Below are 56,266 nucleotides of genomic sequence, written 5' to 3' on the forward strand. Positions count from 1 at the left end.
CGCCCAGAAGGAGATCTGCTCCCACACGGCATGAAGAAACTGCCAGTTGGCCGGCTGGATGCGCGCGGGTCCGTAGAAATTGAACACGGTTCCCGCACAGACCACCGCCACCACGGCGGAAACATCGGCGAACTGGTCGCTGAGCACATAGGTGCCGTAGGGCAGGGCCAGGCTCAACGTCACCTGGGCCAGGGGGATGTCGCGCATGATCGGCAGGAGGCTTACGGCGATCCGCCCCAGAAGCGCCCCGACGATAAAGCCGCCGGCCAGAGACCGAAAAAAGGCGATTGCGGCCTCGTTCACCGACAGCGCCTGTTGTCCGGTGAGAATATGCACGAGGATCACGAAGATGACGATGGCCGCGGCGTCGTTCAACAGGCTTTCGCCCTCGACGATGCGTCCGAGCCGTGCCGGTGCTCCGATGTCGCGGAAAATGGCGACCACGGCGACCGGGTCCGTGGTGGCCACGATCGAGCCGAGCAGCAGACAGGCGACGAGGGAGATGTTCGTGAGAGAAAACAGCAGGGCGAGTGGATAGAGTGCGAAGCCGATCAACACCGTCGCCACGAAAACCGCCACAATCGCCATAACCAGAATGGGGCCGGCATCCTCCATGATACGGCGGACGTCCAGGGTCAGGGCGGTCTGGAACAGCAGGATCGGCAGAAAGATGTAAAGGATCATCTCCGAATCCAGCGGCGGGTTGATGAAGACATCCGCGATGGCGTTGAAGACGTTGGTCTCGGCCGTGTAGCGCAGATAGATCGCCAGAATGCCGATCAGCGTGCCCACGGTGGCCAGCAGAACGCTGGGCGCCAGCCCGAGCCGCCGGGCGAGCGGCTGCAGCAGGGATATTGTCAGCAGGAGCAGCGCAAAAGCGCCTGTAATCAATGGCGTTTCCATTAAGACATGGTGCACCGCGATTGCGGCAATTTCAAATGCAATGACATGATTTTCAAATACTCGGTAAAGCGTTGATTGGATCGGTGCGGAGGCTTGTCACCTGGAAGCCTTGCGCTCTGACAGCCAGATGCCCCCGAGCACGAGCCCCATCGCGATACCGTGGTGCCACTCGAAGGGCTCGCCCAGGATCGAGACGGCCAGGATGGCGGCGAAAATCGGCACAAGATTGATGAACACACCCGCCCGGGCCGGTCCGATCAGTTCCACGCCGCGCATGAAGGTAATCTGCGCCAGGCACGAGGGAAACAGCGCGATGTAAAGAACCACGAGCCAGCCCTGATGACTTGGCCATTGCACGCTTTCGTTGGCGATCTCGTAAAAGAGCCCCGGCACGGAGGTCAGCGCGGAGATGCCGGACAGCACCGCGAAGAAGGCCAGCGGGGGTACACGTGGCCGGTTCCTGAGCGCCAGGGTGTAGCCCGAATAAAGCACGCATGCGAGAAGCATGACCCCGTCACCCGGATTGACGGCGAGGGCCAGAAGCACCTCAAGCTTGCCCTGGGCCGCGATCAGGATCACGCCGACCAGCGTCAGCAGTATGCCGAGCACCTGGACGAACCGAACCCGGGTCCCGAAGGAGATCATGGAGCCGATCAGCACCAGGATCGGCATCGAGCCCTGGAGAATGCCCAGATTGACCGCGGTCGTCTGGGTGGCGGCAATGTAGAACAGCGAGTTGAAACCCACGAAACCGAAGATCGCCATCAACAGCATGCGCGGAAAATACGGCCGCATCGCCGGCCATTCGGACCGGATGCTCGACGCCTGCAGGGGCAGCAGAATGGCGGCCACGATGACCCAGCGCAGAAAAACGACCACCATCGGCGAGACTTCGCCGACCGCAAGGCGCCCGGCCACCGTGTTGCCGCCCCAGAACAGTGTCGTCAGGACAAGCATCAGCACGGCGTTGCCATAGGTCAGGTCGCCAGAGCGTTTAATGAAAGCGAGCATGAATTCCTTGGGATATATCGGTGCAGGAGACCCCATCGGTAACGGATCATGCAGTCCGCGCAAAGGGCATTCTGCGTGTTTGCCGGTGCGCCGTCAGAAATAATGTAACTGATTTTTTCCTCCACGGAGAAAGTCATGCTTGGTCTCCGACGATTGACGCGTGCCCGTTTTGACACCAAAACACACGGCGAATAGCCTCCGGGTCAGCAAATGAATGGAGAATGGTATGACAAGCCGGATCGACGCATATGGATTGCAGGTGGACAGTGCCCTTTACGACTTCGTCAACGAGAAGGCGTTGCCGGATACCGGCGTCGATCGGGAGCGCTTCTGGAAAGGGTTTTCCAGCCTGATCCATGATCTTGCCCCGAAGAACCGGGCTCTTCTGGAGCAGCGGGACCGCCTCCAGGAGAAAATCGATGCCTGGCACAAGGCCAATCCCGGCACCCCGGACATGGCCGGCTACAAGGCGTTCCTTCAGGAGATCGGATACCTTGTGCCCGAAGGCGAAGACTTCGATGTCGGCACCTCGAACATCGATCCGGAAATCGGCACGGTTGCCGGTCCGCAGCTCGTCGTGCCCGTGATGAATGCCCGCTACGCGCTGAACGCGGCCAATGCCCGTTGGGGCTCGCTCTACGATGCGCTCTACGGCACGGATGCCATGGGCTCGCGGCCGCAGGGCAAGGGGTTCGATCCTGAGCGCGGTGCGCAGGTGATTGCCTATGCCCGCAAGGTCCTGGACGACGCGGCGCCGCTTGCCGCAGGCAGCTGGGCGGACGTCACCGGCTTCGCCATTGAGAACGAGGCGCTTGTGCTCGGGAGCGACAATGGTCCGCTGGCACTCTCCGATCCCGGCCAGTTCGCCGGCTATACCGGAGAACCCGCGGCCCCCTACAAGGTGCTTCTGGTCCGGAACGGCCTGCATCTGGAAATCAATGTCGACAGCCAGCATCCGATCGGCAGGACCGACAAGGCCCATGTTTCCGACATCATTCTGGAATCGGCCATGTCGACGATCATGGACTGCGAGGATTCCGTCGCCGCCGTCGATGCCGAAGACAAGCTCGTCGTCTATTCCAACTGGCTCGGCCTGATGAAGGGCGATCTGGAAGAAACTTTCGAAAAGGGCGGCGAGACCGTCGTCCGGCGCATGAATGGCGACCGGCACTACACGGCACCGGACGGCGGCGCACTGGCGCTGCACGGCCGCTCGCTGCTGCTGGTGCGCAATGTCGGCCACCTCATGACCATCGGCGCCGTTCTGGACAGGGACGGAAACGAAGTTCCCGAAGGACTGCTTGACGGCATGCTCACGGGGCTGATCGCGCTGCATGACGTCGGTCCGAACGGGCGGGGGCTCAACAGCCGCGCCGGGTCGGTCTATATCGTCAAGCCGAAGATGCACGGCCCGGAGGAGGTTGCGTTTGCCTGCGAGATTTTCGACCGTGTCGAGGACACGCTCGGCCTGGCGCGCAACACGCTCAAGATGGGCATCATGGACGAGGAACGCCGCACCACGGTGAACCTCAAGGAATGCATCCGCAAGGCAAGAGACCGGGTGTTCTTCATCAACACCGGCTTCCTGGACCGGACCGGTGACGAGATGCACACCTCGATGGAAGCTGGCCCGATGATCCGCAAGGGCGACATGAAGGCCGCGGCCTGGATCGGCGCCTATGAAAACAACAATGTCGATGTCGGACTGGCCTGCGGCCTGCCGGGGCATGCCCAGATCGGCAAGGGCATGTGGGCGATGCCGGACCTGATGAATGCCATGCTGGACCAGAAGATCGGCCATCCGATGTCCGGCGCCAACACCGCCTGGGTGCCGTCTCCGACGGCCGCGACGCTGCACGCGCTGCACTACCACAAGGTGAATGTGGCCGACCGGCAGGAGGAACTGAAGACCCGCGACGCGGCGAAACTGGAAGACATCCTGTCCATACCGGTTGCGGACCGCCCGAACTGGGCGCCGGAGGACATTCAGGCGGAACTCGACAACAACGCCCAGGGAATTCTTGGATACGTCGTGCGCTGGGTGGAGCAGGGGATCGGTTGCTCCAAGGTGCCGGATATCAACGACGTCGGCCTGATGGAAGACCGGGCAACTCTGCGCATTTCCTCCCAGCACATCGCCAACTGGCTGCATCACGGTGTGGTTTCGGAGGATCAGGTTCTGGAAACCATGAAGCGCATGGCGGCCGTTGTGGACGGCCAGAACGCGGGTGATCCGGAATATCGTCCGATGGCCGCGGATTTCGACGGATCCGTTGCCTTCCAGGCCGCCTGCGAGCTCGTGTTCGAAGGTACGAAACAGCCCAACGGCTACACTGAGCCGGTGCTGCACCGCCGCCGCATCGAGTTCAAGGCCAGGGCCGTCGCCTGACGCCATACCGTGCCGGACAGGCCGGTTCTCGCGCGAATGCGCGGGAACCGGCCTGTCCGGAGGCGGCAATGCTGAGCCGCAAGCAAATCCGGCGGTCCCGGAGACCGGGCAGCGACAAGCCTTAACCGGTAAAATTCGAGGCAAATTCTTGCGGTTGCATGGCAGCGAGGCTCTCGGAAATATGTATTTCTTTTCAGAAAGGTACGGTCTTTAACCGGTTGTTAGCCATATGTTCGCACGCCTGCGTGCTTTTACGATTTTCTTCGCAAAACGCGGTAGTTTGCATCTTCTGGAGTAGATGATGCTAACAGTGCTGTCATGCATAGTATTCGAACATGATCCCTTGTTCGTGGTGCTTGCGGTCATGATCCTGGCGATTGGGTCGGTGCTGACCGTGCGCCTCTACGCGAGGGTTCGGCGCACGCATGGCGATCTCAAGCACTTGTGGCTGCTTTTGTCAGGCCTGATCGCGGGTGGAAGCATCTGGAGCACGCATTTTGTCGCGATGATCGCCTACAGCAGCCCGCTTGTTCTGGGCTACGATCTGGGCCTGAGCGCTTTCTCGCTTCTCGTGGCCGTCGCCGGCACGACCGCCGGACTGATGATCAGCAGTCTCACGCAGCGGTCGTTTCTGATCGAGGTCGGCGGGGTCGTCTTCGGCGCGTCGATCGCGGCCATGCATTTCATCGGGATCGAGGCCATGCGGGTCTCCGGCATCCTGACACTCTCCGCGCCCTACGTCGCCGCCGCCGTCGTCCTGTCTTGTATTTTCGGCGCGATCGCGACCAACCGGCTTGCCCGTCCGGTCACCAGATACTGCAAATACGGGGCGGTGATCAGTCTGATCCTGGCCGTGGCAAGTCTTCATTTCGTCGCCATGACCGGTGTCGACATCCTGCCGCTGCGGCTTGACGGCAGCGTCAAGGACCTCGTCTCCAACCAGCTTGTCGGCATCGCCATCGTTTTCACCATGAGCGTTCTCATGCTGTCGGCGACGATCACCTATTCGATCGACAACGCGAACACCGAAGTTGCCGACACACGCCTGAACCACATCGCCAATCACGATCCCCTGACGGGACTTCCCAACCGCGCGGCACTCGACTTCCATCTTGAGGGAGCCCTGGCCCGCGTTTTCAACGACAACGCGCGCATGATCGTGCTGAGCTGCAATCTGACCCGGTTCAAGCAAGTCAACGAGGTCCTCGGACACGCGGGCGGGGACGCACTGTTGCGCCATGTGGCGAACGGCCTGTCGCAGTACCTGGAAACAGGGGAATATGTCGCCAGGATCAGCGGCGACGAATTCGCCATCGTCGGCAAGCCGGTCTATTTTCGCGGCGACATGCTGGACCTGTGCAAGAGAGTTCAGAAAATCGTGGGTCTGCCGATGACCTGGCAGGGCGAGGAGATCCGCGCAAGCTGCTGTGTCGGCTACGCGACCTATCCCGACCATGCCACCAGCGGCGCGCACCTGATGGAGGCCGCGGAGCAGGCCATGCACCGGGCCAAGGCTGCCGGAGGCAATGCCGCGCTCTGCTATGATACCCAGAAGGACCAGCAGATCCGGGATCGCAGCGCCCTGGCCATGGATCTGGGCAACGCGCTCCGGAACGGTGAATTCGAGCTCTTCTACCAGTTGCAGAACCACGTCGTGACCCGGGATGTGACGGGCGTCGAGGTTCTGCTGCGCTGGAACCACCCTTCACGCGGTCGGGTCGCGCCCGACGAATTCGTTCCGATCGCGGAGAAAACCGGCCAGATCCGGGACATCGGCGCGTGGACCCTCCGCACCGCCTGCCGGGAGGCCGCTGGCTGGACCCTTCCAGTGAAGGTGGCGGTCAACGTCGCGCCGGTGCAACTGTCAGATCCGCAGTTTCCGGACATCGTCGCTCATGCCTTGAGGGAAACCGGCCTGAAGCCGGAGCGTCTGGAGCTGGAAATCACGGAAACCGGCATCATTGCCGACACCACGCATGCCCTGCAGGTCATTCACCAGTTGAAGCGGCTCGGTGTACGGGTCGCGATGGATGATTTCGGGACCGGCTATTCCTCGCTGGCGACCTTGCAGGCCTTTCCCTTCGACAAGATCAAGATCGACCGGGAATTCATCAAGGACCTCGGCGCCAACAAGCAGTCCGAGGCCATCGTCCGGGCCACGATCATTCTCGGCGAGAGCCTCGGGATACCCGTGCTCGCCGAAGGGGTCGAAACGGAGGACCATCTCGCGTTTCTCGCCAGGCTCGGCTGCAGCGAGGTGCAGGGATACCTGTTCGGAAAGCCGATGCCGACCGCCGACCTGCGGGTCGCCCTGATGATACCCGCTCCGGTGCGCTCCGGCGGTCCTGACCAGGAAGCCGCACGGATCAGCCAGGTCGCCTGATCCCCATCTTTGCCTCCAGAAGCCGGCTTGTGCCTGCCGGCTCATAGAAGCCTATTCAAAGCGGCAGCGCCGGGCTTTCCTGAAGGCCGAGATGCAACTCGGTGCCCGTGTACGGGTTGGCCCTTGCGACGGCCTCGTTCAGCTCATGACCCAGCCCCGGTTCGCCTGATGGAATGACATAGCCGTCTTCCCAGCGGATTGGCATGTTCAGAAGGTCGGCGTAGAACCCGTCGAAGGTCCGGATCGATTCCAGCACCAGAAAATTCGGGCTGCAGGTGGCCAACTGGATGTTGGCGAGCGCCACCAGCGGGCCGCAGTAGAGATGCGGTGCGATCTGCGCGGAATGACATTCGGCCATCCCTGCGATCTTCCTGGCTTCCAGCAGGCCGCCGACGCGGCCGAGGTTCATCTGCAGGATCGACGCCGCGCCCGTTTCCAGCACGCGCGAGAACTCGTATTTCGTGCAGAGCCGTTCGCCGGTGGCCACGGGAATGGACGTGAAGCGGGCGACCTCGGCCATGTCCTCCGGTTTTTCCGGCGGGATCGGCTCCTCGAACCACAATGGATCGTAGGCTTCTATGCGGCGGGCCATGCGCTTGGCACCGGAGACCGTGAACTGGCCGTGGGTGCCGAACAGAAGGTCGGCCCTGGTGCCGACCGTTTCGCGGATCGCACGGCAGAAGCCTTCGGAGCGTTCCAGATCCTCAAGGCTCGGCTGGTGGCCGTCATAGATGGTATAGGCGCCCGCCGGGTCGAATTTGACCGCCGTGAAGCCCTTGCGAACCGCGGCCGCGGCTGCTTGCGCGGCCAGATCCGGATCGTTGTAGACATTGGGCCGGTCCGGATCCGGATAGACATCGCCTGCTTCCGGGTAGAGATAGGTGTAGGAGCGCAGCCGCTCATGCACCTTGCCGCCCAAAAGCTCGTAGACCGGCTTGCCGGCGGCCTTGCCGATAATGTCCCAGCAGGCCATTTCCAGCCCGGACAGGACGCCCATCACCGTGACGTCGGGCCGCTGCGTGTAGCCGGCGCCATAGGTCTTGTGCCAGAGCTTCTCGATGTGATGCGGGTCCGCGCCGGCGAATTGCCGCTCGAAAACGTCCTTCGCCATTTCGGCCACAAGGTGCGGCCCGAAGGTGGCGTTGTAGATCTCGCCATAGCCGGTGACGCCGCAGGCGGTCACCAGCTTGACGAAGATGAAATAGCGGCCGCCGTGGCGCGGCGGCGGGTTTCCGACGACGAAGGTTTCGATCTTGTCGAGTTTCATGAGGGCGCTTAGCTCGCGTTGCTGATGGTGACCGATTTCACCTTGGTATAGGCGTCCAAGCCTTCCCAGCCCTTTTCACGTCCGTAACCGGATTTCTTGTTGCCGCCGAAGGGCAGTTCCAGACCGCCGGCCCAGTAGTCGTTGACGGAAACCTGGCCGCAGTCCAGCGCTCCAGCGACACGCATCGACCGGCCGACATCTCTTGTGTAGACGCTGGCGATGAGACCGAATTCGGTTCCGTTGGCAAGCGCCACGGCCTCTTCCTCGGTGTCGAAGATCTGCACCGACAGCACCGGGCCGAAGATCTCTTCCTGGACGGCCGGGTCGCCGGGTTCGAGATCTGCGATGATGGTCGGCTGGAAGAACCAGCCCTTTCCGGTGTCCGCGTCGCTGGTCACGTCGCCGCCGGTGAGGATGTTGGCGCCACGGGATTTCGCCGCGTCGACATGGGCCTTGATGCGCGACAGATGCAGTTCGGAATTGATCGCCCCCATGTCCGGTGCGCCCAACCCGTGCCCGGTCCTGATCTGCCGGGCCTTGTCCGTCAGGAGTGCCAGAACCTCGTCGCGGATCGACCGGTGCAGGATCAGCCGGGATCCGGCGGAACAGATCTGCCCGGAATTGGAGAAAATCGCCCAGTAGGCGCCGTCGGCGACCTTTTCCGGGTCGGCGTCCTGAAAGGCGATCAGCGGCGACTTGCCGCCGAGTTCCAGCGTCAGGCGGGTCACGTTCGGCGCGGCCATGCGCGCCACGTTGACCCCGGTCGCGACGGACCCGGTGAAGGTCAGCTGCTTGATGCGCGGATCCCGGGCCATTTTTGCGCCGACATCGGCACCCAGACCCGTCACCACATTCACTAGCCCGTCCGGCACGCCGGCCTCCGACAGCAGTTCCGCCATCACCAGGGCCGTGAACGGTGTGGTCTCGGCGGGTTTCGCCACGATGGAGCAGCCGGCGGCCAGAGCGGGTGCGACACCGCGCGCGAAGGTCGAGGTGGGATAGTTCCAGGGAATGATATGCCCTGTAACTCCGACCGGCTCGCGCACGGTGAAGGCGGTGTGATCCGGGCCGAGATTGACCGACCGGCCATCAATCTTGTCGGCGGCGCCGGCGTAATATTCGAACAGGCGGGCCGAGGACTGGACGTCGCCCATGGCCTCCGCCAGCGTCTTGCCGCTGTCGACGACCTCGATCACCGCGAGACGGTCTGCCTGGTCCCGGAACACGCGGGCAACGTTGTTCAGGACGCGGCAGCGTTCCGCGGGCGTCACCTGGCGCCAGTGCATGGCGGCCTTCTCGGCCGCATCGATGGCTCGGTCCATTTCGGCGTCGCCGCCGAGGGAAAAATCGGCGAAGGCCTCCGCCCGCCCCGGATCGAAACTTTCCATCCTGCGGTCGGATGACGGGGTCACCTTGCCGGCGATGAAATGTCCCGTGGGAAGCGCTTCCAGCCTGCCGGTCGAAAGATAGTCTTGTGCGATGTCCTGAACTGTCATTGCTGAACCCGATGTCTGTCTTCGAGAATGAGGTCGGCCCCCTTGAGGGCCAGCATCATGGTCGGGGCATTGGTGTTGCCCGAAGTGATGTTGGGAAATGCGGACGCATCGACGACACGAAGGCCGTCGACACCGTGAACTTTCAGGCGGCTGCTGACCACCGAATTTGTCTGGTCCTCGCCCATCCGGCAGGTCGAGACCGGGTGGAAGACCGTGCTCGCGCGTGCCCGGAAATCGGCCAGGATGCCGTCATCGTCGAGATCCGGCAGATGCGGTGCCACGGAGCTTTCGACGAGCGCGCTCAGTGCCTTGCTGCCCATCAGCCGCTGGCAGAGCCGCCCCCCGGCGATCACGGTTCTCCGGTCCTCGTCCGTGGCAAGCGAGTTCGGCCGGATTTCGGGCGGGACCGTGCTGTCGGCGCTCCTGATATCGATCCGCCCGCGGCTGGTCGGCCGGGTCGGCTGGGCACAGATGATGAAACCGTTGAAAGGGTCGATGGCCAGCCTGCTGTTGTCGCCCCGCGGCACCAGGCGATAGCTGATCGGATTGAAATAGAGTTGCTGGTCCGGCCGGTTCAGCCCCTGCTGCGAGCGCAGGAACCCGCCGCACTGGTTGACGGACAGCGACAGGGGCCCCTTGCGGGTCAGCGCGTATTGCAGGGCCGCCCTGGTCTGGCCGAGCAGCGGCCGCAGGACCGCGTTCAGCGTCGGTTCCCTGGCCCGGAAGGTGAAGTTCGCCGCGAGATGATCCTGCAGGTTGCCGCCGACATGGCCGTTGTTGAAAACGACGGGAATGCCGAGGTCGCTGAGCAGGTGCCCGGGACCGATACCGGAAACCTGCAGAAGCTGCGGTGAGCCGATGGCGCCCGCCGCCAGTATCACCTCATGCCCGGCGTGAAGGATCTCGCCGTTTGTCAATTCGATGCCGCGGGCCGTCTTGCCGTCGAACAGGATGCGCCTCGCCTGTGCATGGGTCCGAACCACAAGGTTGGGGCGGCCGAGTGCCGGCCGCAGGAAGGCACGGGCGGAGGAACAGCGCGTGCCGTTGCGGGTGTTGATATGATAGACGCCGCCACCTTCCGGGTGATCGCCGTTGAAATCATCGGACCACGGCAGGCCGACTTCGCTTATGGCGGCAAAGAAGTGCCGGTTCACCTTGTGGATCTGGTTGGCGACGTTCTGCACATGAATGAGACCCTGGCCCTGCTTTTCGCCAACTGGGGTGACCTTGGTTTCCAGGCGCTCGAACGCGGGTCTGACACTGTCCCAGTTCCAGCCCCTGGCGCCGGCGGCTTCCCAGTCGTCGAAATCCGCAGGCAGACCACGGCAATAGACCATGGCATTGATCGAACCGGAGCCGCCCAGGAGCCGGCCGCGCGGCCAGGGCACGCTGCGTCCGCCGAGCCCTTCGTCCGGTTCCGTCATGAAACGCCAGGTGCATCTGGGATCGGAGTTGAGCTTGCCGTAGCCCAGCGGCAGCGACACCCAGGGAGACGCATCCGAACCGCCTGCTTCCAGCAGCAGCACGCGCGTATCGGGATCGGCGCTGAGGCGCTCCGCGAGGATGCATCCGGCCGAGCCGGCTCCCACGATGATGTAATCGACATTGTCCATGATGTGCGTAGCGCCGTAGTGACTGTCCGGCAGAGTTTGAAAGACGGGACTGGAAATTTGAAACGAAAAAAAATTTGGTGAAGCATCGAAAAATTTTGAAGGAAATATTTGTCTTTGAACGGTTAGTTTATATTGATGACACAAATGATCTCGATATCCGGACATCAGGGAGTTCACCGGGATGGCTTATAACCTGCCGCCGCTGTCCTGGTTGCGGTCCTTCGAGGCCTCCGCCCGGCTCGGCAATTTCACGCGGGCGGCGGAAGAGCTGCTGATCACGCCGGCCGCCGTCAGCTATCAGGTCCGGCAACTCGAACAGCAGCTCGGCTATCCGCTGTTCGAGCGGGTGCACCGGGAGCTGGTCCTGACGCGGCTTGGCCAGACCTATCTGCCGACGGTGGCGAAGGCCTTTTCGGATCTGTCGATCGCGACCGTCTCGGTCTTCGGGGAACGCCAGCAGAAGCCTGTCCGTTTCCGCTGCCTCAACAGTTTCGGCCAACTGTGGATGATCCCGCGGATGAAGGCGTTTCAGGCGGCATGTCCGGGGGTCGATCTGCAGATGATCTCCGCCTCATGGGCGGAAACGCTCAGCCCGGAACTGTTCGACATCGATATCCGCTTCGGTGACGGAACGTGGTCCGATGGCGCTGTCGAGTTTCTGCGGAATGATCCGGTCATTGCGGTCTGTCACCCCGATTTTGCCCTTGACCGGGCCACGCGTGACGTCGAAGCGCTCGCGGAGGCGCCGCGCCTCGACATCATGGGTGTGATCGACACCTGGGAGAGCTTCTTCAGAGCCTTCTCTCACCCGGTGCCGGACCGCAACGGCCTGCAGGTCGACCAGACGCTGTCCGCTCTGGAGCTGGCCGCGCTCGGGCACGGTCACGCCCTCGTTCTGGAAACGCTGGCCCGGCCCTATCTCGACAGCGGCCGCCTGATCCGGTCCTGCAACAGAAGGCTGAAGAGCCGGCACAGCTATTATCTTGTCACGGATGGTCCCCGCGAGGCGCTGGGCGCCGACGCCCAGGTCTTCTGCGACTGGATGATCCGCGCATTGGGCGGTGCGTGACGCCGGTCGGTCAGTCGGGGGAGAAGGAAAAACCGAACAGGCTCTCAAGCGGATCGAGCGCCTTGGGGTCGCGGTAGCGGTTGAGATCCAGCAACCCGGCCTCCACATCGTTCTGGGTGTTCAGCGCCGCCTGGACCCGGTCATAGGTTGACCAGAACCGGGCGTCCGACCGGCGGATCCCGTATTCCGCCACCAGGGAGATATAGTCTTGCGGGGATCTCATCTTTGTGACCGCGCCGGCAAAGTCCGTCACCCGTGCCTCGGCCACCTTGAAAATGAAATTCGGGTAGCTGCTGAGCTGGCCGGGGACGATCGTCAGGGTGTCGTTGTCCGGCTCCCGGCGCAGGTCCTCATTGAAGATGAACGCGACATTGCTGTGTGCCTTGTCATGCACCAGCGTGAAAACCGCGTCATGATCGTCCGCTTCCACCAGAAGCAACGCGATGTCGGGCATATATTTGGCAAAGGGCGCGGGCTTTGCAGTGAGGGGCCGAAGCTGTCCGGCAGCCGTATCCGGCGCCGCGCAATCCGCGCCGCTGCACCGGTTGATCGGATCGGTCTGTGGCCAGAGGCGGGGAGCGATCCGCAGCAGGCGGGTCAGGAACTCCCGCTTCGGATGCGCGGTCTGAAAGGCGATGGCGGTCGGCGACCGGTTGTCCAGCGGGCTCGCCGCCCATTGGTTCACAAGACTGACCAGCGGTCCGCGGTACCAGCTGTCGTGGAGAGGCATGCGCAGGTCCGGAGGCAGAAAGGACAGAAAGATCCGTTCGCCTTCCCGGCGCAGGCTGTCCGTGTAGATCCGTGTCGTCAACTGGTGCTCGATATTGCCGAAAACATCGAAGCCGGCGACCAGATTGTAATAGATCTGCTCGAACAGCGGAAAATCGATCACCCAGGCCGTTTCCGGAACTGAGCCGATGAACCCGGAGACAACCGATGCGGAGGTGAAATTGCGGTAGACGGTGAGCCGGGCATCGGTGTTGCTGCCGTCGCCGTCCCAGATATCGGCGTAACCGGGGCCGCCCTCCGCCTCGTACTTGCGCGCATATCCGGATTGCCGGAAGTCCTGGTATTTGACCGGACCGAGCCGCAGAAAGCCTTCCAGACGTTCGCTGATCGTGCCGTCCGTCCGGGCGACCGGCAATTCCAGGATCGGGATCGCCGCCTTGAGAAACGCGGGATCGGTCACCGACAGGTCTGCCTCCGGATCGAGAAAGGAGACCCAGAACCTGTCCTCGATCACGTTCACCGCCACTTTGCCGTAACAGACCGGTCCGCGTATGAACGAGCGAACGAAGTAGAGCCCGTCGTCCAGCAGGAACCGGTACCGGCTGCGGGCCGGGATTGCGCTGAACGTGGACAGCGGGTTGCCGCCGGCGGCGGTGGAATAGGGGGGCAGGGCGTCAAGGTCCCAGTCGGCGTCCTGGAACAGTTCGCGGTACCGGGCCAGCCGGTCCGGCCCGATCCGATAGACGATATGCTCCTTGTGCAGGAGGACACCCTCCACCGGAACAACCCGGTAGTGAAACGCCCCGCCGGGATCGTCGAAGGGCCTGCGTGAAGCGATTTCATCCGGGGCATCCCCGGGGCCCGTTCTCGATCGGATCAGGCGGAAGAACCTGCGCGGGTCGTCGCCCTCGAGATGCAGATGCCCCAGAAAAAGATGTTCGAAGATATAGCGGGCCACCAGCCTGGAGCGGAGGTCCTTCTGGTTCAGGTAGTCTTCCACGGCGATGAGCTGGCGCGCGGCATCTTCCGGCGGACCTGCGCTCGTCGGCGGGGCGGGTGCACCGTCGGCAGCCCAGTCGATAAGCTGCCTGTAGTCCTCGTCCGGCAAGGGGGCCATGGCGAAGGGCATGCCGCCTTGCGGGTGGTCCTTCAGGTAGTCCCTGGTCTCTCCGGGCATCGCGCAGGTGTTTTTCCGCAACGGCGAAATGTCGAGGCCGTCCGGCAGGGGCGCTCCGAGCTCGAAGGAGGTCTTGCGCCCGGCCCGAAGGAGCTGTTCCAGAACAGACATGCCGTTGGACGTGTCGGTTACGTCGAAAAAGCCTTTCTGCCGCCAGTCTCGAACGGTCCTGGCATCGATGCCGAGCCGCGTCATGGGAGCGTCATCCAGACGGGCGGAATCGTAGACCTTCTGCTTGCTGGCCCCGCGCGCCCAGCCGTCCGGCGAGGACAGCTTCAACTGACAGGGCGCATCGAAGCAGCCGTGACAGACAACGCAGCGCCTGGCGAGGACATCCTGAACGGAAGACGCCTGGCGTGCGGATGGCTGTGCCTGTTGCGCCGCTGCAGACCAGCCCGGGGCCATCAAGAGCGACATCGACAGGGCGATCCACAAGGCCAGAGACCGGGCCAGAGACCGGGCCAGCGACATGACCAGGGACAAGACCAGCGATCGGGCCGGCATCCGGGCCGGCAGCATGCGGACATGCTTCAGTCCACACGCCGCGGGCAGGTCGGCGCAGCGCGCCAGGGCGGAACTAGCCCTGGTTGTCATCCGACTGGGACCGGGTTTCGCGGCTTGGATCATCCGGTCCCTTGTAGGCGTAGAGATAGGACCAGGCCGCATAGGCGGTGATCGCGGTCATGATGTAGAACCAGGTCGTGTTTTCAAAAGCAAGTTCGACACCGGTCCAGAGCGCGCAAACGGCGACGAGTACGATCCTGCGCCAGAGTGGATCGAACCAGGGGTGTTCAACGGGTCCAAACACGAAATAGCCTTCCTTGCACGTCATCGGGGGGCGGGCAGCACGTCGAAAGCTGACGCTACGACAGTCTCAAGAGCTTGCGAATCCACGCGAAACTTGCCCGCCAAAACCTGATTACACCTTGAAACCGGTCGCTGAACAAGGGATTGTAATGCCCTTGTTCGGACCGTGGGAATTGACAAGGAAAAAGGGGCCGGTGTTCTGACATGCTGACTGCGCTAGATCTTCTGACAGCAAATGACACACCCGGTCAGCACGCCCCGTCCTATTATGCCGCCACGGCAAACCGGACCACCGCCCATCCACCGCTCGACGGGCCGCGCAGTTGCGGCGTCTGCGTCGTCGGCGGCGGCTATACCGGACTGTCCGCCGCGCTGCATCTGGCCGAGAAAGGGCTGGATGTCGTTCTGCTGGAGGCCAACCGGATCGGCTGGGGCGCGTCCGGCCGCAACGGCGGCCAGGTCGGGTCCGGTCAGCGGATGGAGCAGACGGTCCTGGAACAGCGGCACGGCCTGTCCCATGCGAAGCTGTTGTGGGGTCTGGCCGAAGACTCCAAGGCCCTTGTCAGAAGCCTGATCGCCAAACACGGCATTGCCTGCGACTACACGCCCGGGATCCTGCATGCGGATCACCGCAAGAGTTTCGTGGAAGAGAGCAGGGACTATGTCGAGCACCTCAGGCTCGTCTACGGCTACGAGGACATCCGCTTTGTCGACGGCGACGAGATCGGTGGCCAGGTCGGCAGTCCGCGTTATCACGGCGGCTCGCTTGACATGGGAGCGGGCCATCTTCATCCGCTCAATTACGCGCTGGGTCTCGGCCGTGCGGTGGAGGCGGCCGGCGCCGGACTTTTCGAGGACACCAGGGTCACCGGCATTGAGGGCGAGGGCACGGGCCGCATAACGGTGAAGACCGATCACGGCGAAGTCCGCGCCGATCATCTGATCCTGGCCTGCAACGGCTATCTCGGCAGGCTCGAGCGGCAGACGGCGGCCCATGTCATGCCGATCAACAACTTCATCGTGGCAACCGAGCCGTTCTCGGAGGACGAGGCGCGCGGCATCATCCGCAACAACGTGGCCGTCGCGGACAGCAAGTTCGTCATCAACTATTTCCGCCTGTCTGCCGACAGGCGCCTCCTGTTCGGCGGCGGCGAGACCTACGGCTACCGCTTTCCGCAGGACATCAAGGCGTTCGTGCGTGGACCCATGCTGGAGATCTTCCCGCAGCTCGCCGATGCCGCCATCGACTACGGCTGGGGCGGCACGCTGGCGATCACGCCAAAGCGCATGCCCTACTTCGCCAGGCCGGCGGCCAACATTCTGACCGCCACCGGATATTCCGGCCATGGTGTCGCCATGGCAACACTGGGCGGGCAGATCCTTGCCGAAGCGGTCGCGGGCACGGCGAACCGCTTCGAGGTTTTCGAGAAACTGGACATACCGGCCTTTCCGGGAGGGGACCGGTTGCGGTTTCCGCTGCTGGTCCTTGCCATGACATGGTTCTCGCTTCGCGACAGGCTCGGGATCTAGAATGCTGCAGACCTCTTCGGACATGCGCCGCACGATCGGCAGCTATTGGGAGGCAGGCGCCGCTCAACCGAAACAGGACCGGCAACTGATCGGCAATGCCGTGTTCGACGTCGCCGTCATCGGAGCCGGTTTCGCGGGGTTGAGCGCGGCTCTCAAGCTGGCGCAGACGGGCGTCTCCGTCTGTGTGCTGGAGGCCGAGCACGTCGGCTATGGCGCGTCCGGGCGAAACGCCGGCTTCTGTTGTCTCGGTGGCACCAAGCTCGACGAGCGCCAGTTGATCCGGAAATTCGGTCTTGAGGAAACCCGCAGGTTCGTCGCCTATCAGGTGGCCGGCATAAACCTGGTCGCGCACCGGCTCGACAGCTGGGGCGTGCGTGCCGGCCGTCATTCCGAAGGCGAGATCTACCTGGCTCACCGGCCACGGGAGGTGACGGCGCTTCAGGCGCATGCTGCCTTTCTGAAGGAAAATTTCGGGATCCGGGCCAGACTGCTGACAAAGGCGGATCTTGACACGGAAGGCTATGGCGGACCCGGGTTTCACGGCGGACTGCATATGCCCTACGGCTTCGCGCTCAACCCGATGACCTATCTGCTGGCCCTGGCGGACCAATTGCGCAAGGCGGGCGGCAAGATCTTCGGTAAATCGGCGGTGACCGGCATGACCCGGAAGGGAGAGCGCTGGCATCTGGAAACCCGGCACGGTTTCGTCCGCAGCCGCAAGGTCGTTCTCGCGGGCAACGGTTATGCGGGAAATGTTCCAAAATGGCTGCATGGACGCACGCTGCCGGTGATGACATCGGTCCAGGTGACACGGCCGCTGACCGATGCGGAACTGTCCGCGCAGGGCTGGACGGCAGATACGATGGCTGCGGATACGCGGAACCTGCTGCACTATTTCCGGCTGTTGCCGGACCGGCGGTTCCTGTTCGGCACGCGCGGCGGCATTTTTGAAAACGCGCCCGCGCTTGCCGCCATGCACAAACGTGCGGGGTCCGAGTTCAAGGCGATGTTCCCCGCCTGGGCCGAGATTGAACCGGATTACAGCTGGCACGGGCATGTGTGCCTGACGAGAGCGCTGACCCCGTTTGTCGGTGAGGTTCCCGGAATGGACGGCATCTACGCGGCCATGGGCTGGCACGGCAGTGGAATCGCGCTGGCATCGATCTCCGGAGAAAAGGTCGCCGGTCTGATCACCGGCAAGGTGCAGCCGCGGGATCTGCCGGCGCCGGTGCGGTCTCCGTTCAGGAAATTCCCGCTTCCGGCGCTGCGCAAGCTCTATCTTCAGGGCGCTTACTGGTGGTTCGGCTGGCAGGACCGCTGAACCGATCTTGCAGGAGACCGGGGGATCACTTCACTTCGATGATGTATCTGTCGACGACATTGCGGATCTTGGCCGATCCGGCGGTGTACATGTCCATCGTGAACCGGACCTTGAAATCGTCCTTTCCGCGAAAGCCCCGATTGGGCTTGTAGTGGACGGCGACGCCGTTCACCCGTCGTCCCGCGCAACGCCCGGCATCCTTGCTCAGCTTGAAGGAGACCTGCTTGAAGCTGACGGTGCCGTTTTTCGGTTCTTTCGAGACCTTCATCTTGGGGATGGCCAGCGCTACACATTGCGATCGATTGTAGGTGGCATGGGAGCCGACGCCCGAGGTCTTGTTGGCGGGGACTGTCCGGCGGACGGTTTCGGCGTGGGCGAGAGAAGAAACGAACAACAAAACCAAAAAACTCAGTAAAATACGCATGGTCTGCTCCTGCAATGTCTGTCAGGGCCTTCCTAAATGACCGACCTCGATACCTCAAGCCGTCCGTGTCCACTTGGCGGAGTCGGGCGGGCGACCGAGGCGGCAAACCGAATTGAAAAGCGAGCGAGCATGAGTGATATCGTGACGATCCGCCCGGGAGAACACAGGGATCGTGAGGCGCTCTGCGGCATCTGTCTGAAGACCGGCGATGCCGGCAGGGATGCGACGGCTCTGTATCGTGACGCAGATCTGATCGGCCAGATCTATGCGGCGCCGTATCTGTCGCTCGCACCGGACCTTGCCCTGGTTGCCGAGGACCACGCCGGTGTGCTCGGCTATGCGGTTGGAGCAGCCGAAACGCGCGCGTTCGAAGCCCGCCTGGAGCGCGACTGGTGGCCGGGCCTGCGCGCGCGCTATCGTGAGCCGGCAGGTGAACGGTCCGGCTGGACTGCGGACGAACGGCGGATCTGGTCGTTCCACCATCCCGCAAGGGTTCCGGACGACATCGTCGGAACCTTTCCCGCTCATATTCACATGAACCTTCTGGCGCGGGCGCAAGGCAGGGGGATCGGTACCCGGTTGCTCGGGGCCTGGCTGGACCGGGCCCGGCGTTCGGGAATACGTGCGGTTCACGCCGGTGTCGGCGCGGCCAACGAGGCGGGCCTGGCTTTCTGGAAAGCCCGTGGGTTCAAGCCTGTCAGAACGGATCTGACCAGCGGCTCCAGCGGCACGGTCTGGTGTGGCCGGGCAGTCTAGCGGGCAGTCCATTGTCCTGTGTCAAGGCAGGTGTGCCCGCTCCAGGACATTCTGGCGGAAGCTGACAGGAGGATGCGATGCCGGCAAAAACGAAGCTCGAACTGCTCCATGCAACGGTCTCGGAATACAGGAAACTTCAAGAGATTCTGGAGCGGTTCCCGGCCATGCTGCGCCTCGAAAAGGACGGAGACGGCATCTCCGCCAGGGACATCGTCGGCCACAGGGCACACTGGATCGAACTGTTCCTGGGATGGTATCGGGACGGGCAGCAAGGCCGGGACGTGTTCTTCCCGGCAGAAGGCTACAAGTGGAACCAGCTGAAGCGTTACAACTCCGATCTGAGGCGAAAACAGGCCGGATTGTCGTGGCAGGAAGCCGGGTCGCTTCTGGCCGGCAACCACGCGGAGCTGCTGGCATTCATCGAGAGCCTTTCCGACGAACAGCTTTATGGCGCCCCGATGATGGGCGCGAACAATGACTGGACCCCGGGCCGGTGGGCTGAAGCCGCTGGCCCCAGCCACTACCGGTCGGCCGGGAAATACCTGCGCCAGTGCATCAGGGACTACGACGCCGCGCAGCCCGAGGGGATCTCGGGCGCTTGAGGCTTGCGGCGCACGACCGCGACATTCACTTCCCGCCGGATCTCGAAGCCGAGCTTGCGGTAAAGGGCGATGGCGCCGTGATTGTCCGCATAGGCATGCAGGAACGGCGTATCGCCCCGGCTGCGGATCTCACCGGCGACATGGCGGGAAAGCATGGAGGCAAGCCCACTCCCGCGAAAGTCCGGATGCGTGCAGATGCCGCTGACCTCGGTGAAGCCGGTCAGATTCAGCCGGGTTCCCGCCATCGCCGCAAGCCGGCCATCGATCTTCACGCCCCAGAAGGACCCCAGTTCCGGCGTGCGGGCGGTGAATGGTCCGGGCTTGGTCAACTCGGCAAGGGCAACCATGTCAGCAATGTCGGCTTCGCCGAGCCGGACGATGTCTTCGGTCTCTTCCGGCGCTGATGCCGGGGCAACTTCGCTCATCAGCACACCGTCGGCGGTGATCCCGGCTTCAAGCGCATCGGGCAGCTCGATTGCGTCCGCCTGAAGCAGATAGACCTGATCGTCGCCGGGACGGATCAGGCCGGCCAGTTCCTCAAGGGCTTCGGGGGAATTGTCTTTCGTTGCGGCGAACGGCGACACGGCGGGGTCGAACCGGCGGGCGAGCGGCCCGCCTTGCACAAACGTTTGCTGTCGGCTCGTCAGGGCGGACCACACCACCCGGTTCAAAAGCCGGTCCCTGCTTGAAACAGTCATAGGTCGAGATCCTTGAATGCGTCATGAGGAGAGAGCCGGTCCGGCCGTTTCATCATGATCTTTCCTTCCTGGTCGGCGCCAGGCTGGCCCAGTCGGGCACCTCCCGCCCGGCCTGACGCACACTCAACGTCTTTTGCGTCAGCGCGTCTTCCAGCCTGTCCAGTTGGTCGAGCAGCGATCCATCAAGTCCCGCACAGGCATCGGCGACGGCGAAGCTGACCGCCGGCCAGAGCGTTGCCTTGAGATGCTCAACGAGCCGGCACCCTTTCCCTGTCAGCGCGACGGTGCTGACCCGGCGGTCGGCTGCGCTGGGAATCACTTCGACCAGCCCGTCTGCCTTCATCTTGTTGATCATCCTGGTGACGCCCGGCTGGCTTTGTCCGAGCGCCCTGGCCAGATCGCCGATGCTTGAGGAGCCATGACGGTCGAGTGCCGCCAGAACCGGGTTGTGCGGCGTCGGCAGATCGGTGCCAGCCAGCTCCACCGCAAGATCCTGTGTCTGCGCCTGCAGTTTTTCCCCGATCCGCTTCAGCCGGCTGCCAAGCGTTGCGAAGCCAAGCATGCGGACGACGTCTTCAGTCATTTTGAATCCTATTTGCATAACAAGTTATATAAATTGATGTGGGACCGGGCAAGAAAAACTTGTGTCGATGTGAGAAAGAGTATAACCAGATAGTTATGGAACAGGTTGGTTATGAAAGCGCGCAGGTAAATCTCGACGGTGTCTTTTCGGCACTTTCCGATCCGACGCGCAGGGCGATCCTGACGCGGCTCGCAGCCGGGGAGGCGTCGGTGAGCGAGCTCGCGGAACCTTTCGAAATCAGCCAGCCGGCGGTGTCGAAGCACCTGAAAGTGCTGGAAAAGGCGGGTCTGATCACGCGTGGGTCGGACCGGCAGCGCAGACCCGCCCGCCTGAACGCCGCGCCGATGAAGGATGCCATCGCCTGGCTTGAGGAGTTCAAACGCTTCTGGTCGTCAAGCTTCGATCAACTCGACGATCTTCTGGAAGAATTGAAAAACGCAGATCTATAGGGAGTGAAAAAGTGTCCTTGCCGGAATTCATACTTGAAAGGCGTTTCAACGCGCCGCGAGATCTTGTCTGGAGAAGCTGGACGGAGCCGGATCTGCTGGCACGCTGGTATGGCCCGGGTGTTGAGACAATCATTCACAAGCTGGATGTTCGGCCCGGAGGCCTTTGGCTCAACGAAATGAAAATGGGCGGCGGGTCTCACTACCAGAGGGTCGAATACACGGAAGTCCTTCCGCTGGAAAAACTGGTCTGGCTGCATTCGGTCGCAGACGCCGACTGGCACGTCACGACCAATTCGATGATGCCCGACTGGCCGCGCGTCTTGCTGACAACCGTGACATTTGTCGCGGACGGTGACTGCACGGACGTCCGGCTGGTCTGGACACCTCATGAGGCAAGTGACGCCGAAATCGCCTGTTTCGCCGGCGCAATCGGCGGACTGGACAAGGGCTGGGGCAAGGGTATGGACGTGCTGGAAGACCTGCTGGCGGAACTGCAGGCGTAGGTCCAGGGAAAATCGGGTTTGAGCAAAAAGGGTCGCCCTGGGGCGGCCCTCAGCTTGCCGGGATCGAAAACCTAGTCGAATTCCGGCCCGCGTGCCCGGTAGGGGGTGATTTCCTTCCAGGCCTTCATCAGCGTGTCGAGTTCGTCGTCGCCATGAGGCGGCATGACGATTTCCAGCCTGACCAGCAGATCGCCGTGGCCGCCGGTCTTGGTCGGCAGGCCCTTGCCCTTGAGGCGCATGGTCTTGCCGCTGGAGGCATTGGCGGGAATGGTCAGATTGACCGCGCCGGACAGGGTGGGCGTGCGCACCTTGGCGCCGAGCACCGCCTCATAGAGTGTCAGCGGCAGGTTCAGGATCAGGTCCGAACCCTTGACCTCGAACAACTTGTGCGGCTTGAAGCGGATTTCCACCAGCGCGTCGCCGGCGGCCCCGCCATTGGCACCCGGATGGCCCTGGCCCTTGAGCCGGATCTTCTCGCCTTCCACGACCCCTTTGGGAAGGGTGACATTCACGGTCTTGCCGCTCGGCAATGTGACCTGGGTCTTGCCGGAATTGACGATATCCTCCAGCGACACGCGCGCAATGATCTCCGCGTTGCTGCCCTTGCTCTTCGGCGCTGTCCTGGCGCGCGCACCGGCGCCCGCTGTTCCTGCGCCGGCAAAACCGCCACCGGCCGAACCGCGCGCCCGGCCGCCGCCGCCGAAACTGCCGAAGATGTCGTTCAGGATGTCGTCGAAACCACCTGCGCCGGCAGCACCGCCGCCTCCGGCCCGAAAGCCGCGTGTTTGACCCGCTGTGCCGAAATCCTCCTGGCCGGTAAAGCCTTCAAAACCGCCGGCGTGAAACCGCTGCTTGCCTTCCGCGTCGATTTCGCCGCGGTCGAACTTGGCGCGTTTTTCCTTGTCGCCGACAATTTCGTAGGCCTGGTTGGCCTCGGCGAAATTCTTCTGTGCCGTCGGGTCATCCTTGTTCTGATCCGGATGGTATTTTTTGGCCAGTTTCCGAAAGGCCTTTTTTATATCGCCCTCGCTGGCGGATTTCGCCACACCGAGAACGCTGTAGGGATCACGCATTCGCTTCACCAGGTTTCCAAGATTTTCCGGCAAAGCGGCCCGCGCAGATCCTTTCCCGGCGGGTTGCCCTGCGGGAATCGGGATGGAAGGGGGCCAGTCTCGACCGGACTTTCACCTTATATCGGGTTGGAGGAGGGAAAATTCCAGACCTCCGGCACCGTCACAAGGACCATCTGGTTTTAACGTGTTTTTCCGCGTGTTCAAGCGTCGGCGACGGTGAGGGTGACAACCGCGAATTTCCGGGTCACGTCCCGGCAGGCCGTACCCTGATAGAGCTTGATGCCGGCGATGGTGTTCGCCGTGGTCTTGAAACCCACGCATCCGGTGGATGTCAGCGCGGCGGTGTCAATGCTGGTCAGCGTGCCGGAATTGCCGCTGACCGCATTCAGCCAGGGCAGCGTGAGACCTTCCGGAGCGCGGCCCGCGTCAAGGTCCGGCCCGATGGCGTCGATGTTCCCGGCAATGATCTGCCGGTCCTCTTCGCTGATGTCGGAATGGGCGACGTCGGTGGAAGACGCGATGGAGCCGGTCAGCAGCGTGGGCGTATCGACGTTGTTGCTGCCCATTGGCATGGACACCTGGCCGCAACCGGCCAGCCCGGCGCCAAGCACCATGACAACGGCCACAAAATATTGGATCTTGGTGTGCCCGACAGTATATGAACGCATGCGATACACTTTGAGACAGCCCTTGGCAGCGGCTTGTTTCATGCCGTTCCGAATGGCTGCCGACTCCTTCGACAGGTTCCCGATGACAGACCTTAAAGATCCGCATGAAGAGTTAACAAAAGGTGACTTCTCCGGGGTTGAGAACCCGTTTGATCTTTTCTCTGAATGGCTTGAGGATGCCAGAGCCTCGGAGCCGAACGATCCCAACGCGCTTTCTCTGGCGACCGTGGATCCGGAGGGCCTGCCCAATGTGCGCATGGTGCTGTTGAAGGGCTTCGACGAGCGCGGCTTCACCTTTTACACCAATCTTGAAAGCGCCAAGGGCCGCGAACTGCTCTCCTCCGGCAAGGCGGCCATGTGTTTTCACTGGAAATCCCTGCGCCGGCAGGTCCGGATCCGGGGCGCAATCCTGCAGGTATCCGGTGAGGAAGCGGACGCGTATTACCAGAGCCGGCCGCGCGGCAGCCGCATCGGGGCCTGGGCCTCGAAACAGTCCCGTCCGCTGGAAAGCCGGTTCGCGCTGGAAAAGGAAGTCGCCAGATACACCGCGAAATTCGGCATAAGCGACATTCCCCGGCCCGACCACTGGTCAGGACTGCGGTTGGAGCCGGCGTCGATCGAATTCTGGCACGACCGGCCGTTCCGTCTGCATGACCGGCTACAGTTCAATCGGTCCTCGTCTGACCAGCCCTGGTCGAAAGAGCGGCTCTATCCGTGATCGAGGATCGGTCGGCGCTGGAGATTACAGCAGGCGTTTCCATCGGAAAAACAGGAATGTCACGACCACCGACACCAGCATGAGGCCGATGGAGAACTCGAAACCCTGCTGCCAGCGCAGTTCCGGCATGTTGTCGAAGTTCATTCCGTAGATCGATGCGATCAGTGTGGGCGGAAGGAAAACCAGGCCCAGCACGGTGAAGATCTTGGAAATCTGGTTCTGTTCGAGCGTGACCAGCCCCACCGTGGCGTCCAGCAGAAACGTCAGCTTGTTGTCGAGCGCGTCGCCGTGTTCCTTGATGGAATGGATGTCCCATCCGAACATGGTGCAATCGGCGATCTGATCGTCGTTGAGGCCGAGACGCTTGGCATGAGTGCCGATGTAGAGAAGCATGCGCGCGAGGCTCGAGCACACGTCGTGCATCTTGGACACGTGCAATCCGATTTGACCGAGCCTCTTGATGGCGACCTGGTAGCTGTCCGTCTTGCGGGTGTTGAGACCGACGCCGAAAACCTCGACGGCAAGCGCGTCATACTGGGACGAGGCACTTTCCATTTCGTCGGCGCACCGGTCCACGATGATGTCAAGCAACGCGACCAGAACCGCGGGCCCGATATGGGCGATGCTGCCGTCCATCTGGATCTTCTTTGAAAGAAGGGTGATGGACCGCGGCTCTCCATAGCGCACGGTCACGAGACGCTTGGCATTCACGACGAAAGTCACGGATGACACCGCCGGGTCGATCATCTGGGTGGCAATCGGCAACTGGGCGGTCATGACGACCGCGCCCGGTTCGAGATAAAGACGTTCGGACGTCTCGATCGAGGTGATTTCGTCCCGCGTCGGGATCTCTGCGCCCATCAGCTTTTCGGCCGCCTTTTGTTCCTCGTGGGTCGGCGCGAAAAGGTCGATCCACACGGAAGTTGTCGGCAGGGCGGCCCCGGGCGCCAGTTCGACCCGTTCCAGGCCGTTGACTGTGGGACAATAGGCAATGATCATTTGAGCAAATCTCCGCACGCTCAATTCGTCGACACACCCTGGTGTGTCTTGGGTTGGCGGCAGTTTGCCCAAGAGGTCCGGATTCAGCAACACTCGAGCGAATGCGCCCCACACCTTGAAGCGCCGGGAAGGTTCCCGACAGGTGCGTCGACGGGCTCGCGGTGTCGAACCGGGCGTCTATTTGCCTTTTTTCGGCAATGCCTCAGGTTTCCGGCACAAGGCCACGGCGTTGATCGCGGCGATGCCGACCGGCTTGTAGAGGTTCACCAGTTGCGCATCGGCGGCCTTGGCCTGGGACTTGGCATGAAATTGGGCCAGGAACTGCGTGTGATGGGAAGTTTGCTCAGACATTGGTCAGGTCCGTTTATTTTTCTCGGCCCATGCGCTTGTCGTCGCCCTCTGTGGAGCAGATCGCGTGCGAGCGGGCCGCGTGCATGTCATGTCCGGATGCGGCAATCGGAAGGCAACATGCCTTCGCGGCCGGGTTTGTTCCGGACAAGGGCAGCATGCGCCTGCTGATCCGTTTCGGCCAGTCAAAAACCATAACAGGATGTAACGAATCCACAGTGGAATTGAAGTAAAACAGCAAGGTTTTGTTCACACTATGACAGGCCGGACCTGAACAGCCGTCACAACACGGGCGGCAACGGGCCCCGGGTCAGACCAGGTAAGTCCTGTGATCGCGCAACGAAACGCCGCGCAGGCTGCACGTGAACCCGGTCACGCAGCGCGCGATGCACAGGAGAATGGTCGCGGCGATCAGCCCCAGGCCTGCGAGCATCAGATAGGAAGACAGCGGCGCTCCCAGCAGGATCATCAGTCCGCCGAGACTGCTGCCGATCGCCAGCAGCGCGATGGTCGTGCGAATGTAATGATAGTGCGCCTGCAGCCAGCGTCCGTCCGTTTCCGCGAATCGAACGGCAAACACCAGGGCGGCCGGGACCAGCAGCCCGGTCAGGACCAGGACATTGCACAAGCAGATGTTGAAGTATCCCGGGCGGATCACCGCCGCCGGCAGCGGCCCCGCAGCGGTCTGCTCGCTGCGTTTCCTGTTGCCTTGCCCGTTTGCCGGATGACGGGAACCTGGTCCGGTCATTCCCCACCCCGAATTTGACTGATCCTTGCCGCCCGTCGGAACGGATCCTGGCTTCTCCAAAGAATAATTATGCTGTGTGTGGGACGGAAGTGAAGTTCAATTTTGACAATTCGTCCGGAAAGGCACAAACAATCATGACGCCGCCTGTTGCTGCCGCCGCCCGTGAGCGGGCATTGCAAGATGGGATATGATGAAGCGCTACGCCGTCTATCGAACCACATCGGCGCCGGCCAGCCGCAAGCTGGGGGCCGCCGGCCTCGCGCTGGCCCTGACCGCGTTCCTGGCGATGCGGTTCGGGGTGATCGACGCGGATGTGTTCGTTCTGTCGCTTGTCGTGTCGGCGGTCATTGCGTTTGCCGCTCTCGTGCTGGCGTTGCATGCCTGCAACCGGATCTGGATCCATGGCGGGCCGGGCGTGCCGGCCGCATTGACCGGCACGATTTTCGGCTTGCTCGCCCTCGGGCCGCCGGCGCTTGTGGTCGCAATGCTGGTCCTGCGGCCAGGCACACAGGACCTGTCGACGGATCGTCTGGAGCCCCCTGAGGTGAACGCCCAGTCCCTTGCCGCCGAACAGCCCTTTCTCGGCTGGTTCGACGATGCCGTGCAGCAGCATGTCTGGCCGTCGGTGGCGCGCTGGTCCGGCAGCGCCGCGGCGCCGGACGGCGGAACGCAACAGCGGTTTCCCGACATCGTTTCGCGGCGGTACCGCATTTCGACGGCGCAGCTGCATGCGGCCGGTGCCAAGGCGCTCGACACCCTGAACTGGAAAGTGGTGGACGAACTGCCGCCCGACCTGCTTGATGCGCCCACCCGCCTTCAGGCGGAAGGCACCTCCCGGATTCTCGGTCTCAAGCATGATGTCACGCTGCGGATCCGTCCCGATCCGGTGGGCGCCCTGCTGGATGTGCGCGCCCGCTCGCGCACCCCGCTGAACGACATTTCCGGCAACCCGGACCATATCCGCAACGTCTTTGCCGAAATCGACAGGGTGCTTCTGGACACCTACGGCGATCTGGCCCGCCTGGCCGTCGACGAGACGGTGGTGGAAGAAGAACTCCAGCCGGAGCCGGACGAAGAGCTGCGCGATACGATCCCGCTGCCGGGCTTCAAGCCCTACGTCGAAGAGGACGATACGCCTGCGCCCGACGGGCCGGACTTGACCGATCTGGAAGGCTAGACACGGTCCTGTGCCATCCCCCGTCCGGTCTCAATCCGGTCGGACATCCTGGTCGCTTTCAACCGAGCGCTCCAGGCGGTAAGTCGCATCCAGGGCCAGTCCGGGCTGCGCGATGACACGCTTTCTTTCGGCGAGGTCTTCCAGGTGGGCGAACACCGACATTGCCGCTGCCGGGTGCAGGGCGGGGTCGATCTCCGCGTAGAGTGCGCCGACCAGCTCGGGGATGGATTTCTCCCTCTGGTCAAGCTGCGCGAGAATGGCGCTCTCCCGGGCGAGCCGGTGGCGCCTGAGGTTCCGCACATAGGGCAGCGCATCGTGAATGATGCCGCCGTGCCCGGGCAGATAGGTATGCTCCGTCCGGCCCAGCAGCTTGTCGATGGACGCCATATAGTCGCGCATGCTTCCGTCGGGAGGGGCGACCACGGACGTCGACCAGCCCATGACGTGGTCCGCCGACAGCAGAACGGGTGCTCCGCACACGGCAAAGCACAGGTGATTGGCCGTGTGTCCGGGGGTTGCGACCGTCTCCAGCGCCAGTTCGGGCGCTTCTAACAGCTCGCCGTCTGCAAGCATTCTGTCGGGCACATGGTCCTTGTCGCCGCTGGCGTCAAGCGGATTGACTTCATTGCGGGCGAGGGCGCGTGCCGGCCTGTGTGGTCCGCATCCGACGATGGGCGCGCCGGTTTGCGCCTTCAGCAAGCGGGCGCCGGGCGAGTGATCGACATGGGTATGGCTGACCAGAATGGCTTCGATGGTCGCTCCGGCTGCCGCCCTGAGGATCGCATCGATATGAGCCGGTGAGGCCGGGCCCGGATCAACACACACCAGCCGCCGGGTGCCGAGCAGATAGGTGTTGGTGCCGTAAAAGGTGAAAGGTCCGGAATTGTCCGCGGTGAGGCGCCGGATTCCCGGTACCACTTCCGTGGCGTCGCCATAGTTCGGTTCAAAATCGCGATCGTGTTTCATGCCGGCGGGTCCGTGCCCTCGTGTTCTGGCGTCCGCGTCATGTATCTGACGTTTGTGTCGGATAGGAAAGCAGAACTTTGCCAATCCGGGGCAAGTTGTGGAACAGTGTGGTGCTGTTTCAATCGGATTTCCGGGTCTTGGCCCCAAGCTTGGCGATGAGGACATGACGCAAGATACCGAATGCCGTTTCGACCTCCTGCTGGCTCTGCCGCGGGACAAGGCATTCGCGCTCGTTGTCGATCGGCCCGACCTCTGGTGGTCGACCCCGTTCAGGGACGGCAGCATTGCCGGGAGCGAAGCCGCGATTGAACCGTTTGCCGGCGGGAGGTGCTCCGAGACCGACGAAAACGGCCGGCGCGTCTGGGGAACCGTGCTCTCCATCGAACCTCCCCTTTATGTCCGGCTTGCCTGGCAGGTGACGCTGCGCGGAGAGGAAATCGCGGACCCTGCCACTGCAAGCAGGGTCATGTTGAATTTCCGGGAGGCGGGACCGGTGACCCGTCTGGAAATCGTCCATACCGAGTTTCTCAGGCATGGTGAGGAAGGGGCGGATTATCTCGGCCGCATGTGCGAACCCGGCGGTTGGCCGCGGATCATGGACAATCTGGAAAAAGCGGCACAAGGCGATCGGTTGCGCTGACGCCTGATTTCGAAAGCGCGCTTGAAAAACTTCGGCCTGTCGCTTGGATGACATGCTTGCCATGCTACTTGGGGTGTTCGAAAACGCTTCGGCCACCCTGTTTCGACCTTGCGTAATTGCTGAGGCGTCGAAATAGTACCGGAAGTCCACGGTGCAAACCGCCCGCAAAATTCACACAAGTATCCATGACAAAGACCCCTACGACACTCGAGGAGCCCGCCGAGCCCCGGCCGATCGCTTCCCCCCTGACAAGGCTCGGCGACGCACGGTGGATTCTGATCACGGTCTTCTGTGCCGCGATGGTCGCAGTTGCCTTTTATGGTGTTCCGTTTTCTGCCGTGCTGGTGATGATGGCCGTGCTGGGTGTCGTCACAGGCCTAATTCCCCGCCGGGCATCGAGCCGCAGGGTCAAGCTGAATGCGCAACGGGAAATCCGGCGGATGTGGCCGGGCACGGGCATGAAGCTGACCGTGGATGCGCTGCCGACACCCTGTATTGTCGCGGACGGGCGGGGGATCACCCGCTATGTCAACAAGCAGGCGCATGCGGCGTATGAAGGCGTGAAGCCCGGTGATCCGCTGTCCTTTTCCCTGAGAGCTCCCTCCCTTCTGGAGGCTTTCGACCGCGTGTGCACCACCGGCGAGGCGGAACGGATCAACTGGATCGAGAAAGTTCCGACGGAAACCTGGTACGAGGCGCATATCGCGCCGATCTATATGCCCGGGAGCGCCGGACAGGACCGCGGTCCGGGCCTTCCGGACTTCATTCTCGTCGTCATTCAGGATCAGACCGAAAACCGGCGGCTGGAGCGCATGCGCACGGATTTCGTGGCCAATGCCAGCCACGAACTGCGCACGCCGCTGGCGTCGCTGACCGGGTTCATCGAGACCCTTCAGGGGCCCGCGCGCAACGATCCCGAGGCCCAGGACAGGTTTCTGGCGATCATGCTGGATCAGGCCGGCCGCATGCGCCGCCTGATCGACGACATCCTGTCGCTGTCGCGGATCGAGCTGAAGGCGCATGTGCGTCCGGCGGGTATGGTGGACCTATCCGAAATCATCCGTCACACCGCCGATGCCATGTCCCCTGTCGCGGCGGACCTGGGCGTCGACATCCGTGTCGAGATCCAGAACGTGCCGGCAAGGATCAAGGGGGATCGGGACGAACTCATTCAGGTGACGGAGAACCTGATCGAGAACGCGCTGAAATACGGGCACCAGGGCAAGTTTGTCGATATCGGGCTGAGCGAGCCTTCGGGCGATCCGGAAGAGCGCGCCTGGCAGCTCTCCGTGCGCGATTACGGTGAAGGCATACCGCCGGAGCATCTTCCACGCCTGACCGAACGCTTTTACCGGGTGGACGTTGAATCCAGCCGTGCCATGAAGGGGACGGGTCTGGGCCTTGCGATCGTCAAGCACATTCTCACGCGTCACCGTGGCCGGCTTGAAGTGGAAAGCGAACCCGGCAAGGGCGCGACATTCAAGGTAACACTGCCGGCCATCGAAAACGCGGCCGGAATTCCGGACCAGACCTCCGTCTGATCTGAAGCGCCGGTTGTCGTATTCCTGAGACCGGACGTTGATATGCGAAGCATTTCCAATTCGTCCGAACGCCTAGGAGAAGTGAAGTGCCGAAGTATCTGGCTGCCCGCGCAATTCTCGGAGGTCTTGTCTGTCTGACCTCCTGGTCGGCGGAAGCGCGCGACCGACTTCTCATTGTCGGCTCTTCCACCGTCTTTCCGTTCGCGACGGCCGTCGCGGAAAAAATCGGCGAAGACGGCATGAAATTCCCGATTGTCGAATCGACCGGCACGGGCGGCGGTTTTGACCTGTTCTGCGAGGGGGCGGGTGTCGCTACGCCCGATATAACCAACGCCTCGCGGCGGATGAAACCGTCCGAATTCGAAAACTGCAGGGCCAACGGGGTCACGCCCGTCGAGGTCGTGATCGGATATGACGGCATCGTGCTGGCCAATTCGAGGGAAGGGCCGAAATTCGCGCTCACCCTTGAACAGATCTTTGAGGCCCTCGCCGAGAAGCTGCCGCGGGACGGCGCCATTGAAAACAATCCGAACCTGTTCTGGTCGGACATCGATGCATCGCTTCCGGCCGAGAAAATCGAGGTTCTCGGGCCGCCGCCGACCTCGGGCACGCGTGATGCTTTCGAGGAACTTGCGATGGAGGAGGGCTGCGAGATCGTCGGCGGCCTGGAAGCGGATCTGTGCCCCCGCATCCGCCACGACGGCAGCTTCGTCGAGGCAGGCGAGAACGACGATCTGATCGTCGGAGCACTGACGGCGAACCCGGTCACCGTCGGAATTTTCGGCTATTCCTTTCTGGCGAAGAATTCGGACCAGATCCAGAGCGTCGGAGTGAACGCTGTCGATCCGAGCTTCGAGAACATTGCGTCCGGCAAATACCCGCTGTCCAGGCCGTTGTATTTCTACATCAAGAAAGAGCACGTCGGCCTGGTCCCCGGAATTGAGGACTATGTGGCGGCGTTCACCAGTGAAGAGGCCTGGGGCGATGACGGTTATCTCGCTGCCAGGGGGCTTATCCCGCTTGCCGCCGATGCCCGTCTGCATCAGGCTGAAGAGGCCCGTGCGCTTGCGGAGCTGCACTTGTAGGGAAAACCAGAGAGTGTTGATCATCACGCATTCGAGGGCCCATGTCCCTCTGCCGGAAAGGTGCGTTGCGCGCCTTGTCCGACACACCGCATCGCACTGCGACACGCGGCCGGCCCAAAGGCCTCCAAACGCGGTCAGAAGAGTCATGATCAACACTCTGCGGCATAAAATGAGCCGGCAAACAAAGTGATCATGCAGGCGGCAGGACAAAGGCTTTGAACTGGCGCATCGATGTCGGCGTGTGACGCCATATCCAGACCGCGTCGCACGCGAGGCAGTGCCGAGCCTGCTCCCGGGCCGTGCCGACTCTGCGGCGGGTGTCGTATTCTGCCTCCCGTCATGACATAAAACTTTCAAGTGGGGCAAAAGTTTCAATGAAATCAGTAAGTTAAATTGTCATAAAACTGAAAAGAAACCGTCATAGAACTCTCATCGACGGAGCCTAGGTTCCCGGCATCGCTCGCGCATAATCATGGGCGTCGATCTTCTAGAAACCTTGACATTCAAAGGGAGTGGTCAAGTGAAATTTACAACCCTCGTTAGCGCAACTGCCCTGGCCGTTGCTTCCACTGCATTCGTTGGCGCCGCACAGGCTCGCGATCAGGTTCAGGTTGCCGGTTCCTCGACCGTTCTGCCGTACGCCTCGATCGTTGCAGAAGCCTTTGGTGAAAACACCGACTTCCCGACACCGGTCGTTGAATCCGGTGGATCTTCCGCTGGTCTGAAGCGCTTCTGTGAAGGCGTTGGTGAAAACACCATCGACGTTGCAAACGCTTCCCGCAAGATCCGCGAGAAAGAAATCAAGGCCTGTGCCGAAGCAGGTGTTAAGGACATCATCGAAGTCCGCATCGGTTACGATGGCATCGTTTTCGCTTCCCAGCAGAGCGGCCCTGCTTTCACCGCCTTCCAGCCGGCTGACATCTTCAACGCCCTTGGTTCCAAGGTCCTGAAGGATGGCAAAATCGTCGAGAACCCGTACAACAACTGGGCCGATTTCAACGCCGATCTGCCGGACGTCGGTATCGCCGCGTTCATCCCGGGCACCAAGCACGGCACCCGTGAAGTGTTCGAAGAAAAAGTTCTGGCTGTTGGCTGTGAAGCAACCGGCGCCCTGCAGGCCATGCTCGACAGCGGCATGTCCGAGGACGACGCTGAAGACGCCTGCATCGACGTGCGTGCGGACGGCAAGTCCACCGACATCGACGGCGACTACACCGAGACCCTGGCGCGCATCGACTCCAACCCGAACGGCATCGGCATCTTCGGTCTCGCGTTCTACGAGAACAACACCGACAAGCTGAAGGTTGCGACCATGGGCGACGTGGCTCCGTCCACCGAAACCATCTCCACCGGTGAGTACCCGGTTTCGCGTCCGCTGTTCTTCTACGTCAAGAAGGCACACATCGGCGTCATCCCGGGCCTGAAGGAATACGCTCAGTTCTTCATCGCTGACGAAATTGCCGGCCCGAACGGCCCGCTGGCTCAGTACGGCCTCGTTGCCGATCCGGAGCTGGCTGCCACGCAGGCTGCCATCGCTGCTGAAGAAACCATGAAGTAATCGAGCCCGGCTCGTTATCGAGGGGCGGCATCACGCGCCGCCCCTTTTTTCATTTCCGGACATTTTCATTCTTTCGGGGGACCCAATGTCCTTGTTCTGGCTCATTGTGATCGTGCTCGCCATCGCGCTGGTTGGCTACGTAGTTGGGCGCGCGCGTGCCTTGGCCAGCGCCGGTGGCGACATGCGGCTGCTGCATTCTCTGCCTTCCTACTACGGTTCGAACGTGGCTATGAAAGCCGCCGTTCCGGCATTTCTCATTCTTGTTGTCTGGCTGCTTGCCCAGCCGTTCTACGTCGACAGCAGAATTTCCGGCATGATCCCGCAGTCGGCGATCAGCGAAGGATCCTCCCTCGGCCTTGTGATGGCGGAGGTTCGGCGTGCTGCGCAGGGACTGGACAATGTGGTCGCCTCCGGTCAGATGACCGAGGACTTCGCGCGCAACGCGCGGGCCGATTTCAATGACATCACGGCCCGGCTCAAGGATGCCGGCCAGATCGTCACCTCCCAGATCACCCAGCCGGTGATGCGCGCCGCGCAGGCTTACCGGGTTGTGGTCTCGACCGGCAACCTGATCATGTCGATCGTCGTCATTCTGGCTGCCATCGCCGGAGCTCTTTTGGCCCTGCGCGAGACCAACGTGGATTTCAGGGCGCGCAACACCGTTGAAAAGGGCATACGGGTCGCTCTCTTCTCCGCCGCCCTGATCGCCGTTCTCACGACGCTCGGCATCGTTTTGTCGCTGGTCTTCAACACGGTGGAGTTCTTCCGGCTGTATCCGGCAATGGACTTCTTCTTCGGCCTGACCTGGTCGCCGAGCTTCTCCGGCCGCGGTGGTTCATCCGAACTGGGCATCCTGCCGCTGCTCTGGGGCACCTTCTACATCTCCATCGTGGCGCTTGCCGTGGCCGTCCCGATCGGCCTGTTCGCGGCGGTCTACCTGTCCGAATATGCGGGCCCGAAAGTGCGCGCCGTTGCCAAGCCGCTGCTTGAAATTCTCGCGGGCATCCCGACCATCGTCTACGGCCTGTTCGCCCTCCTGACCGTCGGTCCCATGCTGCTGTCGGTCTTCGGCGACGGTGGTCTTGGCATCATGAAGGCGGGAACGGCGGTCATGACGGCCGGTCTGGTGATGGGGGTCATGCTGATCCCGTTCGTGAGTTCCCTGTCCGACGACATCATCAACGCGGTGCCGCAGGCCATGCGTGACGGCTCCTACGGATTGGGGGCCACCAGGTCCGAAACCGTCAAGAAGGTCATCCTTCCCGCCGCCTTGCCCGGCATTGTCGGTGCCATTCTGCTGGCCGCGTCCCGCGCGATCGGTGAAACCATGATCGTGGTGCTCGGGGCCGGTGCGGCTGCGCGCCTGAGCCTCAATCCCTTCGAAGCCATGACCACGGTGACCGCCAAGATCGTCAGTCAGCTGACAGGCGATGCCGACTTCGCGTCACCGGTTGCGCTGGTCGCATTCGCCCTGGGCATGACACTCTTCGTGGTGACCCTGGGTCTCAACATTGTTGCGCTTTACATCGTGCGCAAGTACCGGGAGCAGTATGACTGATGACCGACACAAACCTTCCTCCCTTGACGTCCGGGTCGTCTTCCGATGCACCGGTCAAATCGAAATCGCTCTATGCGCTTGATGATCTGACGCGCCGGCGCAATGCGTCCGAAACCCGGTTCAAGGCCTATGGCATCGGTGCCATCGCAATCGGCCTGTTCTTCCTCATCGTCCTGGCGGTGTCGATCGTCTCCGAAGGCCTGCCGGCATTCACCAAGACCGTGGTCAACGTGAATTTCACGCTGACCCAGGAACAGTTCGACGCTGCCGAATCTCAGCTTTTCAAGACCAAGGCCTACGAGCAGATCTTTATCGGTGCGCTCCAGGGTCAGCTCGAGGAACGCGGTGTGAACGTTCCCTTCGATGCGGCCGCTATCGAACGGATCGTCGGCAAGCCGGGTGGAACCATTCGCGCATATTTCCAGTCCAACCCGGACAATCTGGGCGAGCCGGCGGGATTTGAGCTGGCGGCCTCCTCCCGGGTCGACGGCTACATGAACGGCCGCGTCACGCGCGAGAACATGACCGACAGCCGGTTCCTGCAGGCGAGCGATCTGGATCTTGTCGACAATCTGGTTGAGGCGGGTGTCATCACCAACGTCTTCAACTGGAACTTCATCACCGGTGCGGATTCGGGTGTGGACAATCCGGGCGGCGCCGGCATCGGCGCGTCCGTTGTCGGCTCGTTCTTCATGATGCTGGTGGTCCTGTTCCTGTCCCTGCCGATCGGTGTGGCCGCGTCCATCTACCTGGAGGAATTCGCGCCGCAGAACAGGTTCACGGACATGATCGAAGTGAACATTTCCAACCTGGCGGCCGTCCCCTCGATCGTGTTCGGTATTCTGGGTCTGGCGGTTTTCATCCAGTTCATGCACCTGCCGCAGTCCGCACCGCTTGTGGGCGGGCTGGTGCTGACGCTGATGACCCTGCCGACGATCATCATCTCGACCCGCGCTTCGCTGAAAGCGGTGCCGCCGAGCATTCGGGACGCCGCGCTCGGGGTTGGGGCTTCCAAGATGCAGGCCATCTTTCATCATGTCCTGCCTCTGGCCATGCCGGGCATCCTGACCGGCACCATCATCGGTCTGGCGCAGGCACTCGGTGAAACCGCGCCGCTGCTGCTGATCGGCATGGTCGGCTTCGTGGCACGCGGATACCCTGAAGGTATCGTGGCAGGCTTCACCGATCCGAACTCGGCAATGCCGGCACAGATCTACACATGGGCCGCGCGCGCCGACTATGCATTTTACGAAAAAGCCTGGGGTGGAATCATCGTGCTTCTGGTGTTCCTCCTCACCATGAACGTTCTCGCGGTCATCCTGCGCCGCCGGTTCGAGCGCCGCTGGTAAGGGATGATCCGATGAACGAGATGCCGAATATTGAACAGGCGAAAAACATGACCGACAGCAAGATTTCCGCAAAAAAAGTCCAAGTCTATTATGGCGACACACACGCCATCAAGGATGTGGACATTGAAATTCAACCACGTTCGGTCACCGCCTTCATCGGTCCGTCCGGGTGTGGCAAGTCGACGTTCCTGCGGACCATCAACCGCATGAACGACACGATCGACATCTGCCGGGTGGAAGGGTCGATCAAGATCGACAGCGAGGATATCTACGATCCGAAGGTGGACCCGGTGCAGTTGCGCGCCAAGGTCGGCATGGTGTTCCAGAAGCCGAACCCGTTCCCGAAGTCGATCTACGACAATGTTGCCTATGGTCCGCGCATTCACGGACTAGCAAAGAACAAGACCGATCTGGACGAGATCGTTTCCTCCAGCCTTCAGAAAGCCGGTCTTTGGGAAGAAGTGAAGAACCGCCTGGACGAGCCGGGCACCGGCATGTCCGGTGGTCAGCAGCAGCGTCTGTGCATTGCCCGTGCGATCGCCGTCAGCCCGGAAGTGATCCTGATGGATGAGCCGTGTTCGGCGCTTGATCCGATCGCCACGGCCAAGGTGGAAGAACTGATCGACGAACTGCGCGAGAACTTCACGATCGTGATCGTGACGCACTCCATGCAGCAGGCCGCCCGCGTGTCTCAGCGTACCGCATTCTTCCACCTCGGCGTGCTGGTTGAGGAAGGTCTGACAGAAGACATCTTCACCAATCCGAAAGACAAACGTACACAGGACTACATCACTGGCCGCTTCGGCTAAGCGATTTCCGTAAATCTCAAGGGGACTACAGAATGGCTGAACATACAGTCTCGGCTTATGATGAAGAACTGACGGCCATGGCCGGCAAGGTCGCCGAAATGGGTGGACTGGCCGAAAAGGCGTTTGCCGACGCCATTTCCGCACTGGTTTCCCAGGATTTGGAGCTGGCGAGGTCGACGATCGACAAGGACGCCCGTCTGGACCGTCTTCAGCAGGAAGTCGAAAGCAAGCTGATCGAGTTGATCGCGCGCCGTCAGCCGATGGGCCAGGACCTTCGCGAGATCACCGCGGCAACCCGCATCTCCAACGATCTGGAGCGTGTCGGCGATCTGGCGAAGAACGTCGCCAAGCGGGCCATCGCGATCGACAGCGACCTGCAGTCCAAGAAGCTTGCGATCGGTGTCGAGCACATGACGGAGCTTGCCCTCGCGCAGCTCAAGCGGGTGCTGGATGCCTATGCGCGCAAGGACGCGGAGGAAGCCCGCCGCGTGCAGGAAGCCGACGCGGAAATCGACGCCATCTACACGTCTTTGTTCCGCGAGCTGCTGACCTACATGATGGAAGATCCGCGGGTGATCACCCAATGCGTCCATCTGCTGTTCTGCGCAAAGAACATCGAGCGGATCGGCGATCATGCGACCAACATTGCCGAGAACGTCTATTACATGGTCACGGGCGACCGTTTGCCGGAAGACCGTGCGAAAGTCGACGAAACCGGCGCCTAGGTCACCAAAGGTTCAATCGGGAGCGAACGGACACCCGAATGTTGACCGGGTCACAAGTCGCAAAGCATTTCGTGCCCGGTCAGACGCAAGCACGATACGTAAGGTTCCGTCGAGATTGATCACGGAAAAAGAACCGGCCGGCGCCAGGTCAGGGACCTGTTGCGCCGGTTGCCGAAATTGGAGCGAGATGTATGCCGAAGGTGCTCATCGTTGAAGACGAAGAACCCCTCAGCCTTCTACTAAGATACAATCTGGAAGCAGAGGGCTACGCTGTCGAAGCGTGTGTCCGGGGTGACGAGGCCGAGATCCGGCTTCGGGAAAGCCAGCCCGACCTTCTTCTGCTCGACTGGATGCTGCCGGGGTTGTCAGGCATCGAGCTGTGCCGCAGGCTGCGCGCACGCGAGGACACGGAGCGGCTGCCCGTGATCATGCTCACGGCGCGGGGTGAAGAAGCGGAGCGAATTCGCGGCTTGTCCACCGGCGCCGACGATTATGTCGTCAAGCCGTTCTCCGTACCGGAGTTGATGGCACGCGTGCGGGCGATCCTGCGCCGGGCCAGTCCGGAAGTGGTCTCCACCATGCTGCGGTCCGGAGACATCGAGCTGGACCGGGAAACTCACCGTGTGCGTCGCAATGCCAAGGAAATCCACCTGGGTCCGACAGAATTCCGGCTGCTGGAATTCCTGATGACGTCTCCGGGCCGGGTGTTCTCCCGCGAGCAGTTGCTGGACGGTGTCTGGGGTCATGATGTCTACGTCGACGAACGCACGGTCGATGTGCATGTCGGCCGTTTGCGCAAGGCTCTCAACAAGGGCAAGGCCAAGGACCCGATCCGGACCGTCCGGGGTGCGGGCTACGCCTTCAACGATCAGTTCACCGTCTCCGCCTGAAACGCGGCAGCCTGATACGAAAAAACCCGCCATGTCGGCGGGTTTTTGCTGTCTGGGAACGCGATGCCTGCGGTCAGCCCGCCTGGGCGACAACCTTGCGGTCCCGGCGGCGGTCGGCCATGGGCTGGTAGGCGATCTTGCAATGATGGGTGCAATAGGGGACGCTGGGGTCGGACTGGCGGCCGCAGAAATAGAAATCATCTGTCGCCGGATCGCCGATCGGCCATTTGCAGGTCCGCTCCGTCAGCGTGAGAATACTTGCCCGCTGCGAGATCGGCACAAGATCCGCTATCGGCTCAACGGCCGGCTTGGGCACGATCGCCGGGGCCGGAGCAAAATCCGCTTTCAGCGCCGTCGCGCCGATGGACTGCGGTTGCTGGGCGGGTCTCTTCGGCGTTGCGGCACCGGTCGAAGCGGGCCGGGCCCGCCGCGGCTTCGCGCTGGAAGAGGTTGATTTGGCCCGGCCGGACAGGCCCAGACGGTGCACCTTGCCGATGACGGCGTTGCGCGTGACACCACCCAGTTCGCCAGCAATCTGGCTCGCGCTCAATCCGTCGCTCCAGAGCTTCTTGAGAAGCTCAACCCGGTCGTTTGTCCAACTCATTGCCGCACCCTTTTCTTGGGCTGCCCTGCAGCCATTAACCTCGTGTTAAGCGCACGTAGTCGCGCCTAAGGATGGCATATCTAGTGCCTCTTGATGATTTGCCGCACGAGATCTCGTGTGTGATGTCCCAGAGGTTACAATAACGTTAATTTGTCAGGCAACCGTTCACCCAAATCCAGTTGGGGATGAACCGACTTTTCCCCAATTATGGCGAGGTGCTTGAGAATTTTGAGGAATTCGCCATTTGCGCGCTGGCGGGGCGCCGCAGCGCATTTCCATTGACAGTCCATGGTGGGGGCAGTGTATAAGAAAACTGCTGCGTGCCGCCTTATCGGGCGGCACGTTGCGTTTTGGCCGGGCGCACCGTTTGCAGGTGCCGTACGGCGTCACGGTGGCGCTGAAGAAACGGCCGTTTTTGAGGAGTTCAACGAGGTTATGTCCGCGACCGCATTGTTCGGGAATTACGCAAGATCGGAACTGGCATTCGATCACGGGGAAGGTGTCTGGCTGGTGACGGCAGACGGCCGACGATTCCTCGATTGCGGCTCCGGGGTTGCGGTGAACGCGCTCGGACACAGCCACCCTCATCTGGTCAAGGCGCTGCAGGAGCAGGCCGGCAAGCTCTGGCACGTTTCCAATCTGCACCAGAGCCCGAACGGGGAACGTCTGGCCCGGCGGCTGTGCGAGGCGACATTTGCCGAAAAGGTGCTGTTCGTGAACTCCGGTGCGGAAGCCATGGAAGCCGCGATCAAATGCGCGCGCCGGTATCACTATGACAACGGCCAGCCCGAACGGTTCCATATCGTCACCTTCGAGGGGGCCTTCCACGGCCGGACGATTGCGACCATCGCTGCCGGCGGCCAGGCCAAGTACATGGAAGGCTTCGGCCCGAAGGCGCCCGGTTTCGACCAGGTGCCCGTCGGCGATATCGACGCGCTGAAGGCCGCGATCGGACCGCAGACGGCGGCAATCGCGATCGAGCCCATCCAGGGCGAAGGCGGTATCCGCGAGATCCCCGCCGAATTCCTGCGAGCCGTCCGCAAGCTTTGCGACGAAAACGGCTTGTTGCTGATCTATGACGAGATCCAGACCGGTGTCGGACGGACGGGCCGGTTGTTCGCGCACCAGTGGACCGGTGTCGAGCCGGACCTGATGGCGATTGCCAAGGGTATCGGCGGCGGCTTTCCCATGGGCGCCTGTCTGGCAACCGCCGAAACGGCCGCTGCGCTCGCGCCCGGAACCCATGGCACCACATTCGGCGGCAATCCGCTGGCCATGGCGGTCGGCAATGCGGTGCTGGACGTTGTTCTGTCGGATGGCTTTCTGGAGGACGTCCGGCGCAAGGGGCTCAGTTTCAAGCAGAAGCTGGCCGGTTTCGTGGACAGTCATGCGGCTGTTCTTGGCGAAGTGCGCGGCAATGGCCTGATGCTCGGTCTGAAATGCGTCGTTCCGGTCGGAGATTTTGTCGCGGCTGCACGGGATGCCGGTCTGCTGACGGTTCCTGCGGGCGAAAACGTCGTCCGCATCATGCCGCCGCTGACGATGAGTGAAGACGAAATTGCGATTGCCATGGAGCGCCTTGAAGTGGCCGCCCTGGCAATTGAAACGAACCTGGTGGAAGGAGCGGCCGGATGACCGCCAATGAATCCTATCGGAATTTTCTCGACCTGACCGATTTCGACGGTGACGAGCTGCGCGCCATTCTGGAGGCCGGCAAGAAGATCAAGGCCGGCCGCAATGGTGTCCGCCGCGGCGAAGGCCCGCTGGCCGGCAAGGTGCTGGCGATGATCTTCGAACAGCCGTCGACCCGCACACGCATTTCCTTCGATGTCGGCATGCGTGAACTGGGGGGGGAAACCCTCGTGCTGACCGGAGCGGAAATGCAGCTGGGCCGCGGCGAAACCATTGCCGACACCGCGCAGGTGTTGTCGCGCTTCGTCGATGCGGTCATGATCCGCATCCTGGACCACGACCAGCTCAACGAGCTGGCCGAGAATGCCACGGTTCCCGTGATCAACGGTCTGACCAAGGTCTCGCATCCCTGCCAGATCATGGCCGACCTTTTGACATTCGAGGAGCATCGCGGATCGATCAGCGGCAAAAGCGTTGCCTGGACCGGCGACAGCAACAATGTGCTGGCCTCCTGGATCCACGCCGCTCCCCGGTTCGACTTCGAGCTGCGCATCGCGACACCGGCGGAGCTGGCACCGCCTCGGGACTTGATTGACGCCGCGCGCGCCAGGGGTGGTTCCATTGTCGTCACCGCGGACCCATATGAGGCTGTCAAGGGAACCGACTGTGTCGTCACCGATTGCTGGGTGTCCATGGGAGACGATGACAATGAAACCCGTCACAATCTCCTCAGCGCCTACCAGGTGAACGAGCGGTTGATGGCCGAGGCAAGGCAGGACGCGCTGTTCATGCATTGCCTGCCGGCCCACCGGGGCGAGGAAGTCACTTCCGAGGTCATGGACGGTCCCAACTCCGTAGTGTTTGACGAAGCCGAAAACCGTCTCCATGCCCAGAAGGGTATCCTGGCCTGGTGTTTCGGCGCAGCTTGAGGCAGAGCCATCGTGGCATTGAATCTTGACCAACTGGGCATCGCACCGGCCGGGCTGGATGCAGTCCGGCCTTTTGCCGTGGAAGCCCTGGACGTGCGCGGCCGTGCCGTCGCTCTCGGACCGGTATTGCAACAGATCCTGGGACGCCACGCGTATCCGGAGCCGGTATCACGCCTTCTGGCGGAAGCCATCGTGCTCACCAGTCTGCTCGGAACGTCCCTGAAGTTCGACGGCCGGTTTACCCTGCAGACTCAGACCGATGGGCCTGTGTCCATGCTTGTCGTGGACTTCGCGACACCAGACGCGATCCGGGCCTGCGCCACCTTCGACGCGGACGCGGTCGAGGCGCTGATTACGGCCGGCAAGGCAACGCCGGAAACCCTGCTTGGCCATGGGCATCTTGCCATGACCATCGACCAGGGCAAGCACATGCAACGTTACCAGGGGCTGGTGGAACTGGACGGCGTGTCGCTTGAAGAAGTGGCCCGGCGGTATTTCGAGCGGTCCGAACAGATCCCGACCGAGGTGCGTCTGGGCGTCGGCGAGTTGTTCACCCGCAACGAAGGTGAAGCGCATTCGCGGGCCTGGACTGCCGGCGGTGTGCTGATCCAGTTTCTGCCGGAGTCGCCGGATCGCATGAAGCAGGCCGATATCGATCCGGGCGACGCGCCCGAGGGAACCGAGCCGCATCAGGTCGACGAAGACGACGCCTGGGTGGAAGCCAAGGTGCTGGTCGAGACGGTCAAGGATGTCGAATTGACCGATCCCGAAGTCAGCGTGGAAATGCTGCTGTTCCGTCTGTTCCACGAGCGCGGCGTGCGCCTGTTCGATCCGCAGCCGCTGGCCGACAAATGCAGCTGCTCGCGCCAGAAGATCCAGGGCGTTCTGGCCGGTTTCAGCGCCGACGAGATCGCCGACATGACCGAGGACGGCAAGATCGTCGTCACTTGCGAGTTCTGCAGCAGCCGCTACGAATTTGACGGCTGACTGAGGCTTCCGGCGGACGCAGCTGCGTCCGTCGGTCACATCTCGTTACAAATTTCCGCGTGCCAGAATTAACCTGAAAGGGTAATCGGGTCCTGTATATTGCAGTGCGAAACAGACCTCTCCGTCGAGCACGCAGGACGCATGCCCGTTAACTTGACCCCGAATGGCCCGTGGTACGTTGAACATGTTGCAGTCTTTGGAGCCGGATTCCGGCAAGCAGCCGGTCCCTGAAGTTCTGTCGCCCCTGCGCGCGGAACGGCAACGCAACTGGAGCCTTGCGCTTGTCCTGAAGGCTGTGTTGCAGGTCCTTCTGGCATTCGCCATTCTGTTCGGCGCGGTCAAGGGGATGAACCTGCTGGTCGCCTCCAAACCGGAAGTCGCCAAGAAGGCCATTCAGGAAACAAGCTATGCCGCAGAAACCGTGACGCTTGTCCGGGGCGAGCATGCGCCCCTTATCAGCGTCTTCGGAGAAACCGCGGCGGGACGGGAAGTGGATCTGCGCGCCCTTGTCGCCGGGGAAGTGGTCGAGGTTCATCCCGACCTGAAGGCGGGCGGAGCCGTCTCCGAAGGCGAGCTTCTGGTGGCCATCGACCGGTTCGACTATGAGGGCGCCGTTACTGAGGCGGAAGCCAATCTTGCCGAAGCGCAGGCCGCGCTGGTCGAGAGCGAAGGCGGTGTCGAGCTTGAAAAGGGCAATGTCGTCAGGGCGGCCGAACAGCTTGAATTTGCTCAGAAGGACCTGCAGCGCGCGGAAGATCTTCTCGGCAAGGGCACCGTTACGGAACGCACCCTGGACGACCGCAAACTGATCGTGTCGCAGCGCCGGCAGACGCTGGAACAGGCGCAGAATTCCCTTGCCCTGGAAGAAGCCAGGGTCGTCCAGCAGAATGCCGCGATCAAGCGCCTTGAATGGCGGCTGGAAAATGCCGGGCGCCAGCTTGAAAACACCGTCCTGAAGGCTCCCTTCGATGCCATCGTGCGGTCCCAGTCGGCGGAACTCGGGCGGCTTGTAAGCGTCAACGACGCCATCGTGTCGCTCTACAAGAGCGATACCTTCGACGTTCGGTTCACCCTGTCGGACAATCAGTACGGCCGCCTTCTCGCGGAGACGGGAACGGTCGTCGACCGTCCGGTCCAGGTCACCTGGTATCTGGGCAACGAACCGGTCACCTATCCGGCCAGCGTCAGCCGCATCGGCGCGGATGTCGCCAGCAGCCGTGGTGGCGTCGAACTGATTGCATTGGTCGACACTTCCAATGCGAACGTTCCCTTGCGCCCTGGTGCCTTTGTCGAGGTTTCCCTGTCGGACCGGACCTACCCGGACAGTTTCCGGATACCGGAAACGGCATTCTACGGCGAGGGCACGGTCTATGTGGTCGAGGAAAGCCGTCTCGTGCCGCGCGAAGTGACGGCGCTCGCGATCGATGACGGCTTCATTCTGGTAACAGGCGCGCTGGCGGACGGGGAGACCCTGTTGGTCACCCGGATTCCGGAAGTCGGCGAAGGTCTGCTGGTGAAGGACGTGTCCGAAAGCGTCGACAACGTAGGGGCGGGCAAGTGACGGAGCGCCCGATGGAGTTCGAAACGCGATCCCGTGGCCTTCTGGAACTGATCGTCCGGCACGCCAATGCGGCCAACCTGATCATGGCGGTCATGGTCCTGTTCGGGGCCTATGGCTTCGCCAAGCTCAACACCCAGTTCTTTCCGACCGTCAAGACCGACCGGATTTCGGTGACCGTGTCCTGGCCGGGGGCCAGCGCGGAGGACGTTGCCGCCAACATCCTGGAGGTGATCGAGCCCGAACTGCGCTTTACCGACGGCCTCGACGAAATCGTCTCCTATGGCCGCGAGGGCAGTGCGTCGGTGCAGATGGAGTTCGTCGAAGGCACCAACATGCAGCAGGCGCTGTCCGATGTGGAACAGGCCGTTGCCGGTGTGACCACGTTGCCGGTCGATTCCGAAACGCCCGTGATCTCGGCTTCGACCTTTACCGACGGGGTTGCCACGCTGGCGCTGCGCGGTCCGTTCTCGGAGGGAGCGCTGAAGGTCTTTGCCCGGCAGATGCGCGACGATCTGCTGGCCCGGGGGATCGACAAGGTCGAACTCTACGGCTACCGGTCGCCCGAATACCTTGTCGAAATTCCCGAGCGCGAGCTGCGCCGTCTGGACCTGACGATCGCCGATGTCGCCGGCGAGATCGCCGGCAATACCATCGACCTGCCGGCGGGCAACCTCGACGGCGCCGTTGAACGCCAGATCCGGGCCCTTTCCGAGGAACGGTCTCCGGAGGCCGTGGGCAGGATCGAAGTCAAGTCCTTTGCTTCGGGCGAGAAAACCCTTGTGAAGGACATCGGCACCGTCGTCCGGGACTTCGACACCAGCGAGAACCAGGGTTTTTCCGCGGGAATGCGGGCGGTCGAACTACAGATCCTGCGGGCGGAAAAGACCGACACGCTGAAGGCGGCCCGGATCGTCGACGACTATCTGGCCGAGGTCGGACCACAACTGCCACGCACGCTTGAAATCCTGAAATACGATGTGCGCGCGGATGCGGTGGAGGGGCGCATCACGCTGCTTGTCGAGAACGGCATCTCGGGGCTGGTGCTGGTTGTCGCCATCCTGTTCCTGTTTTTGAACGCGCGGATCGCGCTCTGGGTGGCCGCGGGCATCCCGGTGGCGATGATGGCGACGATCGGCATCATGTGGCTGATGGGCGAAAGCATCAACATGATCTCCCTGTTCGCGCTGATCATGATGCTCGGGGTGATCGTCGACGACGCTATCGTTGTCGGCGAGCACACGGCGACACGGCAGGGCCTGGGCGACAGTCCGCAGGAAGCGGCGATCAACGGCGCCACCACCATGCTGGCGCCGATCCTTGCCGCGAGCCTGACCACCATTGCCGCTTTCCTGCCGATCCTGCTTGTCGGCGATGTGCTTGGCCAGATCATGGGCACGCTACCCGTGGTCGTGGTCTCGGTCGTGATTGCCTCGCTGGTCGAATGTTTCCTGGTGCTGCCTGGCCACCTGTCCCACGCCCTCGGCAGCCGGCCGGGCTGGAACTGGTGGCGGGTTGTCCTGATCGCGGGGGCGCCGGCCTTTTTCCTGAGCGCGCTGGTTGCCCAGCCGGACATGTCCGTTCCGCCCTATCTCGATCTGATCGACGATCCCCTGCGGGCGATCCGCGAAACCGCTGGCGTCTTTGTCTTCGAACTGGTGGTCGTGACCGTCTGCTTTCTGCTGGCCGTCGCCCTGGAGACCCTGCTGATGGCCATGCGCCGGACCCGGCGGATGCGCGACGAGGAAGACCGGCCGGGCTGGTTTCGCAGGAGCTTCGATGCCGGCTTCAGCTGGGTGCGCGACAATCCATTCCGTGCCCTGGTTTCTGCGGCGGTCGCCTGGCGTTATGTCACGCTCGCCATCGCGATTGCAGCGCTGATCCTTGCCGTCGGCCTTGTCCGTGGCGGCCGAGTCGGCTTCACGTTCTTTCCCTCGCCGGAAGCGGAAAACCTGACCGCGTCGATCTTCTTTCATGCCGGCATTCCCGAGGACGTTGCGATTGACGGCATCCTGCGGATCGAGAGTGCTTTGGAGCAGGCAGAAGAGACCCTGACCCAGGGCGAGGGACAGAGTCTTTTGGTCGCGACCTATGCAACACTCGGGAAGGCGGGCAACAACCGGGGTGACAATGTCGCCAATATCACGGTTCAGCTTACCCGGTCTGAGGACCGCACGATCAGGACACCGGAGATCGTCCGGGCCTGGCGGGCCGCAGTTCCCTCTATTCCCGGAACGTCGCGGATCGCGATCGCTGAGCGCCGGGGTGGACCTCCCGGGCGGGATCTCGACATTCGCCTGACCGGAGCGCCCCTGAATGTGCTCAAGGCGGCCGCGCAGGACCTGCAGCAGGAACTCTCCGGTTTTCCCGGAACCAGCGGCGTCGAGGACGATCTGCCCTACGGCAAGCCGGAACTGGTGATCGAGCTGACACCGCGCGGCCGGGCACTCGGCTTCACCGTGGATAGCGCTGCGCGCCAGATCCGCAATGCTTTCGAGGGCACCATTGCGCGGCGTTTCGCGGAAGGCGACGAGGAAGTGGCCGTCCGTGTGAAACAGGTGTTCGATCAGGATGGCACGGCCGCTCTGCGCCGGCTGTCGCTGAAAACGCCCGCCGGCGACTTCGTTCCCCTCACCGAAGTGGTCAGTCTCACCGACGATCAGGGTTTTTCCGTCATCCTGCGGCGTGACGGACGGACCGTGGTTACGGTTGTCGCCGATGTCGACAGCACGGTGACCTCCAACAACGAGATCATCGCCGAACTCAATACGGCGTTCCTGCCGGATCTCGCCGAGCGGTACGGACTGGACTATTCCTTCGCCGGACGCGCCGAAGAGCAGTCGAACGCGTTTTCGGATCTTCTGACCGGGGTGCTGCTGGCGGTTGCCGGGATCTACATCATCCTGGCCGCGATCTTCGCGAGCTACGCGCGGCCGATCGTGGTGATGTCCATCATTCCGTTCGGCATTGTCGGCGCGATTGTCGGCCACTACCTGATGGGCTTCAACCTGACCATTCTCAGCATGATCGGCCTTCTGGGTCTTGCCGGCATCCTGGTCAACAACTCGATCATTCTGGTGGCGCGCTTCGATGAGCGCAAGGCAACGGGTGAGGAGTTGAATGCCGCGGCGGTCGGCTCCAGTTGCGACCGGCTCCGGGCGGTTCTGCTGACCTCCCTTACGACGATCGGCGGCCTGCTGCCGCTGATGTTCGAGACCAGTCTTCAGGCCCAGTTCCTGCTGCCGATGGCGATCACCATCGTGTTCGGCCTCGGCACGGCGACGGCGCTGGTTCTGGTGCTGGTGCCGGCCCTGCTCAAGATCGGTGATGATCTCGGCGGTCTTGTGCGCCTTCGGCGCCGGCGCGACCTGTCTCCCCCGCCGAAGCCCGGCAAGGCGCTCACGCCGGCGGAGTGAGTGTCAAAGCTCCGTGGCGAATACCGCCGCAGCTTCGGCCGCCGCGGTGATATTGCCGTCGAGCGTGGCCGGGGACTTGCCGCGCGGGCCGAAGTCATGGTTGCCGTCCTCCAGCCAGGCCAGCCGGACATGGTCCGCCATGGTGACCGCTTCCAGCTCCGCCCGTGACCCGAAAGGGTCCCGGTCGCCCTGCAGGATCAGCACCGGGCGTTTTGCGTCCTGCAACGGTGCCAGCCGCCACTCCGCCTCCGGCTTGCCGTCCGGATGAAACGGATAGCCGAAGCAGCAAACGCCCTTGACACGCCCGGGCAGGGAGCTGCCGCCGGCCAGCATGGCGGCGACCCGGCCGCCCATGGACTTGCCGCCGACAAGAAGCGGGCCCTCGGTCTCGCCCATCAGGGTCTGCAGGGCTTTCTGGAATTCACTGACAAGCTTGTCGGCGCGGGGAGGCGGCCTCTTCGACCCGCCGCTGCGCCGGCCCGCCATATAGGCGAATTCGAACCGGGCGACGGCGATGTTGTTTTTGCTCAGCGCGGCCGCCAGCCTGTTCATGAACGGGGAATCCATCGGTGCGCCGGCCCCGTGGGCCAGCAACAGCGTCGCCGCAGGCGCCGTCTCGGAAGTGGTTTGGGGCGCGGTATCGGGGCCCAGGTCGGCAGTGGTCCGGAGAAAGGTGCTCATGGTGGTGTGATCTGTCGCAGCGGCAGGAGGATCGGAAAAGGCTATCATCCCGACCTATAGAGCTGTACCTGAGCTGGCAAGCCGGTTCGGTTCGAAAGGCTGAAAAGACCAAATGTTTGAACAGATCGACATCAACCTGCTGCGCATGGCCAGTTTCGCTGGCATTTTCCTGCTTATGGCTCTGCTCGAGGCCGGACTGCCGCGTCGCGAACTGCGCAACGGTCGCCTGAAGCGCTGGCCGACCAACTGGGGCCTGATCCTGCTGGACTCGCTGCTGGTCCGTCTGATCTTCCCGATCGGCGGTGTCGGCCTGGCACTGCTGGCGGTGGACAACGGCTGGGGCCTGTTCGCTCTCGCCGGTTGGACGGGAGACACGTCCCGCATATGGCCAGGGCTGGTCGCGGGGCTGATCACGTTCCTGCTGCTGGATCTGGCGGTCTGGTTCCAGCATCTGGCGTCCCACAAGGTGCCGCTGTTCTGGCGCATTCACCGGGTTCATCACGCCGACAGCGAGGTCGACGCGACCACGGCCTTGCGGTTTCACCCGGTCGAGATCCTATTGTCCTTTGTCTGGAAGGGGGCGGTGATCGTGGCCCTGGGCGGCCCGGTCGAGGCGGTGCTGATCTTCGAGATCGTGCTCAACGCGTCGGCGGTGTTCAGCCATGCCAACATCAGGTTGCCGTTGCGGCTCGACCGGCTGCTTCGGTTCACGATCGTGACACCGGACATGCACCGGATCCACCATTCCGTCATCCACCGCGAGACGGATTCCAACTACGGTTTTTATCTGTCCGTCTGGGACCGGCTGTTCGGCACCTACACCGAGGACCCGGAAAAGGGCCAGCAGGGTATGGAGATCGGCCTCGGCCCGTCACTCACCCCCCGGGCCCATTCCTTCCCCTTCAGCCTGGCGATCCCTTTCCTGAACATCCCGGGACGCCGCAACGGCGGCAAGGATCAGTAGAAACTCAGCGGGAAGTAGCGCAGGTAGAGTTCGCGGTAGATGCCCTTCTGGTAGAGCTGGCGCAGGGCATAGGAGAGGGCGGCGGCCCGTTCCGGGTCGCTCGCGCGGGTGGCAATCGCGAGCCCCTCGTCGAAATAGCCCGGTTCCAGCCAGGGCCCGCCGGCAAAGGCGCAGCAACCGTCGGCGGCTTGGCCGGGCAGCCAGAAGGACAGGCTCAGCCCGTCGCCGAAATGCGCGTCCGCCGCGCCCGATTTGACGGCCTCACGCGCTTCGCGCACCGTTTCGAAAGGGGTGATCTCAGCTTCCGGCCAGAACCGCCGCGCAAAAGCCTCGTAGCGCGAGCCGGTTTCCACGGCAACCGACAGGCCGGCAAGCGCCTGCTCGTCGAAGTCGGCGGCGGCCTGCGCCGGCACGATGAACCGGGCCGGCAGTTTCAGATAGTCCTCGGTGAAATTGAGCCGCCGCGTGGCGCTCCGGCTGCGGGAAAGGCCTGAAATGATGGCATCGCCTTCCTCTTCGTCGAGAGCCGGCAGCAGCACGTCGAAATCCTTGATGCGCAGCGCGCAGGAACTGCCGAGCTCCTGGCACAGGGCCCGGGCCAGATCCACGTTGAACCCGGTCAGCCGCCCCTGCGGATCGCGGAACACGAACGGCGGATAGTCGTCGGTCGCCAGAAACTGGATCTTGTCCGGAATGGCACTTGGCCGGTCATGCACCGCTTTCGGATCCCAGAAATTGGGAACACGGACATCGGGCTGCTGGGCGAGGGCCGGTGTCGCGATTGCCACAAGGCAGGTCAAAGCGGTCAGGATCCTGGCGGCTGCCGAGTGGTAGGTCTGGAAAAGAGGCTGTCCGTTGAACACGCTGCAATCCTGAAAGCAGTCCTGGAGGGCGCCCGGCCCGATGAGCCTGCGACAGTCGGGCAAAGACTATCTTACGCCAGCGCGGATTGTCACCATGCCCCGCGCGGCCTGAAAACGTTTTGAGAGGGTTATTCAACAATCTTTGGAGCGGGTGAAGGGAATCGAACCCTCGTCTTAAGCTTGGGAAGCTTCTGCTCTACCATTGAGCTACACCCGCGAAATCGCCTGCCAAGCTTTCTGCGCCCAGTCATGCGGGCTGTCAAGCGGGCATGGATCCGTGTTCCCGGCTTTTCCCACGTACCGATCTTGCACTGCGGCATCAAAATAGCCATGTTCCCGCCTGCGCCAGCAGGTGCCTTGCAACAACAATGGAACGGCAGGTGGACAGGATGCGAAACAGGATCAGGGCGCTGGTGACATCGCGCAACTGGGAAATCGCGATCATTGCCATCATCATGGTGAACGCAGTCACGCTCGGGCTGGAAACGAGCCCTGCGGTCATGAACAGCATGGGTGGGCTGCTGTTGCTGATCGACCGGACCATCCTCGGCATCTTCGTGATCGAGCTGACCCTTCGGCTGTTCGCCCATGGCCCGCGGTTCTTCAGGGACCCGTGGAGCGTGTTCGACTTTGCCATCGTCGCGATTTCGCTGATGCCGGCGACCGGCAACCTGTCCGTCCTGCGCTCCTTGCGGATCCTGCGGGTGCTGCGCCTGATTTCGGTGGTGCCGTCCCTGCGGCGGGTCATCGGCGGGCTGATCTCCGCCCTGCCGGGCATGGGCTCGATCGTCGTTCTGATGGCGTTGGTCTTTTATGTCTTCGCTGTCATGGCGACCAAGCTGTACGGCGAGACATTTCCGGACTGGTTCGGCAACCTCGGCGCCTCGCTCTACACCCTGTTCCAGATCATGACCCTGGAAAGCTGGTCCATGGGCATCGTGCGCCCGGTCATGGAAGCCTATCCGTATTCGTGGCTGTTCTTCGTGCCTTTCATCCTGTGTACGGCGTTCACGGTGCTGAACCTCTTCATCGGGATCATCGTTTCGGCCATGCAGGAAGAGCATGACGCCGAGGCCGACGCCAACCGCCAGGCGATCCACGACGACACCGGTCTAATTCTGGAAGAAGTCAGGGCGCTGAAGGACGAACTTAAGGCATTGCGCTCCGAGGTGCGCAAAGAGGGCACGTGAAGCTACATCCCGGTTGAGGCAACTTAATAGCCGCCGCGGCGCTGATCGGTCGGGGGTTCTCCGGGCTGCCCGGTCGGGCCCGCTGTCTGGCAGGCGGCGAGGGCCGATCCGAGGATCAGCGCGGTCATCAATGTCTTTAAGGTCATGCCTGTCTCCGGGATCGGCTGGCGTGCTGATTGAAGCCAGTGCGGCAGCGTCGCCCGAACAGATAGCGCGGCCGATCCGGACGTCCAGTTCATGCCCATCCGCCAGTTTGCCGAAGGCTGTCGTGGGAGAAGGTCCGCGACATCAACGGCCGCAGCCCGCAAGACAGGTGCGTCCCGGTTTCAAAGCTGCGCCAGCGCGTCCTCCGGTCCCTCGACCGTCAGGGTCACGCCATCTGCAGTAAAGTCCCGCGCGATCACGCTCAGGCCGAGTGCCTCGACCTGCCGTTCCAGCTCCGAACCGGACGCGAACCCGGTGCTCACCTGTTTGCGCAGGATCTTCCTGAAGATCACCAGCTCCGCATGGCCGATGGCGTCCTGGGCAGCGCCTGAATAGGCGCGGGCGAGGCCGCCGCCGCCCAGTTTGGTGCCGCCGAAATAGCGCACGATCAGAACGGCGCAATTGATCAGTTCCGCGCCCTGCAGCACCCGCAGCACCGGCATGCCCGAGGTCCCTGCCGGTTCGCCGTCGTCCTTGCCGCTTTCCGCCACCCGGCCGTCGTCCTGAAGGCGCCGGTGCGCGGTGACAATGTGATTGGCTTTTTTGTGCTGCTTGCGCAGTTCCTCCAGCCGGCGGTCAAACAGGTCGACCGGCACCAGATGCGCCAGGAAGCGGGATTTCCGGTCCTCCAGGAAGCCTTCGTACTCGCGGGTAATAGTCTTGAAGGCCATGGGCTGTCAGGCAGGAGACCGGAAATGCTTGGACAGCTTCAGTGCCTGGCCCTGGTAGTTGGAGCCGATGCCCTCGCCGTAGAGCCGTTCGGGCCGTTCCGCCATATGCTCATAGACGAGACGGCCGATGGTCTGGCCGTGCTCGACGATGAAGGGCACGTCGTGGGAGCGCACTTCCAGCACCGCCCGCGAGCCGACACCGCCGGCGCCTGCATGGCCGAAGCCGGGATCGAAGAACCCGGCGTAATGCACCCGGAATTCACCTACCAGCGGATCGAACGGCACCATTTCTGCAGCATAGGTCGGCGGCACATGCACGGCTTCCTGGCTGACCAGAATATAGAACGCATTCGGGTCGAGGATCAGTTCCGCGCGTTCGCGCCTGTAGATGGGCTCCCAGAAATCGAGCGGATGCTGCGCCCCGACCTTGTCGACATCGATCAGGCCGGAATGGTGCTTGGCGCGGTAGCCGATCAGGCTTTCGGGGCCGGTGCCTTCCAGGTCGATGGACAATTGCACACCGCCGCCGATGCGCTCGTTGCCGCCGCTCATGAGCGTCTCGGAGGCGTGGATGGCCTCCAGTGCCGCGTCCGGGATCAGCGACTGGCCGCGCCGGAAGCGGATCTGGCTGAGACGCGACCCGTTGCGCACCAGGATCGGGAAGGTGAGGGGCGAGATTTCGGCATAGAGCGGGCCGCGATAGCCCGCCGGAATGGTGTCGAAGGCCAGACCGTTGTCGGTGATCACCCGGGTGAAGACGTCAAGCCGCCCCGTGGAGCTCTTCGGATTGGCGGTGGCTGAAATGTCGGCGGCCAGCGCCAGACCTTCCTGCAGTGGCACGATATAGACGCAGCCCGTTTCCAGGACGGCACCCTCGCTCAGATCGATCGTGTGCAGCTTGAGCTGTTCCAGCCGGTCGGCGACCCTGATGTCGGGCCCGGGCAGAAAACTGGCGCGCACCCGGAAGGCGCTGCTCCCGAGGCGCAGGTCGAGGCTGGCTGGCTGGATCTGCCCGTCGACAGGAGCCGTCCCGGACGAGATTTCACCGGCGGCGAACATGGCCCGGATGATCCGCTCCGGCAGGATGCCCTGCTCGGAAAGGGTTGCGCTGCCGCCGAGGTCCTGATCCGCTGTCACATTCATCGAGATATCCCGTAACAATTCATCCCGTCGTGCTTAGCGGATGCGGCCCGCCGCGCCAACAGGCATTGCGGCTCCTGAGGTGTTTTCGGCAAAGATGATTGACCGCTGGCGTGTTATCCCTTAGGAAAAACACACTTCGTGGTGATTTGGGCCGGCCGGCTTGCAGCCACGTTAAACAAGTTGCTAAATAGGCCGGAGGTGCAAACCCCGGTCTTGAGGCTGGGGTTTTTTGCGTTTGGAGCACGAGTGACATGACTGAGACCACCAAGACCGGAAACAAGAGCTGGCGTCCCGCGACCACCCTGGTGCATGGCGGCACCATGCGCTCGCCTTTTGGTGAAACCTCGGAGACCCTCTATCTGACACAGGGCTTCACCTATGACAGCGCGGAAGCCGCGGAGGCGCGCTTCAACGGCGAGGATCCGGGATATGTCTATTCCCGCTATGCCAACCCGACCGTGACCATGTTCGAGGACCGCATCAAGGCGCTTGAAGGCGCCGAGGCCGCGCGCGGCACCGCCAGCGGCATGGCCGCGGTCAACCTGGCTTTGATGGCCTCGGTCAGGGCGGGCGACCATGTCATCGCCGCCAAGGCACTGTTCGGCTCCTGCCGCTATATCTGCGAGACGCTGCTGCCGCGTTTCGGTGTCGAAAGCACGCTGGTTGACGGCACCGACATCGACCAGTGGAAAGCCGCGGTGCGCCCGAACACGAAGGCGCTGTTCCTGGAAAGCCCGACCAACCCGACGCTGGAGGTGATCGACATCGCGGCCGTGGCCGCGATCGCGAAGGAAGCCGGTGCCCGGCTGATCGTCGACAATGTTTTCGCCACGCCGCTCTACCAGTCGCCTCTGCAGCTCGGCGCCGACGTGGTGGTCTATTCCGCCACCAAGCACATCGACGGCCAGGGCCGGTGCCTGGGGGGCGTGGTTCTTTCCGACGAGGACTGGATCGTCGACGAGGTCATGCCCTTCATCAAGCACACCGGCCCGCACATGAGCCCGTTCAGCGCCTGGGTGCTGCTGAAAGGACTTGAAACCCTGCCGGTCCGCGTTGCCCGCCAGAGCGAAACAGCGGGCACGATCGCCGATTTCCTGGCTGGACAATCGAAGGTCACGCGGCTGATCTATCCAGGCCGGGAGGACCACCCGCAGGCCGACGTCGTCAAGCGCCAGATGCGTGCCGGTTCGACGATGATCGCCCTTGAGGTCGATGGCGGCAAGGAGGCGGCGTTCCGCTTCACCAATGCACTGGACCTGATCCGCATCTCCAACAATCTGGGTGATGCCAAGAGCCTGATCACCCATCCAGCGACCACGACCCACCAGTCCATCGGCGAGGAGGCCCGCGACGAACTCGGGATCACCGACGGCATTTTGCGCCTGTCGGTCGGCCTGGAGGACCCGCAGGATCTGCTGGAAGATGTCGAGAAGGCGCTGGCGGCGGTGTGAGGCACAGTGAATTCGGGCAGCTTCTCGGACAACGTCAATCAGGAGTGGATGGAGCGGTTTTTCTCAGGGCGAACCCCCACCCCTAACCCCTCCCCACAAGGGGGAGGGGAATCCCGCTGCGCCAAGGATCCAAACTACGCCGCACCGCAACCTGTCAACTTGGAAAAGCCAAGGCGATCGGCTCGGAGCAAGTCCCCCTCCCCCTTGTGGGGAGGGGTTAGGGGTGGGGGTCTTGAATAAGGAAGAGCTGTGTAGTCTTGACCAATCCCCCACACTGAAAAACAACAAACCTCAATCCGGATGAAGCGCCCTGACCCCGATCAGCACCCGTGCACCGGCCGAGACCAGACAGACCGCGGCAAAACCCCAGGCCAGCACCGGGAACCAGCCGGGCAAAAGCGCCATCAGGAGGAACAGGGCGATGGTCTCCGTGCCCTCGGCGAGACCGCCCAGGTAATAGAGCGACTTCTGGCCCTGGGTGGCGGTCGCAAGGCTGTTTTTCTCCGCCATGATCGCAAAGGCGAGAAAGGCGGAGCCGTTGGCATAGAAGCTGGCCAGCAGGGCCGCGGCGGCAAGCGCATTGGCTTGCGGGTCCAGGATCGCGAAGGCCAGCGGGATGGCGCCGTAGAAGAAGAAATCCAGGGTGATGTCGAGAAAACCGCCCAGGTCGGTCTTGCGGGTGGCCCGGGCAACCGCGCCGTCCAGGCCGTCGGCGAGCCGGTTGAGGGCGATCAGGAACAGGCCGGTCAGCACGTATCCGGTGGCAATCGCGAATGCCGCGCCCATGCCGAGAGCAAATCCGGTCAGGGTGACGGTGTTCGGGCCGACACCGGCGCGGGCCAGGAGGCGCCCCATCTGATTGAGCGGCGGGTCGATCAGCGGCCGCAGGCGTGCGTCGAGCATCAGTTGGCGTGTCTTTCATGTGAAGTCTGCCATCTACATGCGAAATCCGTCTGCAAATCACAAGCAAATCCGGCGCCGGATCACACAAGCCTCTTTCACGCTTGTGTCATTCGCCCTATAAGCGCCTCCTGAATGAAAGGCTCCAGGGCCCATCGGGATCCGGGACGTGTCTCCCGCGGCGAAGGAGGCGGCGAATTTTCCGCCCGATATCGTTGATCCGTCCGCGCGGTGGCGGAGCCTGAACGCAAAAGGAATAATCGTGTCCGGCAGTTACAGCGCCATCACAGAAGGGATCGAGGTTTCGGTCGAGCCGTTTTACATGGACGATGAATCACGGCCGGAAGATCGCGAGTTCATCTGGGCCTACATGGTCGAAATCCACAATGGCGGCGACGAACCGGTCCAGTTGAAGACGCGCTTCTGGCAGATCACCGACGCGATGGGGCGCCAGGAGGAAGTGAGCGGCGAAGGGGTCGTCGGCGAGCAGCCGGTGATCGAGCCGGGCGAG

General features: G+C 62.5%; 52 protein-coding genes, 1 tRNA gene and 1 riboswitch (2 of these 54 only partly in view). Of the genes, 29 read left to right on the top strand and 24 right to left on the bottom strand.

Annotated features, from left to right (window positions below):
* Together WNZ15_RS18180 and WNZ15_RS18185 are read right to left on the bottom strand one after the other, a co-directional pair.
* On the bottom strand, nt 1-891 hold the 5' end (the start) of the coding sequence (locus tag WNZ15_RS18180) for a cation:proton antiporter (protein WP_342894432.1). It extends 1,887 nt beyond the left edge of the window; only the first 891 of its 2,778 coding nucleotides appear in the window; its start codon is at nt 889-891; its stop codon lies beyond the left edge, outside the window.
* A 108-nt stretch (nt 892-999) separates the two neighbouring features.
* Nucleotides 1,000-1,914, bottom strand: coding sequence for a DMT family transporter (locus WNZ15_RS18185; protein WP_342894433.1), 915 nt, complete (start codon nt 1,912-1,914; stop codon nt 1,000-1,002).
* Nucleotides 1,915-2,140: 226 nt separating this feature from the next.
* Here WNZ15_RS18185 and WNZ15_RS18190 point away from each other — a divergent pair, with 226 nt between their 5' ends.
* A complete protein-coding gene (locus WNZ15_RS18190; RefSeq protein WP_342894434.1) occupies nt 2,141-4,303 on the top strand; it encodes a malate synthase G in 2,163 nt (720 codons plus the stop codon).
* A 364-nt stretch (nt 4,304-4,667) separates the two neighbouring features.
* Nucleotides 4,668-6,686, top strand: coding sequence for an EAL domain-containing protein (locus tag WNZ15_RS18195; protein WP_342894435.1), 2,019 nt, complete (start codon nt 4,668-4,670; stop codon nt 6,684-6,686).
* Between the two features lie 55 nt (nt 6,687-6,741).
* Here the strand turns inward: WNZ15_RS18195 and WNZ15_RS18200 are convergent, their stop codons facing one another.
* Genes WNZ15_RS18200 through WNZ15_RS18210 form a run of 3 tightly spaced genes read right to left on the bottom strand, consistent with a single transcriptional unit; the run spans nt 6,742 to nt 11,062 of the window.
* Nucleotides 6,742-7,953: a mandelate racemase/muconate lactonizing enzyme family protein gene (locus WNZ15_RS18200; protein ID WP_342894436.1), complete on the bottom strand. Its 1,212-nt coding sequence runs from the start codon at nt 7,951-7,953 to the stop codon at nt 6,742-6,744.
* A gap of 8 nt (nt 7,954-7,961) precedes the next feature.
* The gene (locus WNZ15_RS18205) at nt 7,962-9,449 is read right to left on the bottom strand and encodes an aldehyde dehydrogenase family protein (RefSeq protein ID WP_342894437.1); all 1,488 of its coding nucleotides are present in this window, start codon (nt 9,447-9,449) and stop codon (nt 7,962-7,964) included.
* Entirely contained in the window at nt 9,446-11,062 is a 1,617-nt protein-coding gene (locus WNZ15_RS18210) for a GMC family oxidoreductase N-terminal domain-containing protein (protein WP_342894438.1), read from the bottom strand. Before WNZ15_RS18210 ends, WNZ15_RS18205 begins: the two co-directional genes overlap by 4 nt.
* Before the next feature lie 181 nt (nt 11,063-11,243).
* On the opposite strand from WNZ15_RS18210, the gene WNZ15_RS18215 reads away from it, so the two are divergent.
* Nucleotides 11,244-12,131, top strand: a complete 888-nt coding sequence (locus tag WNZ15_RS18215; RefSeq protein WP_342894439.1) for a LysR substrate-binding domain-containing protein — start codon at nt 11,244-11,246, stop codon at nt 12,129-12,131.
* 10 nt (nt 12,132-12,141) lie between these two features.
* Here WNZ15_RS18215 and WNZ15_RS18220 read toward each other — a convergent pair whose 3' ends face one another.
* Nucleotides 12,142-14,631, bottom strand: a complete 2,490-nt coding sequence (locus tag WNZ15_RS18220; protein WP_342894440.1) for a fatty acid cis/trans isomerase — start codon at nt 14,629-14,631, stop codon at nt 12,142-12,144.
* The gene (locus tag WNZ15_RS18225) at nt 14,615-14,845 is read right to left on the bottom strand and encodes a hypothetical protein (RefSeq protein ID WP_342894441.1); all 231 of its coding nucleotides are present in this window, start codon (nt 14,843-14,845) and stop codon (nt 14,615-14,617) included. The genes WNZ15_RS18220 and WNZ15_RS18225 overlap by 17 nt, the downstream gene beginning before the upstream one ends.
* Before the next feature lie 203 nt (nt 14,846-15,048).
* Between WNZ15_RS18225 and WNZ15_RS18230 the strand changes: the two genes are divergently transcribed.
* Nucleotides 15,049-16,374, top strand: a complete 1,326-nt coding sequence (locus WNZ15_RS18230; protein ID WP_342894442.1) for an FAD-binding oxidoreductase — start codon at nt 15,049-15,051, stop codon at nt 16,372-16,374.
* Between the two features lies 1 nt (nt 16,375).
* Nucleotides 16,376-17,695, top strand: a complete 1,320-nt coding sequence (locus WNZ15_RS18235) for an FAD-binding oxidoreductase (protein ID WP_342894443.1) — start codon at nt 16,376-16,378, stop codon at nt 17,693-17,695.
* A 25-nt stretch (nt 17,696-17,720) separates the two neighbouring features.
* On the opposite strand, the gene WNZ15_RS18240 is transcribed toward WNZ15_RS18235, so the two are convergent.
* A complete protein-coding gene (locus WNZ15_RS18240; RefSeq protein WP_342894444.1) occupies nt 17,721-18,119 on the bottom strand; it encodes a hypothetical protein in 399 nt (132 codons plus the stop codon).
* Nucleotides 18,120-18,248: 129 nt separating this feature from the next.
* On the opposite strand from WNZ15_RS18240, the gene WNZ15_RS18245 reads away from it, so the two are divergent.
* Both WNZ15_RS18245 and WNZ15_RS18250 read left to right on the top strand, forming a co-directional pair.
* On the top strand, nt 18,249-18,875 hold the full coding sequence (locus tag WNZ15_RS18245) for a GNAT family N-acetyltransferase (RefSeq protein WP_342894445.1): 627 nt from the start codon (nt 18,249-18,251) through the stop codon (nt 18,873-18,875).
* A gap of 77 nt (nt 18,876-18,952) precedes the next feature.
* Nucleotides 18,953-19,477 (top strand): ClbS/DfsB family four-helix bundle protein, encoded by a 525-nt coding sequence (locus WNZ15_RS18250; protein ID WP_342894446.1) that lies wholly within the window; start codon nt 18,953-18,955, stop codon nt 19,475-19,477.
* Here WNZ15_RS18250 and WNZ15_RS18255 read toward each other — a convergent pair.
* Together WNZ15_RS18255 and WNZ15_RS18260 are read right to left on the bottom strand one after the other, a co-directional pair.
* Complete coding sequence (locus tag WNZ15_RS18255) at nt 19,438-20,175, bottom strand: GNAT family N-acetyltransferase (RefSeq protein ID WP_342894447.1); 738 nt, start codon at nt 20,173-20,175, stop codon at nt 19,438-19,440. The genes WNZ15_RS18250 and WNZ15_RS18255 overlap by 40 nt on opposite strands.
* 52 nt (nt 20,176-20,227) lie before the next feature.
* Complete coding sequence (locus tag WNZ15_RS18260; RefSeq protein ID WP_342894448.1) at nt 20,228-20,758, bottom strand: MarR family winged helix-turn-helix transcriptional regulator; 531 nt, start codon at nt 20,756-20,758, stop codon at nt 20,228-20,230.
* A 95-nt stretch (nt 20,759-20,853) separates the two neighbouring features.
* On the opposite strand from WNZ15_RS18260, the gene WNZ15_RS18265 reads away from it, so the two are divergent.
* Nucleotides 20,854-21,207 carry a metalloregulator ArsR/SmtB family transcription factor gene (locus WNZ15_RS18265; protein WP_342894449.1) on the top strand — a complete coding sequence of 118 codons (354 nt, stop codon included), beginning with the start codon at nt 20,854-20,856 and terminating at the stop codon, nt 21,205-21,207.
* Nucleotides 21,208-21,218: 11 nt separating this feature from the next.
* On the top strand, nt 21,219-21,710 hold the full coding sequence (locus tag WNZ15_RS18270; protein WP_342894450.1) for an SRPBCC domain-containing protein: 492 nt from the start codon (nt 21,219-21,221) through the stop codon (nt 21,708-21,710).
* A gap of 71 nt (nt 21,711-21,781) precedes the next feature.
* Here the strand turns inward: WNZ15_RS18270 and WNZ15_RS18275 are convergent, their stop codons facing one another.
* On the bottom strand, nt 21,782-22,783 hold the full coding sequence (locus WNZ15_RS18275; RefSeq protein ID WP_342894451.1) for a DnaJ C-terminal domain-containing protein: 1,002 nt from the start codon (nt 22,781-22,783) through the stop codon (nt 21,782-21,784).
* Nucleotides 22,784-22,983: 200 nt separating this feature from the next.
* Complete coding sequence (locus WNZ15_RS18280) at nt 22,984-23,451, bottom strand: RT0821/Lpp0805 family surface protein (RefSeq protein WP_342894452.1); 468 nt, start codon at nt 23,449-23,451, stop codon at nt 22,984-22,986.
* A gap of 82 nt (nt 23,452-23,533) precedes the next feature.
* On the opposite strand from WNZ15_RS18280, the gene pdxH reads away from it, so the two are divergent.
* Complete coding sequence (pdxH, locus tag WNZ15_RS18285) at nt 23,534-24,169, top strand: pyridoxamine 5'-phosphate oxidase (RefSeq protein ID WP_342894453.1); 636 nt, start codon at nt 23,534-23,536, stop codon at nt 24,167-24,169.
* Between the two features lie 24 nt (nt 24,170-24,193).
* On the opposite strand, the gene WNZ15_RS18290 is transcribed toward pdxH, so the two are convergent.
* The 3 genes from WNZ15_RS18290 to WNZ15_RS18300 form a co-directional block, all read right to left on the bottom strand.
* Complete coding sequence (locus tag WNZ15_RS18290) at nt 24,194-25,168, bottom strand: CorA family divalent cation transporter (protein WP_342894454.1); 975 nt, start codon at nt 25,166-25,168, stop codon at nt 24,194-24,196.
* A gap of 177 nt (nt 25,169-25,345) precedes the next feature.
* On the bottom strand, nt 25,346-25,519 hold the full coding sequence (locus tag WNZ15_RS18295; protein ID WP_342894455.1) for a hypothetical protein: 174 nt from the start codon (nt 25,517-25,519) through the stop codon (nt 25,346-25,348).
* A 307-nt stretch (nt 25,520-25,826) separates the two neighbouring features.
* Nucleotides 25,827-26,264: a hypothetical protein gene (locus WNZ15_RS18300; RefSeq protein ID WP_342894456.1), complete on the bottom strand. Its 438-nt coding sequence runs from the start codon at nt 26,262-26,264 to the stop codon at nt 25,827-25,829.
* Nucleotides 26,265-26,451: 187 nt separating this feature from the next.
* Between WNZ15_RS18300 and WNZ15_RS18305 the strand changes: the two genes are divergently transcribed.
* On the top strand, nt 26,452-27,441 hold the full coding sequence (locus tag WNZ15_RS18305) for a DUF1499 domain-containing protein (RefSeq protein ID WP_342894457.1): 990 nt from the start codon (nt 26,452-26,454) through the stop codon (nt 27,439-27,441).
* 30 nt (nt 27,442-27,471) lie between these two features.
* Here WNZ15_RS18305 and WNZ15_RS18310 read toward each other — a convergent pair whose 3' ends face one another.
* Nucleotides 27,472-28,407: an MBL fold metallo-hydrolase gene (locus tag WNZ15_RS18310; protein WP_342894458.1), complete on the bottom strand. Its 936-nt coding sequence runs from the start codon at nt 28,405-28,407 to the stop codon at nt 27,472-27,474.
* Nucleotides 28,408-28,570: 163 nt separating this feature from the next.
* Between WNZ15_RS18310 and WNZ15_RS18315 the strand changes: the two genes are divergently transcribed.
* The 9 genes from WNZ15_RS18315 (at nt 28,571) to phoB (ending at nt 38,562) form a co-directional block, all read left to right on the top strand.
* Nucleotides 28,571-29,047, top strand: coding sequence for an SRPBCC family protein (locus tag WNZ15_RS18315; protein ID WP_342894459.1), 477 nt, complete (start codon nt 28,571-28,573; stop codon nt 29,045-29,047).
* A 185-nt stretch (nt 29,048-29,232) separates the two neighbouring features.
* On the top strand, nt 29,233-30,588 hold the full coding sequence (locus WNZ15_RS18320) for an ATP-binding protein (RefSeq protein WP_342894460.1): 1,356 nt from the start codon (nt 29,233-29,235) through the stop codon (nt 30,586-30,588).
* Nucleotides 30,589-30,674: 86 nt separating this feature from the next.
* Nucleotides 30,675-31,673 carry a substrate-binding domain-containing protein gene (locus tag WNZ15_RS18325; protein WP_342894461.1) on the top strand — a complete coding sequence of 333 codons (999 nt, stop codon included), beginning with the start codon at nt 30,675-30,677 and terminating at the stop codon, nt 31,671-31,673.
* Between the two features lie 472 nt (nt 31,674-32,145).
* Nucleotides 32,146-33,231, top strand: coding sequence for a substrate-binding domain-containing protein (locus tag WNZ15_RS18330; RefSeq protein ID WP_342894462.1), 1,086 nt, complete (start codon nt 32,146-32,148; stop codon nt 33,229-33,231).
* Between the two features lie 85 nt (nt 33,232-33,316).
* The gene (pstC, locus tag WNZ15_RS18335) at nt 33,317-34,789 is read left to right on the top strand and encodes a phosphate ABC transporter permease subunit PstC (RefSeq protein ID WP_342894463.1); all 1,473 of its coding nucleotides are present in this window, start codon (nt 33,317-33,319) and stop codon (nt 34,787-34,789) included.
* Nucleotides 34,789-36,138: a phosphate ABC transporter permease PstA gene (gene pstA, locus WNZ15_RS18340; protein ID WP_342894464.1), complete on the top strand. Its 1,350-nt coding sequence runs from the start codon at nt 34,789-34,791 to the stop codon at nt 36,136-36,138. Before pstC ends, pstA begins: the two co-directional genes overlap by 1 nt.
* 11 nt (nt 36,139-36,149) lie before the next feature.
* Nucleotides 36,150-36,947 carry a phosphate ABC transporter ATP-binding protein PstB gene (pstB, locus tag WNZ15_RS18345; protein WP_342894465.1) on the top strand — a complete coding sequence of 266 codons (798 nt, stop codon included), beginning with the start codon at nt 36,150-36,152 and terminating at the stop codon, nt 36,945-36,947.
* Between the two features lie 32 nt (nt 36,948-36,979).
* Complete coding sequence (phoU, locus tag WNZ15_RS18350; RefSeq protein WP_342894466.1) at nt 36,980-37,672, top strand: phosphate signaling complex protein PhoU; 693 nt, start codon at nt 36,980-36,982, stop codon at nt 37,670-37,672.
* 191 nt (nt 37,673-37,863) lie between these two features.
* Nucleotides 37,864-38,562: a phosphate regulon transcriptional regulator PhoB gene (gene phoB, locus WNZ15_RS18355; protein WP_342894467.1), complete on the top strand. Its 699-nt coding sequence runs from the start codon at nt 37,864-37,866 to the stop codon at nt 38,560-38,562.
* 73 nt (nt 38,563-38,635) lie between these two features.
* Here the strand turns inward: phoB and WNZ15_RS18360 are convergent, their stop codons facing one another.
* Complete coding sequence (locus tag WNZ15_RS18360; protein ID WP_342894468.1) at nt 38,636-39,166, bottom strand: GcrA family cell cycle regulator; 531 nt, start codon at nt 39,164-39,166, stop codon at nt 38,636-38,638.
* Between the two features lie 435 nt (nt 39,167-39,601).
* Between WNZ15_RS18360 and WNZ15_RS18365 the strand changes: the two genes are divergently transcribed.
* From WNZ15_RS18365 to WNZ15_RS18385, 5 genes are all read left to right on the top strand, one after another.
* On the top strand, nt 39,602-40,801 hold the full coding sequence (locus tag WNZ15_RS18365) for an aspartate aminotransferase family protein (RefSeq protein ID WP_342894469.1): 1,200 nt from the start codon (nt 39,602-39,604) through the stop codon (nt 40,799-40,801).
* On the top strand, nt 40,798-41,727 hold the full coding sequence (gene argF, locus WNZ15_RS18370) for an ornithine carbamoyltransferase (protein WP_342894470.1): 930 nt from the start codon (nt 40,798-40,800) through the stop codon (nt 41,725-41,727). The genes WNZ15_RS18365 and argF overlap by 4 nt, the downstream gene beginning before the upstream one ends.
* A 12-nt stretch (nt 41,728-41,739) precedes the next feature.
* The gene (locus WNZ15_RS18375; RefSeq protein ID WP_342894471.1) at nt 41,740-42,714 is read left to right on the top strand and encodes an Hsp33 family molecular chaperone; all 975 of its coding nucleotides are present in this window, start codon (nt 41,740-41,742) and stop codon (nt 42,712-42,714) included.
* A 184-nt stretch (nt 42,715-42,898) separates the two neighbouring features.
* The gene (locus tag WNZ15_RS18380) at nt 42,899-44,275 is read left to right on the top strand and encodes an HlyD family efflux transporter periplasmic adaptor subunit (protein WP_342894472.1); all 1,377 of its coding nucleotides are present in this window, start codon (nt 42,899-42,901) and stop codon (nt 44,273-44,275) included.
* A gap of 11 nt (nt 44,276-44,286) precedes the next feature.
* Complete coding sequence (locus tag WNZ15_RS18385) at nt 44,287-47,688, top strand: efflux RND transporter permease subunit (RefSeq protein ID WP_342894473.1); 3,402 nt, start codon at nt 44,287-44,289, stop codon at nt 47,686-47,688.
* Between the two features lie 3 nt (nt 47,689-47,691).
* Here the strand turns inward: WNZ15_RS18385 and WNZ15_RS18390 are convergent, their stop codons facing one another.
* Nucleotides 47,692-48,369, bottom strand: a complete 678-nt coding sequence (locus WNZ15_RS18390) for an alpha/beta family hydrolase (RefSeq protein WP_342894474.1) — start codon at nt 48,367-48,369, stop codon at nt 47,692-47,694.
* Between the two features lie 112 nt (nt 48,370-48,481).
* On the opposite strand from WNZ15_RS18390, the gene WNZ15_RS18395 reads away from it, so the two are divergent.
* Nucleotides 48,482-49,333 (top strand): sterol desaturase family protein, encoded by an 852-nt coding sequence (locus WNZ15_RS18395; RefSeq protein WP_342894475.1) that lies wholly within the window; start codon nt 48,482-48,484, stop codon nt 49,331-49,333.
* On the opposite strand, the gene WNZ15_RS18400 is transcribed toward WNZ15_RS18395, so the two are convergent.
* A complete protein-coding gene (locus WNZ15_RS18400; RefSeq protein ID WP_342894476.1) occupies nt 49,327-50,196 on the bottom strand; it encodes a transporter substrate-binding domain-containing protein in 870 nt (289 codons plus the stop codon). The genes WNZ15_RS18395 and WNZ15_RS18400 overlap by 7 nt on opposite strands.
* Nucleotides 50,197-50,339: 143 nt before the next feature.
* Nucleotides 50,340-50,413: transfer RNA gene (locus WNZ15_RS18405), tRNA-Gly, on the bottom strand.
* 172 nt (nt 50,414-50,585) lie between these two features.
* Between WNZ15_RS18405 and WNZ15_RS18410 the strand changes: the two genes are divergently transcribed.
* The gene (locus WNZ15_RS18410) at nt 50,586-51,386 is read left to right on the top strand and encodes an ion transporter (protein WP_342894477.1); all 801 of its coding nucleotides are present in this window, start codon (nt 50,586-50,588) and stop codon (nt 51,384-51,386) included.
* Between the two features lie 23 nt (nt 51,387-51,409).
* Here WNZ15_RS18410 and WNZ15_RS18415 read toward each other — a convergent pair whose 3' ends face one another.
* From WNZ15_RS18415 to WNZ15_RS18425, 3 genes are all read right to left on the bottom strand, one after another.
* Complete coding sequence (locus tag WNZ15_RS18415; protein ID WP_342894478.1) at nt 51,410-51,532, bottom strand: hypothetical protein; 123 nt, start codon at nt 51,530-51,532, stop codon at nt 51,410-51,412.
* Nucleotides 51,533-51,712: 180 nt separating this feature from the next.
* A complete protein-coding gene (locus WNZ15_RS18420) occupies nt 51,713-52,261 on the bottom strand; it encodes a YigZ family protein (RefSeq protein WP_342894479.1) in 549 nt (182 codons plus the stop codon).
* Between the two features lie 6 nt (nt 52,262-52,267).
* Entirely contained in the window at nt 52,268-53,404 is a 1,137-nt protein-coding gene (locus tag WNZ15_RS18425; protein ID WP_342894480.1) for a 2'-deoxycytidine 5'-triphosphate deaminase, read from the bottom strand.
* A 128-nt stretch (nt 53,405-53,532) separates the two neighbouring features.
* A riboswitch (SAM riboswitch) is annotated at nt 53,533-53,612 on the top strand.
* Nucleotides 53,613-53,655: 43 nt separating this feature from the next.
* Between WNZ15_RS18425 and WNZ15_RS18430 the strand changes: the two genes are divergently transcribed.
* On the top strand, nt 53,656-54,855 hold the full coding sequence (locus WNZ15_RS18430) for an O-succinylhomoserine sulfhydrylase (RefSeq protein ID WP_342894481.1): 1,200 nt from the start codon (nt 53,656-53,658) through the stop codon (nt 54,853-54,855).
* Between the two features lie 291 nt (nt 54,856-55,146).
* Here the strand turns inward: WNZ15_RS18430 and WNZ15_RS18435 are convergent, their stop codons facing one another.
* Nucleotides 55,147-55,758: a CDP-alcohol phosphatidyltransferase family protein gene (locus WNZ15_RS18435; RefSeq protein ID WP_342894482.1), complete on the bottom strand. Its 612-nt coding sequence runs from the start codon at nt 55,756-55,758 to the stop codon at nt 55,147-55,149.
* 259 nt (nt 55,759-56,017) lie between these two features.
* Here WNZ15_RS18435 and apaG point away from each other — a divergent pair, with 259 nt between their 5' ends.
* Nucleotides 56,018-56,266, top strand: partial view of a Co2+/Mg2+ efflux protein ApaG gene (gene apaG, locus WNZ15_RS18440; RefSeq protein ID WP_342894483.1) — the 5' portion only. It continues 153 nt past the right edge of the window; 249 of the gene's 402 nt are visible here — the first part of the coding sequence; the start codon lies at nt 56,018-56,020; its stop codon lies off the right edge, out of view.

The organism is Roseibium sp. AS2 (genome assembly GCF_038900065.1).
Lineage (GTDB): Bacteria > Pseudomonadota > Alphaproteobacteria > Rhizobiales > Stappiaceae > Roseibium.

Coding starts and splice junctions, on each gene's coding strand:
- WNZ15_RS18185 (WP_342894433.1), bottom strand. CDS start 1,914: ATGCTCGCTTTCATTAAACGCTCTGGCGACCTGACCTATGGCAACGCC.
- WNZ15_RS18190 (WP_342894434.1), top strand. CDS start 2,141: ATGACAAGCCGGATCGACGCATATGGATTGCAGGTGGACAGTGCCCTT.
- WNZ15_RS18195 (WP_342894435.1), top strand. CDS start 4,668: ATGATCCTGGCGATTGGGTCGGTGCTGACCGTGCGCCTCTACGCGAGG.
- WNZ15_RS18200 (WP_342894436.1), bottom strand. CDS start 7,953: ATGAAACTCGACAAGATCGAAACCTTCGTCGTCGGAAACCCGCCGCCG.
- WNZ15_RS18205 (WP_342894437.1), bottom strand. CDS start 9,449: ATGACAGTTCAGGACATCGCACAAGACTATCTTTCGACCGGCAGGCTG.
- WNZ15_RS18210 (WP_342894438.1), bottom strand. CDS start 11,062: ATGGACAATGTCGATTACATCATCGTGGGAGCCGGCTCGGCCGGATGC.
- WNZ15_RS18215 (WP_342894439.1), top strand. CDS start 11,244: ATGGCTTATAACCTGCCGCCGCTGTCCTGGTTGCGGTCCTTCGAGGCC.
- WNZ15_RS18220 (WP_342894440.1), bottom strand. CDS start 14,631: ATGACAACCAGGGCTAGTTCCGCCCTGGCGCGCTGCGCCGACCTGCCC.
- WNZ15_RS18230 (WP_342894442.1), top strand. CDS start 15,049: ATGCTGACTGCGCTAGATCTTCTGACAGCAAATGACACACCCGGTCAG.
- WNZ15_RS18235 (WP_342894443.1), top strand. CDS start 16,376: ATGCTGCAGACCTCTTCGGACATGCGCCGCACGATCGGCAGCTATTGG.
- WNZ15_RS18240 (WP_342894444.1), bottom strand. CDS start 18,119: ATGCGTATTTTACTGAGTTTTTTGGTTTTGTTGTTCGTTTCTTCTCTC.
- WNZ15_RS18245 (WP_342894445.1), top strand. CDS start 18,249: ATGAGTGATATCGTGACGATCCGCCCGGGAGAACACAGGGATCGTGAG.
- WNZ15_RS18250 (WP_342894446.1), top strand. CDS start 18,953: ATGCCGGCAAAAACGAAGCTCGAACTGCTCCATGCAACGGTCTCGGAA.
- WNZ15_RS18255 (WP_342894447.1), bottom strand. CDS start 20,175: ATGACTGTTTCAAGCAGGGACCGGCTTTTGAACCGGGTGGTGTGGTCC.
- WNZ15_RS18260 (WP_342894448.1), bottom strand. CDS start 20,758: ATGACTGAAGACGTCGTCCGCATGCTTGGCTTCGCAACGCTTGGCAGC.
- WNZ15_RS18265 (WP_342894449.1), top strand. CDS start 20,854: ATGGAACAGGTTGGTTATGAAAGCGCGCAGGTAAATCTCGACGGTGTC.
- WNZ15_RS18275 (WP_342894451.1), bottom strand. CDS start 22,783: ATGCGTGATCCCTACAGCGTTCTCGGTGTGGCGAAATCCGCCAGCGAG.
- WNZ15_RS18280 (WP_342894452.1), bottom strand. CDS start 23,451: ATGCGTTCATATACTGTCGGGCACACCAAGATCCAATATTTTGTGGCC.
- pdxH (WP_342894453.1), top strand. CDS start 23,534: ATGACAGACCTTAAAGATCCGCATGAAGAGTTAACAAAAGGTGACTTC.
- WNZ15_RS18290 (WP_342894454.1), bottom strand. CDS start 25,168: ATGATCATTGCCTATTGTCCCACAGTCAACGGCCTGGAACGGGTCGAA.
- WNZ15_RS18295 (WP_342894455.1), bottom strand. CDS start 25,519: ATGTCTGAGCAAACTTCCCATCACACGCAGTTCCTGGCCCAATTTCAT.
- WNZ15_RS18300 (WP_342894456.1), bottom strand. CDS start 26,264: ATGACCGGACCAGGTTCCCGTCATCCGGCAAACGGGCAAGGCAACAGG.
- WNZ15_RS18305 (WP_342894457.1), top strand. CDS start 26,452: ATGATGAAGCGCTACGCCGTCTATCGAACCACATCGGCGCCGGCCAGC.
- WNZ15_RS18310 (WP_342894458.1), bottom strand. CDS start 28,407: ATGAAACACGATCGCGATTTTGAACCGAACTATGGCGACGCCACGGAA.
- WNZ15_RS18315 (WP_342894459.1), top strand. CDS start 28,571: ATGACGCAAGATACCGAATGCCGTTTCGACCTCCTGCTGGCTCTGCCG.
- WNZ15_RS18320 (WP_342894460.1), top strand. CDS start 29,233: ATGACAAAGACCCCTACGACACTCGAGGAGCCCGCCGAGCCCCGGCCG.
- WNZ15_RS18330 (WP_342894462.1), top strand. CDS start 32,146: ATGGGCGTCGATCTTCTAGAAACCTTGACATTCAAAGGGAGTGGTCAA.
- pstC (WP_342894463.1), top strand. CDS start 33,317: ATGTCCTTGTTCTGGCTCATTGTGATCGTGCTCGCCATCGCGCTGGTT.
- pstA (WP_342894464.1), top strand. CDS start 34,789: ATGACCGACACAAACCTTCCTCCCTTGACGTCCGGGTCGTCTTCCGAT.
- pstB (WP_342894465.1), top strand. CDS start 36,150: ATGAACGAGATGCCGAATATTGAACAGGCGAAAAACATGACCGACAGC.
- phoU (WP_342894466.1), top strand. CDS start 36,980: ATGGCTGAACATACAGTCTCGGCTTATGATGAAGAACTGACGGCCATG.
- phoB (WP_342894467.1), top strand. CDS start 37,864: ATGCCGAAGGTGCTCATCGTTGAAGACGAAGAACCCCTCAGCCTTCTA.
- WNZ15_RS18360 (WP_342894468.1), bottom strand. CDS start 39,166: ATGAGTTGGACAAACGACCGGGTTGAGCTTCTCAAGAAGCTCTGGAGC.
- WNZ15_RS18365 (WP_342894469.1), top strand. CDS start 39,602: ATGTCCGCGACCGCATTGTTCGGGAATTACGCAAGATCGGAACTGGCA.
- argF (WP_342894470.1), top strand. CDS start 40,798: ATGACCGCCAATGAATCCTATCGGAATTTTCTCGACCTGACCGATTTC.
- WNZ15_RS18380 (WP_342894472.1), top strand. CDS start 42,899: ATGTTGCAGTCTTTGGAGCCGGATTCCGGCAAGCAGCCGGTCCCTGAA.
- WNZ15_RS18385 (WP_342894473.1), top strand. CDS start 44,287: ATGGAGTTCGAAACGCGATCCCGTGGCCTTCTGGAACTGATCGTCCGG.
- WNZ15_RS18390 (WP_342894474.1), bottom strand. CDS start 48,369: ATGAGCACCTTTCTCCGGACCACTGCCGACCTGGGCCCCGATACCGCG.
- WNZ15_RS18395 (WP_342894475.1), top strand. CDS start 48,482: ATGTTTGAACAGATCGACATCAACCTGCTGCGCATGGCCAGTTTCGCT.
- WNZ15_RS18410 (WP_342894477.1), top strand. CDS start 50,586: ATGCGAAACAGGATCAGGGCGCTGGTGACATCGCGCAACTGGGAAATC.
- WNZ15_RS18415 (WP_342894478.1), bottom strand. CDS start 51,532: ATGACCTTAAAGACATTGATGACCGCGCTGATCCTCGGATCGGCCCTC.
- WNZ15_RS18420 (WP_342894479.1), bottom strand. CDS start 52,261: ATGGCCTTCAAGACTATTACCCGCGAGTACGAAGGCTTCCTGGAGGAC.
- WNZ15_RS18425 (WP_342894480.1), bottom strand. CDS start 53,404: ATGAATGTGACAGCGGATCAGGACCTCGGCGGCAGCGCAACCCTTTCC.
- WNZ15_RS18430 (WP_342894481.1), top strand. CDS start 53,656: ATGACTGAGACCACCAAGACCGGAAACAAGAGCTGGCGTCCCGCGACC.
- WNZ15_RS18435 (WP_342894482.1), bottom strand. CDS start 55,758: ATGCTCGACGCACGCCTGCGGCCGCTGATCGACCCGCCGCTCAATCAG.